This is a genomic window from Sphingobium sp. LSP13-1-1.1, from assembly GCF_040676415.1.
Classification (GTDB): Bacteria; Pseudomonadota; Alphaproteobacteria; order Sphingomonadales; family Sphingomonadaceae; genus Sphingobium.
Genome location: NZ_JBEGHU010000004.1, coordinates 1 through 54,699 on the forward strand (window position 1 = coordinate 1; position 54,699 = coordinate 54,699).

Consider the following 54,699-nt stretch of genomic DNA (forward strand, 5'->3'; position numbering starts at 1 on the left):
CTTGCTCGCACCCATCGGCAACATCCCGCCTGCCGAAGCCGAGGAGCTCTACTACGCCATGCTGGACGACACACCCATGGCAGCATAATTTAAGCCAAATGGCCTCCGGCAATCCCGGGGCGGTTCAGTCAGCGGCCTAGAGAGATAATTTCGTATCGGCAGTCTCATGCCTGCGATGCTCCGGGCGATTGAAACGTCAGCTTAGGATAGCAATGCCCAAACGGCGGTATGTCCACAACTGGTCGACGGCCGACCGGCGGCTATTGCCCGCCTACCATAGTGCCGGGCCATGACAGCGGAAGGGCAGCTTTCTGCTTATGTCCGCCAATAACCGGACCGTCTCAAATCGGCCAATTCCAGTCGAACAATAGTATCTGGACAGATCCAAGATCATCCGTCACCATGCTATTAAGCTGGTGGTTTTATGACCAGCAGAGGAGTCCGTGGGAACGGATGTGGTAAAGTTGCAGTTGAAGTGTGCAGAAGGCTGGAATTTATACTGTTTCGATGACGGTTATTAATCCCTCCCTCTCCGCCAACTCCTTTTCTACTAAGTTGATGATTTTCTTGGAGAAATCTATCAGCGGGGTGCTGTCAGACAAAGGCGAACTGCTCTCCACGCGATGCACTTTGGATCGCGAGGGTAGGGGATCAGCTCATGAGAGAATACCACTCAGCAAAGGCAGCTGAGCGTCTTTCCTTATAGGTCTGGCGATCGACGAGGTGGCGTTCCAGTGCGAAGTGGTTGTGGACGTTGGCGTGTACGGATGCGAATTTCTGTAACGACCTGATTTGTCGGAAGCGCAGCATAGCTCTCCAGGATCTCGCCTTCCTGATCGACGGCGTGCCATAGATAAACCATTTCGCCATTCACCTTGACGTACATTTCGTCGAGGTGCCAGCGCCAGTGGCGAAATCCCCGCATGCGGCTGATCCGCTGCCGGCGAATGTCGCCTGCGAACAGCGGGCAGAACCTGTTCCATCAGTAGCGCACCGTCTCGTGGCTGATGTCGATACCGCGCTCGAAGAGCAGGTCTTCCACGTTCCTGAGGCTGAGCGGGAAGCGCACGTACATCATCACCGCCAGCCGCATCACCTCGCGCGACGAGTTGAAGTAGCGGACGGATTGTCAGGCTTGGAGCGGCTCATGCCCTACTTTAGCAGCGCCCAGAGCAACGCGCCATTTTGCTCTGACAGAGCCCTCCGGCGTAATCGCGTGGACTCGCCCTGCCAATATGTCCGAGAACCAGAAGAGCCTATCGCGCCAGCGCGGTCCGTCTGGAAACATCAGGCCGCTCATGCCGCGGATCGATTCGAAATCCATATGCGGCTCTCCGTTCCTAACGAAGCCCCAGCCGCACGGCCACGAAGCGCCTGACCTCGTCCAAACCACGTTGAAACAGCGCAATGTCGTCGGCTACCAGCCCATTGGGCGGCAGATGGGCCGGATGGACCATAATATTGGTACGTATCAGCATGATCCCGCGTCAGGCGACGGCCGGGATGATCTTGAGCTGCTGGAACCGGCGCGTATATTTCCGGAACATCTCCGCCGTATCCATGCAGTCGTGAAAGCCCGCCTGACGGATCTTGATAGTGCTGGAGAGGCCGTAACGGACGACATGGGCGGGATCGAGCGGATAGGACCAGCCGCCCCCCACCGCAAGCGATTCGCCCAGCAACGCGTCCAGATCCTCAGGCGCTTTCAACCCGTATTTGCGCACCATGCCGGGCCAGAGATGCGCCAGGGCGCGAACCTCCTCCGCAATGTCGAACGGCTGGGGCGCGGCCAGCTCCATGGCCAGTTCCTCCGCCACGATGGGAAATGCGTCGTGCAGCGAAAAGACGTCGCCGTTGACGAGGTTGAACGCCTCGTTGCGCGCATTCTCCGCCCCGGCCGCCCAGTCGAGCCCCTGCGCGAGAAGGTCGGCGTCGGCGATATCGGTTATCATGCTGGCCCCATCCGGCACGAGGAGGGGCAGCCCCGCCTCCTTGCGGAGCGCCGCGAACAGGGCGAGCACCAGGAAGGTGTTCATGTTCGCGCCCACCGCCTCACCGACGATCATGCCCGGCCGGATAATCGTCCACGCCCAGGACGCGCCCCGCTGCTTCGCCCGGATATAGTCCTCATGTTGATGATAGAAATTTTCTTGGTCTATGCGCGGGAGTGATTCCTTGTAGGGCATGGGCGGCGTGCGCTCGATGAGATGCGAGCCATAGGCCTTGAAGCCATGGACGAGCCCGATGTGGCGAAAGCCGTGCGCGGTGGACAGGATCGGATCGACCACGTTGCGCAGCATCGCCATGTTCCTGGCGTACTGCTCGGGGTCGCGCCATCCGGCGATCATGTTCCCTTGCTGCTCGTTGACGGCACAATAAGCGATATGGGTCACGCCCGGCATCGCGGCGAAGATCTCGGCGCATTTCTCACCGTCCAGCAGGTCGAGCGGGATATGCTCGACATGGTCGGGACAGAATAGCGGCCGCCGCCGCGAAACGGCCGTGACCTTCCAGCCGGGCTTGGCGGCAAAATGCTTGAGCGCCGCCGAACCGGCCAGACCCGATGCACCGATGATGAGGATTTCAGGCATCCGCTATACTCGCGAGCGAAAGCCGTTCCCGCGGCGATCCGTCGTCAGCCATGATAGCCTCCGTCAACCCGCACGACCTCCGCGTTCATATACGCGCCGTCCTCGGACGCGATCATCGCGATGATGCTGGCGATATTCTCCGGCGAACCATAGATCCCATCCGGCCGCGACAGATGCGCGAAGAGCGACATGTCCGCGCCCTCCGGAAACCCGCCGGCTCCCATGGCGTCGGTCATCGGGGTGGCGATCCCGCCGGGCGCGACCGCGTTTACGCGCACGCCGCGCTTGATATACTCCCAGCCCAACGTGTGAGTCAGCGCGGCCACCCCGCCCTTGCTGGCGGCATAGGCCGCCATGTAGGGATGGCCGAAATAAGCCGAGGTGGAAGCGGTATTCACGATGTTGCCCTTCGATTCGAGGAGATAGGGTAGCGCCTCGCGGCAGCACAGAAAGGTGCCGACCAGATTGATCTGGAGGATGCGGACGAAGTCCTCCAACGTCTCCTCCACGCTGTGCACCGCGCGCAGCACGCCGGCGACATTGATCAGCACGTCGAGCTTGCCCTGGCGTTCCGCGAACCCGGCGAAAGCGCTTTTGATCGCCGCCTCGTCGGTGATCGATGCCACTACGGTCTCCACCCGGCCTGCCTGACCCGCCGCGCTACGTGCCTGATCGGCTGATTCGGCCAGCGCGTCCACGTTGACGTCCACCGCGAGGAGGGTCGCGCCCTCGCTCGCCAGCCGGGCGAGCGTCGCCCGTCCGATGCCGGTGGCGGCGCCGGTGACGATCGCCACCTTGTCCACGAACCTTGCTGCGCTGCTCATCAACTTCCCTCCATCGTCCTCTGCGTCATTCTTCGGGCGCGACGCTGAACCCCACTGTCTGCCCGCCGTCCGCGAGCACGACCGAACCGGTCATGAAGCTGGCCGCATCCGACAGCAGGAAGCAGGCGACCTCCGCGATTTCGCTCGGGTCAGCCATCCGCTGCAACGGCACCTTCTTGGTGATGAAGGATTCCAGCGAGGGATCGCGCTCGATGGCGACGGCGGCGATCTCGGTTTTCACGCCGCCAGGGCACAGGCAGTTTATCCGGATGCCCTCCCTCGCATATTCGAGCGCCGCCGACTTGGTCAGACCGACGATCGCATGCTTGGTCGCCGCGTAGACCGCGAGATAGCCCGACCCCGCGATGCTGGCGGTGGAGCCGGTGTTCAAGATTACGCCCTTGCGGGCCGGCCGCATGAGGCGCAGCTCGTGCCGCATGCATTCGACCGTGCCATAGAGGTTGGTCTCGATCAGCGAGCGGACCTCCGCATCGGTCGTGTCGCTCAACGCCTTGAAGTCGTTGGTGATGCCGGCGTTGTTGAAGGCCGCATCCAGCCTTCCGAACGACGACTGGATACGGTCGAAGCCGGCGGCGACGCTGGCGGCGTCGGCGACATCCATCTGGACGAACGTAGCCTCACCGCCCGCGCTGCGGATATGATCGACGGTGCCCTCGGACTGCGCCGCCCGGCGCGCGGCGACCAGGACGTGCGCACCCCGGTCGCCAAGCATGATCGCCGCGGCCTTGCCGATGCCGGAGCTTGCGCCCGTGACCAGCACGACCTTTCCGTCGAACCTGTTCATCCGTCCTCTCCCACTTAGACCTTCGGCCGGTTCAGCCCACAGACGGGTAGGACACGGCCGAGACAATGCTGATGCATGATGCGGTAAAGCCGCCCTCGACGGGGAGGACCGACCCGGTGACGTAGCTCGATTCATCAGAGCACAGCCAGACGGTGGCGGCCGCGATCTCCTCCTCCCTGCCGAAACGTTTCATGGCGATTGCTTCGCGCATCGGGCTCAGCACCGATTCGTCGTTGTTGGTCAGCATCGGCGTGGCGATCGCCCCGGGGGCCACGCTGTTCACGCGAATGCCCTTGTCTGCATATTCCAGCGCCGCCGCCCGCGTCAGGCCGACCGCCGCGTGCTTTGCCGCCGAATAGGCACTGAAGAACGCGAAGCCGTTGATCGCCGATCCCGACGTCACGTTGACGATCGAGCCGCCGCCATTCTCCAGCATCGCCTGGATCTGATACTTCATCGACAGGAACACGCCGCGGGCGTTTACCGCGAAATCGTCCTCATATTCCTGCAGCGTCAGCTTGTGCATGTAATTGGGCATGTGTGCGACGCCAGCCACATTGGCGGCGAAATCGAGCCGGCCGTAGGCGGAGACCGCCGTCTCGACCATCCGGCGCGTATCCTCCTCGACCGAGACGTCGGCGAGGCAGGCGAGCGCCGTTCCCCCGGCCGCCTGGATCTCGGCGACGGTGCGGTCGATCTTGCTCTGCGTCCGGCCCACCACGACGACCTTGGCGCCGTCGCGCGCGAAGCGGAGAGCGATGCCATGACCCATGCCCTGCCCGCCACCGGTGACGAGCGCGACGCCGTCCTTCAGCTTTGCCATTTCAAATCCTCTTTCTATTTCTTGCCAGACTGGACGACCCGCCTGCTCCGGGCCAGTTGAAAATCAGGATCAGCGCTCCAGCGGAACGTCGAAAGCCTTCAGATAATCGCCGCTGATCCGGTCGATGTCGGCCTCGGTCATGCCGATGTCCGCCAGTGAATACTGATGATGCGCGCGCCCGGATCGCTCGCTCGAATCATTGGCGAGCCAGGCTTCCATCGCCGCCGCGCGGTCTTCGCTGAACTCGAGGCCGAGCCGCGAATAGATGGATCGCACAGTGCCGATCGGATCGGCCCGGAAATCCAGGAAGCGCACGTCGACGAACCGCTCCGCCATGCCGGGCCGTTGCCGGAACTCGAGCGCTTTTTCCCAGGTGTCGTCATAATCGCCGACGATGCTCTTTTCGCCCGGCGCCGCGGCGGCGAACTTGCTGTGCAGCACGGTCGCCATGTTGGCGATCGACGGATAGATCTTGGCCGTGTCGCGATGACAATGAATGAACATGGCGTCGGGGAAGACCTCGACAATCTCTTCGAGGAAGCGCACGTGCAGCGGTGTCTTCAGCACCCACCGGCGCGGCGGCAGCCCATGCTGCAGATATTTGAGGAAATCGCGCTGTTCACGATAGATCGCGCGGAAGTCCTGCTGGAACAGGATCTCCTGATAGGTCGGCAGTTCGGCAAGGGCGGTGAACGTCGCCGAGGCCAGAAGCAGCTCCCAGAAGAACAGGCATTCCTCCGCGCGGTCGGCACCCATGGGGTGGACGCCCAGCCAGTCGTCGTCGAGCAGGCCGAGGTCGCCGAGCCGTTCCTGACACTTGGTCTCACGCAGACCACGGGTGAAAGCATCGTCGGCGCGCGGAGAGGGATAGTGCATCTCGAACAGACGCGGCGCGCGGTTCAGGGGGTCGGACCCCAGCAAGTTATGGAGGAAGGTCGTGCCCGAACGCGGCAGGCCCAGGATGAAGATCGGCGCCTTGACCGTCTCGTCGCGCCATCCCGGATGGCGCTTGCGATCGGCGACATATTTGAGGCGTGAGGTCAGGATATCCATCAGGAAACGGTAGAACCGCACCTCCCCGCGCGGATGCAGGTTCGAGGGCTGGTTGAGATCATTGACGAAAGTGGTCAGCAGGCGCTCGGGCGTGCCGACATGGTCGAGCGCCCAGTCATCGAGCGCGGTTTCGATTTCGGCGGCGCGCATCAGCTCCGCTGCGCTTGGCAAGGACATGGATCGCCCCCTTTCAAATGCCGTACATGCGGCGAATGCCCGCGCCTCGCGCGGTCACGATGGCGCACCGCTCCTCGGGCGAGACCGTGGGCGAGCCGACGTGGAGACGGTTCGGCAGATCTGCGAGCTTGACCCTGGTGACGACTGGCTCGGGCACCGGATCGCACCAGACCCAGCGCGATGCGCAGACGCCCCGCAGATGACCGACCGTATCCATCCAGTTCGCGATTCCCGGGTCGCGGGCAGAGACGACGATGCGGATCTTGCCGTCCGGATCGACCCTTGTCTGCATGGCGTTCAGCGATGACTGGTTATTGAGATAATCGACCGTGTCATATTGCAGGTTGGCGAGCTGGAATGCCCAGAACGTCGAGGTCTTCGGCGGGTCGAACTCAAATACCAGCCCCTCGTCCTCGGCAATGTCGAACACCATGAAATGATAGGCGGCGTGCTGGATCCCACCCAGGTTCTGCTCCTTGCCGGTCCAGAAGACGTTGACGCCCACGTCGCCGACGATCTCGTCGTTGCGTCCGATCCAGTGCCGCGCCGATTCACGGGCGAAGTTCGTCAGCTTGCGGATGCGGGTGGCAAGGTCGCGGTTGCTGATCTGGAGGCGGGGCTTGTCGAGGCCGTCAAGACGCTCGATCTGGACCACTGCGGGTACGTCGTTCGTCCAGTCGTACATCGCGTCGCGAATAACAAGAAGCAACTGGTTCTCGCTCGGGTCAGTCTTGATCCAGTTGCCGTCATGCTGGTCGGGCGAGAGGATGATCTCGAAACTGCCGTCCGCCTCGACATGCATCTTGCCGAACTCCAGGATGGCGACCTGGCGGAACTTGGGATCGCCCCAGAACTCGCTCTGCACGTGGAGCTCGCTCCAGCGGGTGGTGCCGGTCTTGCCCGTGATCCGGTAGGTGCCCGCGCCGTCGGCAAAGGCGAACTGATAGTGGAAATCGGGGCAGCACAGGCCCCAGGTGAAGGTCATCGGGTGATGGAAGGCGTGCGTCTTGCTGAAGAAGGGGTAATCCTGCCTTGGCGCGACGAAGACGTTGAAGCCGGTGTGCTCGATCGACATGACGTGGAACATCGCCCGATCCTGCTCCTCGGGCGTGTCTGCCCATCCCGAGGCGAACCATTGGGCGCGGATGTCGGCCAGAACCTTGGTGTGCTCGTTCCACACATGTTCGTATGAATCGGCGCTGCCGGGAGTATTGTCTGCCATCGCTCTCCACTCTCTCTTGCTCGCGCGCCGATGCCCGCATTCGGTGCGGCGGCGATGCCGGATGGCGAGACGATAGCGAATCGTCTGGACAGCGGTGTCCCCATATGGGAGGTTCATCGCGTTATGAATGATGTCGCGGACCGGTTGATCGCAGCGTTGCACGACGGCCCCTTCGAAACGCCGCCCTGGACGACGTTCCTGGAGCTGCTGCGCGCGGAGCTGGACGCCGACTATTCCGGTATCATCTTTAAGCCGCCGGATCGTGGGCCGGGCGGCGTGGTGGAGCTGTTCGCAGGCGACGACGCACCGGTGGAGGTCCATCAATTCTATCGCGAAAGCTTCTACCGCTCCGACCCCGTCATGGGCGGGACCCTGCGCGAAGGGCAGGTCTACGACCTGAACGACGTTTTTGACGAGACGAACGACTATCACCGGAAATATCGCCAACAGATACTGGAGCCGCGTGGCGTCCGGCACATGAAGGTGGTGCGCGTCACCGAACCGAGCGGCGTCACCGGCTGGATGTTCATCGCGCGCCGGGACAAGCCGTTCCACCAGCGTGATGCGGAGTTGCTCGCGCGGCTTTCGGCGCATTTCCGGCGCTCGCTGCGCAACCATATCGCGCTCGAAGGCGAACTGCTCCACGCCCGCGCAGCGGACAGCATCATTGCTCGGCTGAACATCGGCTGGCTGACTCTCGATGCGACCGGCACCGTCGTCCAGACAAGCGCGCATGCCTCCGCGATCCTCGACCACAGCGCCGCGCTCAAGATCGGAAAGGACGGTCGGCTGGTCGCGATGCGCTCCTCGGCGAACGGGGTGCTACAATCGGCCATCGCCGCCATCTCGGCCGAGGGATCGGCCCGGCCTCAGGCGATCTGTGTGTCGGACGATCCCTGGCTCAACATGATGCTGACGCCCTTTGCTGGCGTGCCGGCATCGCCCGACAGGACGTCGGTCATGATCGCTTTCCTGCAGGGCGAAACGCGATTCGGCGCGCGCAGGCACGAACAGATCGCCGAATTGTTCGGCCTGCTCCCCAGCGAGGCGCGGCTGGCCCTGCTCATCAGCCAGGGCGCATCGCTGGCGGAAGCGGCCGACAAGCTGGCGATCACGCTGGAGACGGCGCGGAGCTATTCCAAGAGAATCTATGCGAAGATGGGCGTGCGCGGTCAGGCCGACCTAGTGCGGTCGATCCTGACCAGCGTTCTGACGCTCGCCTGATCGCGCCCCGTGCCACCCGATTGATAAGCGCGCGGCGCCTGCTACTGTCGGCGTTATATTGGGAGCGATCCGCTAGCAGGAGAGTGAGCCATGACGTTTGATCCCTTCACGCAATATGACCGCCGCACGCTCGTGGCTTCCGACCCCGTCGAGATCGATGCGCCGGCCGCCATCGTTTGGGAGATCCTGACCGACCTGCCGCGCTACGGCGAATGGAACCCCTATTGCGTGCGCGCCGAATCGACGCTGGAAATGGGCGCGCCGGTGAACATGATGCTGGTCGACTATACCGGCTCCGGCTCGCTCATTCCCTGGTGCGAATATCTCTGCGCGTTCGAGCCCGAGCGCCTGCTGTCCTGGGAGCTGCCCGGTACCCCCGAATTCCCTTATGAGGCCCGGCGGGATCAGGTCATCACTCCGCTCGGTCCCTATTGTTGCCGCTATCTGTCCACCGACGCCTTTTTCGGCGAGAACGCGATCCATGTGATGAACTTCACGCAGGGCTGGGTGAAGCGCGCGTTCGACGACACCGCGCGGGCGCTAAAGCGCCGGGCCGAGGCGATGCACCAGGCGCGCACGACGGTCGCCGCCTGAAGTCAGGGCAGCCGCGCGACGGGTCTCGCGCACGATCCGCGCCATCGGGATTGCGCTGCTTGGGGTGAGGACCTCGCCGATCGCCTCTTGCCTGTCATCCAGGGTGTCGTCCGATTGATTATGAGCGCTGGTATCGCTTCGAAGCGCGCGATGGTACTGTTGCGGCACAGATGCAGCGTTCGCGGAGCTGTGCCGCATGATATGACAAGCGAAGAGGATAGGACCCGAGGCGATGATGACACTGCAGGAGATTTCCGACCGGCTTGAGCTCGAAAAGCTCACCCATGATTATTCCCATGCCATCGACACCCGGGATTTTGATCTCCTCAACGATGTGTTCACGCCCGACGCCTTCGTCGACTACAGCGCGTTCGGTGCCCCGGCGGGCGATTTTCCCTATGTGCGGGACTGGCTGAAGACAGGCATGAATGCATTCGGCGGATCCCACCACATGGTCACCAATCACCGCTTCGTGATCGAGGGCGACCACGCGACCGGGCGGGTGATGTGCTTCAATCCGATGGAAAGCCTCGATGAGAGCGGAACCCGTCCCGTCATGGTCTTCGGCCTCTTCTACATCGACGAATATGTGCGCACGCCTGCGGGCTGGCGAATCAAGTCGCGCGTCGAGGAAGCGACCTACACCCAGAATGTTCCCAAGGGCGCGCTGCCGGACTGATCCGGCGGGGCAGAGAGTGCGAACGACGGAGGAGTCGTCCGGCTCGCGAGCGAGACGATGCGATTTCAAGAGCACTTCTCGAAAAGTGGGAACGGTGCTGTCAGACAAAGGCGAACCGCTCTCCACACGATGCACTTCGGGCTTAGAACGGAGAAACTCAGCTCGCGAGAGACTGCCACTGGGCCAAGGCGGCCGAGCGTCTTTGCTTGTAAATCTCTCGATCGACGAGATGGCGCTCCAGGGCGAAGTGATTGTGAAAGTGGGCGTGGACGGATGCGAATTTCTGCAGGGATCGCATCGGTCGGAACCTGAGCATAGCCCGCTCCCGTCGTCGGAAGGAGAGATGGCTGTTTTCAACCCGATTGTTCAGCCACTGCCCCATTTCCTGCTGCAGCGACAGCGGGAAACGGACATACATCATCACCACCAACCGGATCACCTCCGGGGAGGAGTTGAAATACCGAAACGGACTAATGGCGGGCTTGGTCATGACCCACCATTTACCGAACCCCGGTTTGCTTTGACAGCACCGTTCAAGCAGCCGGAAAAGTTCGATCACTGGCGGATTGGATCGAGGACAACTTGATATCGATTGTCGATTATCGCAAATCCCGCGCGAGCGATTTGGTGTGAATGACTTAGCTCAGACACGCTCCACCGCCAACGCCAGACCCATGCCGACACCAATGCACAAAGTGGCGATGCCGCGCTTGCCGCCGGTCTTTTCCAGTTGATGCACTAGAGTCATGGCGATGCGCGCGCCCGACATGCCGAGCGGGTGGCCGAGTGCGATCGCTCCGCCATTGGGGTTCACATGCGCAGCGTCGTCGGGCAGGCCGAGGCCCCGCATCACGGCGATGCCCTGGCTGGCAAAGGCTTCGTTGAGTTCGATCGCGTCGAAATCATCGATGGTCAAGCCGAGGCGCGTCAGCAGCTTTTGCGTGGCGGGCAGGGGGCCGATGCCCATCACGCGCGGCTCAACGCCGATCGACGCCATGCCCAGGATGCGCGCGCGCGGGGTCAGGCCGTTGGCATTCGCCGCCGCCTCGCTGGCGATGATCATCGCGGCCGCGCCGTCATTGATGCCCGACGCATTTCCCGCCGTTACAGTGCCGTCGGGCCCGAACAGGGGCTTGAGCTTAGCCAGCGTCTCGATCGTGGTGTCGGCGCGTGGATGTTCGTCAACGCTGATCTCCATCGTCTCGCCACGTTTCTTGCCCGGCACAGTGACGGGGATGATCTCCTCCGCGAAGAAGCCGCTTTCCTGGGCGGCGGCGGCGCGCTGCTGGCTGCGCAGGGCGAAGGCGTCCTGATCCTCGCGGCTGACGCCATAGTCGACGGCCACATTCTCGCCCGTGCGCGGCATGGTCTCCGTGCCGTAGAGCGCGTCGAGCGCAGGGTTGACGAAGCGCCAGCCCATGGTCGTGTCCTCGATCTTCTGGTTGCGGCCGAACGCGCCGTCCGACTTGCCCATCACGAAAGGCGCGCGGGTCATGCTTTCCACGCCGCCGGCGATGGCAAGCGCCATCTCGTCGGACCGGATCGCCCGCGCCGCCGCACCCACGGCCTCCAGACCTGATGCACAGAGCCGGTTTAGCGTGACGCCCGGCACCGTGTGCGGCACGCCCGCCAGCAGCAGGCTCATGCGCGCGACGTTGCGATTATCCTCGCCCGACTGGTTGGCGCAGCCGTAGAAGACTTCCTCGACCGCAGCGGGATCAAGGCCGGCGTTGCGTTCCAGCAGCGCCTTCATGGGCAGCGCTCCCAGATCGTCGGCGCGAACCTTGGAAAGGCCGCCGGCATAGCGGCCTATGGGGGTACGAACGGCGTCGCAGATAAAAGCATCGGTCATCGAAAATCCTCTCGATATTATACGGCTTCAGGCGGCTTGCGACTGTACGGCCATTTCCAGCTTCACGCCGGTCAGCCTGCGCAGTTCATCGAGCGTCAGCCCCTCGACGATCTCCAGCACCTGCGCGCCCTGCGGCCCGACATCGAATACGCCCAGATCGGTGTAGACGCGCGACACGCAGGCGAGGCCGGTCAGCGGATAGGTGCAGGCGTCCACCAGCTTGCTCTCCCCCTGCTTGGTCAGCAAGTCCATCATCACGAAGGTCTTCTTTGCGCCGATGGCCAGGTCCATCGCACCGCCCACGGCGGGGATCGCGCCCGGCTCGCCCGTGTGCCAGTTGGCGAGATCGCCGTTCACCGCCACCTGAAACGCGCCCAACACGCAGATGTCCAGATGGCCGCCACGCATCATCGCGAAGCTGTCGGCATGATGGAAGAAGCAGCCGCCGGTCAGCAGCGTCACCGCCTGCTTGCCCGCGTTGATCAGTTCCCAATCCTCTTCGCCCGCCGCCGGGGCCGGTCCCATGCCGAGCAGGCCGTTTTCGCTCTGGAGGAAGATTTCGCGCTCTTGCGGCAGATAGTTCGCGACCTTGGTCGGCAGGCCGATGCCAAGGTTCACATAGGCGCCTTCGGGAATGTCGCGGGCGACGCGGGCGGCCATCTGGTCGCGGGTCATGCGGTTCATGGTACGTGTCTCCCGGCTCAGGCGGCAAGTGCGTGGTTGGTGGCGGACGCGATCTGGACGACGCGCTGGACGAAGATGCCCGGCGTCACCACGACCTCCGGGTCGAGCGCTCCCAGCTCCACGATCTCGCCGACCTGCGCGATGGTGGTCCTGGCCGCCATCGCCATGATCGGACCGAAATTACGGGCGGTCTTGCGGTAGACAAGGTTGCCCCAGCGGTCGCCCTTGTGCGCCTTGATGAGCGCGAAGTCGGCATGGATCGGATATTCCAGCACATGGTGGACGCCGTTGATCTCGCGCGTTTCCTTGCCCTCGGCGAGCAGCGTGCCATAGCCGGTCGGCGTGAAGATGGCGCCAAGGCCCGCGCCCGCTGCCTGGATGCGCGCTGCCAGATTGCCCTGCGCCACCAGTTCCAGCTCGATCTTTCCGGCGCGATAGGCCGCGTCGAAATGATGCGAGTCCGACTGGCGCGGGAAGGAGCAGATGATCTTCTTCACCCGGCCCTCGCGGATCAGCGCCGCGACGCCCGCTTCGCCGTTGCCGGCGTTGTTGTTGATGATGGTGAGGTCGCCCACGCCGCGCGCGATCAGCGCGTCGATCAACTGGTCGGGCATCCCCGCCGTGCCGAAGCCGCCGATCATGACCGATGCGCCGTCTTGAATTTCTGCCACCGCCGCTTCGGCGCTGGCCACCGCCTTGTCGCTCATCCGAGTCTCCATAAGGGTCCGTTGCAGACCATCTGATTAGGTCGGAATATTGCGTCAATCGGTAAACGTGATATTGTCCGTTTATCGTTTGATTTGGATGGCGATATGATCGAGAACAGTGACCTTGAGGCGAATGGGGATCCTGAGTTCATGCAATCGCTGGCACGCGGCCTCGCCGTGCTTCGCTGTTTTGCAAACGAGCAGCGGCCCATGACGATTGCGCAGGCCAGCCGACTGACGGGGTTGAGCAGGCCTGCGGTCAAGCGCTGCCTGCACACATTGGTCCGAACGGGCTACGCCGCGCAGGACGGCGTGCAATATGCGCTTCGTCCCAAGGTTCTGGCGCTTGGCTATGCCTACATGTCCTCCAGTACACTCGCGATGCGGGCGCAGCCGTTGCTCGATCAGCTGCGCGACGACCTCCACGAATCCTGCTCTCTGGGCGTGATCGAAGAGGATGAAGTCTATTATGTCGCCAGGGCCGAGGTATCACGGATCATGTCGATTGCTTTGAGGGTCGGAAGCAGGCTGCCGCTCTATTGCACGTCGATGGGGCGTGTTCTCCTTGCGGCCCAGCCGCGTGGCGATCAGGAAGCCTATCTGCGTCGCACGCAGCTGAGGCAATGTACGCCCAAGACCGAAATCAACCCGTCCAGGCTGCTCGCGATTCTCGAGCATGTCGCAGAGGAGGGATATGCGATCGTGGATGAAGAGCTCGAGTTGGGGCTGCGTTCGGTGGCCGTGGCTGTCCACGGCAAAGCCGGTGCGATGGCGGCCGTCAACATGGGGACGCAGGCTGCCAGGGTCTCATTGCCCGATATGCGATCCCGTTTTCTGCCGGGCTTACGGCGCATAGCACGGAACCTCGAAGCCATGGGGCATGACTGACATGAGGATATCACGCCAGCTTTGCATGTGACGGCGACCTCGCGACCCGGCGGACGGACTTCAACGAGAACCGAGCTCACACGTCCCTGGGGCCCGTGACGCCTGCCGAATTTGCTTCATCGGCCGGGTTAACCCCGGCCGATGAAATGCCGGATCTCTCATTCTGGCCGGTGGCTGAACTGGGACAGGGCCAAAAAGCCACGTTCGGTCAAGGGCCGCCTGTTATAAGATCATCCATCGTTCAATTTTCTGGAACCATCGTCTTCAAATAGGTGGGTGGTACACAATTGCAGATCCTGTCAGGTCACCGCTACAAAAACATCGCTGGAGCAGTGATATATGTGCGGCAGGCGAGCATAAGATAAAGCTGCCCTCGGGTGAACGGCCGCCCTCCGATCTTTCGGCCAGTCGTCGTCCGCCGCTCCGGCGCGAGTATTCCCTCGCGTTCCAGAGTTTCAGCAAGCAGCCGCACGTTCCCGAGGTCGGCATAGCGCATATCTCCCGGACGAGTTCAGCATGTTCAGGAATGATGGAAAGGCTGCGCCCATTGGGCCGATAGCCGAGCGGCGGGATGCCTCCCATCCACATGCCTTTTGCCTTGGACGCTGCGATCTTGTCGCGGATGCGTTCGGCTGTGACTTCCCGCTCGAACTGCGCAAATGAGAGCAGCATGTTGAGTGTAAGCCGACCCATGCTTGTTGTGGTGTTGAATGCCTGGGTAACCGAAACAAAGGAGACGTTCGCACCGTCAAAGGCTTCCACCAGCTTCGCGAAGTCGAGCAGCGAGCGGGTAAGGCGATCAACCTTGTAGACGACGATGATGTCGATGCACCCGCTGGCGACATCGTCCAGGAGGCGGCGAAGGCCCGGCCGTTCGAGTGTGCCGTCCGACAGTCCGCCATCGTCATATCGCCCAGGCAACTGCGTCCACCCTTCACCCGCTTGTGAGAGAATGTAGGCCGAGCAGGCTTCCCTCTGGGCATCCAGGGAATTGAAATCCTGCTCCAGCCCGTCTTCTCTCGATTTCCTCGTGTAGATGGCGCACCGGACCGCCTTCACGCGCCAGCCTTCTGTCTGAGCCCGAAAAAGGCGGGCCCCGACCAGCGGGTACCGGTGATGGCGCGGGCCACTTCGCTGAGCGATCTTCAGCAGATCGGGGTACGGCGCGCGGCGAGCCAGCGCCGCGATTCAACGATGAGGCTGGTTCGCTCGACTTGCCCGTGAAATCGAGCGGTTTCTGCCTGCGTCAGTTGCAGGAAGTCGGGCGCTGGATGGGATCCGGTTCGGTCCATCACCATTGCGGAACAGGTGAAGTTACCCGGCTCCGACCAACCGCTGAACAATTGGCCGATTTAGGAATATCGGGCTTCCGTCGGCCGGTGGGCGATAGCTGCCGGTCCTCTTTCGAGGTTGACGATCAGTCGCGAGCAGCAACAGCTGCCGGTCAGCCGTCGACCTCAGTCGACGTTCGGCGGTGAATTTGTGCTCCTCAGCTGCCGACCGTCTGCTACCGTACGCAATGACCAAATTTCATTTCTACGAGCCCAGAGAGGGGCATCGGTTACCACATGATCCCCTCAATGCGATCGTTGCCCCGCGGCCGATCGGGTGGATCTCGACAATAAGCGAGAATGGGGTGCGCAATCTGGCGCCATACAGCTTCTTCAACCTGGTCAATTATCGTCCCCCGCTTGTCGCCTTCTCGTCGGTGGGTTGGAAGGATTCAGTGGCGAATGTTCAGGCAACGGGCGACTTCGTCTGGAACCTCGCAACAATGGCTCAGGCGGAGCAGATGAACGCAAGCTCGGCAGCCGTGGATCCCGACGTCGACGAGTTCGATCTCGCCGGACTGAGCGCGCTACCCTCTGTGCTCGTTAAACCACCTCGCGTCGCGGGCAGCCCGGTCCATTTCGAATGCCGTTTGACCCAACTCATTCAACTCAAAACCAAGGACGGTCTCGATCTGGATCAGTGGCTCGTTATTGGGGAGGCGGTCGGCATTCATATTGACATGGCAATGCTCGAGGATGGGATTTATCAAACGGCGCGTCCACACCCTATTACCCGCGGCGGCGGGCCGGCAGATTATTTTGAGATCACCCAGGACCGGCTGTTCAGGATGAGGCGCCCCGGCTGACGGAAGGCCTGTGATTTCACGGCTTATGCTCCGGGGTTGGCAAGGTCGACATCAAGAACTTCTTTTGCAAATGGCGAGTGAAGCCTGACTGTTACGCGCGTGCATTCGGTAGTGCTGCCCACAGCATCAGAGAATCTGGGGCAGATCGCGTATCTTTCGTGCGCATCGGGCTCTCCGCACTACCGACGGAAGGCGAAAGCGCGCGGAACTGCGCCCGTGTTCCGGCGGGTTCTCGAATATCCTCAATGATTTGAGACTGGGTGGCGGAGCGGGAGGGATTCGAACCCTCGATACGCTTTTGACGTATACTCACTTTCCAGGCGAGCGCCTTCGACCACTCGGCCACCGCTCCGCATTGCACTGGAGGCGGCTCCCTATCGTGCGTCGGCGCGCTAGGCAAGGGGATGCTTTACTTTCCTGTCTCATGGGTGCCTGATTGCGCCATGCACATCCGATTTTCGCCCTTGCTGGCCACGCTTTGCCTGTCTTCGCCGGCACTTGCCGCCGATCCGCTGGCCACCCCCTCCGCCGTCGTGGCGCAGGCGCCCGCCAGCGCGTGGCGGAGCATCGCGCCCGATACGCTGCTGGTCATGACGGTCGAGGGCGGCAAGCGCGTCGTCATACAGCTCGCGCCCGACTTCGCGCCGGCCCATGTCGCCAATATCCGCGCACTTGCCCGCGCGGGCTGGTGGGATGGGGAAAGCGTCTACCGCGTGCAGGACAATTATGTCGCCCAATGGGGCGACGCGACAGAGAAGAAGGCCCTGCCGGCCGGCATCGCCACGGATATCAAGGCCGATTATGTCCGCCCGCTCGCGACGCTCAAGTCCGCGCCGCTCCCCTTGCCCTATCCGGACGCTTATGCCCCCCGCACCGGCTTCATCGATGGCTGGCCGGTGGCGATGGATCAGACGTCGGCCTGGCTCCCCCATTGCTACGCCATGGTCGGCGTGGCGCGGAACCTGTCGCCAGACGCGGGGACCGGAGCCGAACTCTATGCCGTGATCGGCCAGGCCCCGCGCCAGCTCGACCGCAACATCGCGCTGGTCGGACGGGTGATCGAGGGGATCGCCCTGCTCGCCAGCCTGCCGCGCGGTTCGGGAGAGCTGGGCTTCTACGCCGCGGGCGAAAGGCGCCTGCCGATCCTGTCGGTCCGTCTGGCCAGCGACCTGCCGGAGGCGCAGCGGCCGCATTATCAGGTGATGGACGTCACGTCGCAGAGCTTTGCCGATTATCTCCGCCTGCGCGCGAACCGGAAGGATGATTTCTACGATCGGCCCGCGGGCGGCGTCGATCTCTGCAACGCGCCCGTGCCGGTACGGCCGGCGCCCTGAACGCGTCGTCGCGCCGAAACGGGTAAAATGCCGGAACGATGCCTATCTGGACTATAATATAGCCTCCCGTCGGCAATGATGGAGAAGATGGTCATGATCGTAGGCACCGTCAGAGAGATCAAGAATCACGAATATCGCGTCGGCCTCACGCCGGAGAGCGTGCATGAACTGACCGCGCATGGCCATCGCGTGCTGGTGGAAAGCGGCGCGGGGGAGGGGATCGGCGCCCATGACGCCCTCTACGCCCGCGCCGGGGCGGAGGTCGTCGATAATCCCGCCGCCATCTTCGCAGCGGCGGAGATGATCGTGAAGGTCAAGGAGCCGCAGCCGGAGGAGCGGGCCATGCTGCGCCCCGGCCAGATCCTCTACACCTATCTGCACCTCGCGCCCGATCCCGATCAGGCGCGTGCGCTGATGGCGTCGGGCGCGATCGGCATCGCCTATGAAACCGTGACGGACGCCCATGGCGGCCTGCCGCTGCTGAAGCCCATGAGTCAGGTCGCCGGCCGCATGGCGATCCAGGCCGGCGCGACCGCGCTGGAAAAGGCGCATGGCGGGCGGGGGGTGCTGCTGGGCGGCGTGCCCGGCGTCCTTCCCGCGAAGGTCGCGGTGATTGGCGGCGGCGTGGTCGGCTTCAACGCGGCGCAGATGGCGGCGGGGCTGGGCGCGGACGTCACCATCCTGGACCGCAGCCCGGAAGTGTTGGAGCGGCTGGGCATCCATTTCGAGGCGCGGGCAAAGACACGCTTCTCCAACCGGGCCAATCTGGCGGAATGCGTTGCGGAAGCCGACCTGGTGATCGGCGCGGTGCTGATCCCCGGCGCCGCCGCGCCAAAGCTGGTGTCGGCCGACATGCTGAAGAGCATGAAGAAGGGCGCCGTGCTGGTGGACGTGGCGATCGACCAGGGCGGCTGCTTCGAAACCAGCCACCCCACCACCCATGACGACCCCACCTATGTGGTCGAGGGTATCGTCCATTATTGCGTCGCCAACATGCCCGGCGCGGTGGCGCGGACCAGCACCTATGCGCTCAACAATGTCACCCTGCCCCATGCGCTGCGGATCGCGGACCTGGGGTGGAAGGACGCATTGCGCGCGGACCCGCATCTGCTCGACGGGCTGAACGTGTGGAACGGGCAGATCACCTATCGCGCGGTGGCCGATGCGCTGGACCTCCCCTACACTCCGGCGGAACAGGCTGTGGGATAGGGCGCTGGCGGCCTTTTGATCATTTAGCCATTGAACGCACCCATGCTCCCGCCGTCGCAGGAGCACCATGTGCCTCAGCGCGACCATCGGCGTCCGCTCTTCACCCTCATATTCATCACAATATTGCTCCCCCCTTTGCGGGTTCCCCACCTTCGTTCGTCTTGGAAGGGTGCGGGGCGGTTGATTGCCCCTGCCACCGACATTCCGCCGAAGAGAGGCATGGGTTCCATCATGGTCGATTGCACAGCTTCCACCGCCCCGATGCAGAAGGGCTCCTTCCCCGATAACGCCGCCAGCAGGGCACCGGCTGGGGAGCGGCGCTGATGCAGGGTGACATGATGAGCTGGCTGGTGCCGCTGGTCGCGATGCTGGGCGCGGGCCTGTTCGCCGGTTTCGCGGCGGGAATCTTCGGCATTGGCGGCGGCTTCGTGGTGGTGCCGGCGCTGTTCGTGGTGTTGCCGCTGCTGGGGGGAACGCATAACGCCGTCGCCCATGTCGCCATCGGCACGTCGGCGGCGACGATCATCGTCACGTCGATCCGCTCGCTGCTCGCCCATGCCAAGCGCGGCGCCGTGGAGTTCGAGGTGCTCAAGAGCTGGGCGCCGTGGATCATCCTGGGCGACGGCGTCGGCGTGCTGTTGGCCGGCCATGTCGACGGACGCATATTGACCATGATCTTCGCGGTCGGCGTCTTCCTGATGTCGCTCAATTTCCTGCTGCCCAAGGTCGGCGGCAAGGTGATCAGCGACACCATGCCCTCCGGCATCGCCCGCGTCGGCATCGCCGGGGGCCTGGGCACCTTTTCCGCGCTGCTCGGCATTGGCGGCGGCACCATCGCCATCATGGTGATGACGCTTTGCGGCCGATCGATCCACCGCGCCATCGCCACCGCGTCGGGCATCGGCACGCTGATCGCCATCCCCAGCGCCATCGGCTTCGCGCTGATCGGCCTCAGGGAAGGCGGCCTGCCCTGGGGTTCGCTGGGCTATGTCAATGTTCCCGCGACGCTGGCCATCGCCTCCATGTCCGTGCTGACGGCGCCGCTGGGCGTGGCCGTCGCGCACGCCATGCCCGCCGCCCCGCTCAAGAAGATCTTCGGCGTCTATCTGGTGATCATCGCCTTCGTCATGTTCCGCAACGCGATCCGCATGTGATCGGCATGTGATCGGCTGCGCCGTCCTGCCCGTGGTCCCCCCATCGATCACGGGCAGGATTGTCATCCCATGCCCCGGTCGTCCTCCGGCATGACATCGACCATCACCTGCACATTCTGCCCGGCACCGCCGACGAACAGCCCGTCCATCGGCGCGACATCTGCATAGTCCCGCCCCATGGCGACGAACAGATGCCCCTCGCCCGCGATCACGCCATTGGTGGGGTCAAGGCCGATCCACCCCCGCTGCGGCCCGCACCACAGCATCGCCCAGGCATGCATGGCGTCCGCGCCGACCAGTCGCGCCATACCCGGCGGCGGATCGGTGCGCAGATAGCCGCTGACATAGGCGGCGGGCAGCCCGAACCAGCGCAGCGCGGCGACCATCACATGGGCAAAATCCTGGCACACGCCGTGCCGCGCCGCAAAGGCGGCCTCGACCGGCGTGCCCGCGTCGGTCGCCCCGCTGACATAGGCGAATTCGCCCCTGATCCGCTGCGCCAGCTCCAGCCCGGCCGCCACCGCCGGCCGGTCGGAAACGAGCAGATCGCCCGCCCATTCCCCGATCTTTCGCACCAGCGGAACGCGCGGCGAGGCATGGAGATAATGGGCCGGTCCCGCCGGCCCCATGTCCCGCGATGCCAGCGCCGCTTCCGCCACCGCGCCGACGCTCGGGTCGCCCTGCTGCGGTCCGGCCGGCGGCCCGCCCTGCACCCCGGCGCGGAAGCTGCTGTCGATGCTGATCCGATGGAGCGGGCTGTCGATCTCCAGCCGCGCGACATTCACTGGCCATGCCCCCGGCCGCGATTCGATGGAGGAGGGCGCGGGATCGACCGCCAGATGATAGTCGGACGTCCACTGACCCGGCCACGGCGCGGGCCGCAGCCGCAGGTTCAGGCGCGCAAGCTGCACTGGCGCATCATAATGCACGATGGTCTGGTGCCGGATGCGATAGATCATGACAGCAGGCTGACGCCCTCGCTCCTTTCCTTGCGCCGCTGCAGGAAATAGCGCTGGCCGATCGCGTCCGACAGGTCCAGCAACCGGCTCTCCGCATCCGCCAGGTCGGCCATGCCCAATATGTCGCCCGTCAATGGCGCCAGCCGCGCCGCCAGCATCGCGGCCAGCCGCTGCGGCGCCTCCGGCATGCCGTCGCCATGCAATGTGGGCAGCGCCGTGACATGCTCGGCCAGCCTTTGCGCCTGATAGACGATGGAACGCGGATTATGCGGCTCCAGCGCCACCAGATCGCGTACCGGCGCCAGCGCAGGCCCGGCGAGATAACGGTTGCGATAGCTGATCTGGCTGTCGTTGAGGTCCAGCAGCACGGTCAGGTCATCCGCCGACGCGCCGTCGCCCGCCAGCAGCATGGCCAGGCGGCAGCCGTTGATCGCCCGCTCCATCCGCCGCCCCATGTCATGGAACCGCCAGCCCTCGCTCCGTCCCATATTCTCCGCCGCCAATCCCGACAGCGCGGAGATCCGCTCGATCATCCGGGACGATGCCTTCAGCAGGGTTTCCGTCACCCCCCCGTCGAAATCGGGCAGGGGCAGCCGCACCAGCCGCCAATAATCCACCGCCAGCCGATCGCGCAGCCCTTCGCCGATGCCCGCCACGGCCGTCAGCAATGCCCGCACGCTGCCCGGCTGCGCGCCGTCGCCCAGGGCCTGCGCGCAAAGCGGCCCCACCGCCCCGCCGGCCCATGGGATCGCGCCCCACAGCGCAAGCTGCCCCAGCAGCCGGTCCATGGTGGGTGATCCGACCGCGGGGCCCAGATCGGCCTCGATCGATCCGCCGACGATCGCCCGGATGACCCGCGCCGTCATCTCCATGCGCTCGATATAGCGGCCCAGCCAATAGAGATTGTCCGCCGCCTTGGCGGGCAGCATGCCGCCGACCCGCCGGATCGCCGGAGCCGCCGCGGCCGTCGCCAGCCGATCCTCCGGCACCGGCCGCGCATCGACCACGCCCATGTCCGCGGACAGATCCCCTTCGCCCATCAGCGCGGCGCGGATGTCGCCATGCGCCGCCAGTCGCGCAAAGGCGCCCGGCATGATCCGCCATTGCCCCAGCTCGTCCCGCGCCACGAACACGCGCAGGGTGAAGGGCAGGGGAGTCAGCTTGCCCTCGACGATGGCGGGGGTGGTCGACAGCCGCACCACTTCCTGCCCGACATAGTCCATCGGCCGCCGCGCCATCGCCGCCAGCAGCGCCGCCCGCTGTCCCGCGCCCATCCCCGATCCGGGCAGGAACCGGGTTCCGTCCAGTTCCGCCACCTCCCGGCCAAAGGCGGACCCCACCACCAGCTCGTCCAGCGCCTGCGCGACATGCGCCCGCTCGGCCGTCTGTCCGCACCACCATGTCGCGATATTGGGCAGGATGAGGTCCGCGCCCAGCACTTCCCGCGCCAGTCCCGGTAGGAATGCAGCCATCGCCCGCGATTCGATCACGCCCACGCCCGGCCAGTTCGCCAACATCAGCCCGCCCTTGACGCAGGCGTCGAACAGGTCGGGCACGCCGATGCGCGATTCCGCGTCGAAGGCGAGCGGGTCGAGGAAGCGGCTGTCCATCCACCGCCACAGCCCGTCGACCCGCTTCAGCCCCTGGATGGTCCGCACGAACAATTGCCCGTCCGACACGATCAGGTCGTCGCCCTCGACCAGCAACAGCCCCAGATAGCGCGCCAGATGCGCCTGTTCGGCATAGCTCTGGTTGAACCGCCCCGGCGACAGCAGCCCGATGCGCGGATCGCTCCGTTCGCAATCCGCCGCCAGCCCCCGCCGCAGGTCGCTGAGGAACGGCGCCAGCCGCCGCACATTGAGCGCGCCCAGCAGGTCTCCGGTCGCTCGCGACAGGGCCAGCCGGTTCTCCAGCGCATAGCCGACGCCCACCGGCGTCCGCACCCGGTCGGCCAGCACGCGCCATTCGCCGTCCGGCCCGCGCGCCAGATCGGCGGCGTAGAAATGGATGAAATGCCCATGGGGCGGTGGCGCACCGGTCATCACCCGCCAATGATGCGGGCTGCCGGTGATCACGCTCGCGGGCAGCTTGCCGTCGCGCACCAGCGACTGCGTGCTGTAGATGTCGCTGATCACCCGCTCCAGCAACTGGGCCCGCTGGACCAGCCCCTGCTCGATCTGCGTCCATTCCCGCGCCCCGATCAGCAACGGAATGGGACTGAGCGGCCAGGGCCGTTCCTGCTGGTCCCCGGTCAGGCGGAAGGCCAGGCCCAGGTCGACCGCCTGCCGCTCGACATTGCCGGCCAGCACCGCCGGATCGCCCTGCGCCTGCGCCGACAGCCGTTCCAGCATCGCCCGCCAGTGCCCCGCCATCTCCGCGCCCGCCCCGGCGAACAGGTCGCCCTCCGGCGCCCGCGCCAGATAGGCATCGGCCCAACCGGCTGCTTCCATGACAGGGGCGTCCGTTACGCTCATGGATGCCGGAAACGCAGGTCCAGCGTCATCGGAAATTCGCTCGGGGTTTCGCCGGGCGGCATGTCGACCGGCCCCGGCGTATGGCCATGGTCCTGGAACCGCGCCTTGCGCCGCGCTTCCGCTTCATAGGCGTTGACCGGCAGCGTGTCGTAATTGCGCCCGCCCGGATGCGCGACATGATAGACGCACCCGCCCAGCGACCGCCCGCTCCAGCTATCCAGCACGTCGAAGGTCAACGGCGCGTTGACCGGCAGGGCGGGGTGCAGGCAGGCGGCGGGCGCCCACGCCTTGTACCGCACGCCGCCCACCGCCTCGCCCGGCACTGCCGTCGGCGTCATCGGCACGCGCCGCCCGTTGCAGGCGACGACATGCCGTCCGGCGACCAGGCCGGTCGCGCGCACCTGCAACCGCTCGGTCGAACTGTCGACATAGCGCACCGTACCCCCGATCGCCCCCGTCTCGCCCAGCACGTTCCACGGTTCCAGCGCGTGGGCAATCTCCAGCCCAACGCCGCCCGCATCGACCGCGCCATGGATGGGGAAACGGAACTGCCGCTGCGCCTCGAACCAGTTGGGATCGAACGCGTATCCCGCCCCGCGCAGGTCGCCCAGCACCTCCAGGAAATCCGCCCAGACGAAATGCGGCAGCATGAAGCGGTCGTGCAAGGCCGTCCCCCAGCGCACCAGGCCGCCCTGTTGCGGCTGCCGCCAGAACCACGCCGTCAGCGCCCGCAGCAGCAATTGCTGCGCCAGGCTCATCTTCGGCTCCGGCGGCATTTCAAAGCCCCTGAACTCCAGCAACCCCAGCCGCCCGGTCGGCCCGTCGGGCGAGAACATCTTGTCGATGCAGATCTCCGTGCGATGGGTATTGCCCGTCACATCGACCAGCAGGTTGCGGAACAGCCGGTCCACCAGCCAGGGCGGCGGCGCGTCGCCCTCACCCGGCGCAGGAACCTGCGCCAGCGCGATCTCCAGCTCGTACAGCCCGTCATGCCGCGCCTCGTCGATGCGCGGCGCCTGGCTGGTCGGCCCGATGCACAGCCCCGAAAACAGATAGGAGAGGGCAGGGTGCCGCTGCCAATAAAGCACGAAACTCTTCAGCAGGTCGGGCCGCCGGATGAAGGGCGAGTCATTCAGGCTCGGCCCGCCCAGCACGATATGATTGCCCCCCCCGGTCCCCACCGACCGCCCGTCGACCATGAACTTGTCGGCGGTCAACGCATATGTCCGCGCCAGCGCATAGAGCCGCTCGGTGATCTCCACCGTCTCGTCCCATGTCGACGAAGGCTGGATGTTCACCTCGATCACGCCGGGATCGGGCGTCGCCTTCAACACCTGCAGCCGCGGATCGGGCGGCGGCGCATAGCCCTCGATCCGCACTGGAATCCGCGTCGCCTCCGCCGCGCCCTCCACCTGCGCGATCAGCTCCAGATAATCCTCCAGCGTCTCGACCGGCGGCAGGAAGATCGACAGGAAATGCCCCTTCGGTTCCACCGTCACGGCGGTGCGCACCGCCCCCTCGATATGGAACTGCTCGACCCGCTCCTGCGCGGCCGCGCCGCCCGGTGCGTCGGGCACCCGCTGCACCGGCTGGGCCAGCACCTCATCCACCGTCGCCCTGAAATCGGGCAGGGGCCCCCGCGGCTCGCTCGGATCGCGGGGATGGATATACGGATAGGCCGCCTCCGGCACATGCGGCAAGGATCCCAGCGGCAGGCGATAGCCGAGCGCCGAATCCCCCGGCACCGCGAACAGGCGCCCCCGCCGCAATTGCCATATCTCGCTCTGCCAGCGCGGCGCCTGAGCCTGGCTCTGCCACCGCTGCACCGGCAGCACATAGCCCACCGGCTGGTCGAGTCCGCGCTCGAATGCCCGCACCATCCGCGCCCGCGCCTCCGGATCGGCGATCTTCGGATCGTCCGGCGACGTATTGACCGGCAGGTCGGCTTCCTTGACCGCCCACACCGCCGGATCCTCGAAGACCGGCTGCACATGCTCCGGCGAAAAGCCCATCGCGCCTGCCATCTGCGCGATGAAGGCCTCTGCATCCGCTGCCGTCACGGTTCGCGCACCCTCCGGCGCGACCTCATCCGCGATCAGCCCGGCATCGCGCCAGATCGGCACCCCGTCCTGCCGCCAGTACACCGCATAGGCCCAGCGCGGCAGGCTCTCGCCCGGATACCATTTGCCCTGCCCATGATGCAGCATCCCGCCCGGCGCGAACGCCTCCCGCAATCCCCGGATCAGCCGGTCGGCATAGCCCGCCTTGGTCGGTCCCACGGCGTCGCCGTTCCACTCGCCCGCATCGCCACCATCTTCGGCGACGAAGGTCGGCTCGCCCCCGGTCGTCAGCCGCACGTCCTGCGCTTGCAAGTCGGCATCGACCTGCGCGCCCAAAGCCATCACCGCGTCCCAGCGCGCGTCGGTGAAGGGCTTGGTGATCCGCACCGCCTCGGCAATGCGACTCACCCCCATGGAGAAATGGAAATCGACCTCCGCCGGCTCGGCCATGCCGGTGATCGGCGCGGCGGAGCGGTAATGCGGCGTCGCGCACAGCGGAATATGCCCTTCGCCCGCGAACATCCCCGACGTCGCATCCAGCGCCACCCAGCCCGCGCCCGGCACATAGGCCTCGGCCCAGGCATGCAGGTCGACCACGTCCTGCGAAACCCCCTTCGGCCCCTCCAGCGGCTCGACATCGGCCACCAGCTGGATCGAATAGCCCGACACGAAGCGCGCCGCAAAACCCAGACGTCGCAGCAGTTGCACCAGCAGCCAGGCCGAATCCCGGCACGATCCGGTGCCGATCTCCAGCGTTTCCTCGGGCGATTGCACCCCGGCCTCCATCCGGATCACATAGCCCACCTGGCTCTGGAGCCGCCGGTTCACCTCGACCAGAAAGTCGATGGTCCGCCCCTCATAGCCCCTGTGGCTCTCCACCAGCGCATCGAACAGCGGCCCCTGGTCCTCCAGGTCGAAATAGGCGGCCAGGTCGGTCTTCAACTGCTCGTCATAGGCGAAGGGATAGTCCTCCGCATAAGGCTCCACGAAGAAATCGAAGGGATTGATGATGTCGAGATCGGCCAGCAGGTCGACCTCGACCGAGAAATGATCGATCGGATCGGGAAAGACGATCCGCGCCAGCCAGTTGCCATGCGGGTCCTGCTGCCAGTTGAGGAAATGCCCGGAAGGCTCGATCTTCAACGCATAGTTGGGGATTTTCGTTCGGCTGTGGGGCGCGGGCCGCAAGCGGATCACCTGCGGCCCGAGCCGGATCGGCCGGCTGTAGCGGTAGGATGTCAGGTGGTGGAGCGCGGCCTTCAGCATGAAGGCGATGAAACGCCACCCCCTGCTGCAATGCAATATGGAATCGTTTCGACAGCGCAGATTCTGGGGCGGCTTTCGACCTCACCGGACAGGATCGGCCGGATCGCTCTAGGGAACAAGGTCGATCCGCTCGGCATCCGGCAACACCGCGTCCAGCAGGAGCGAGCGATGACAGGCTGCCGCATCCCGCTCGAAGCACAGCACGGCGACCGGCTGCTCGGCCGCCATCTCCGCCAGTTGCGCCGCCTGCACCATCGCTTCGGGCAGTTCCAATTGCCCGGCATAGATTTCCGCCAGCCGCTGATGCTGCCCCTTGCGCGCCGCTTCCCGCCCGGCGGCGGGCGTTCCCAGCGCCTTCAACCCGACATAATCGATCCCCGCCTCCCGCAGCCCGGCGGCAAGGATATTCTTCGAAAAACCCGGACGCCGCGACAGGGGAACCGCCCGCACGTCGGCCAGCATCGTGACCCCCGCCGCGCGCAGGGCCGCGATCACCTCGTCCTGCGTCGCGCCCTCATAGCCGATGGTGAAGATTCGCATGCCCCACAGGATACCGCGTTCCTGCGCAGGCAGGAACCCGGTCCCGCCGCCGGCCCAGCTTTCCCGACCTGCCGTTCAGCCGTCATCCTCCTCGGCCCGCTCCATCATCTCCATGAAGTCCCGCGCCGCATCCCGGTCCGCCGGGTCCTCGAACGCCTCGTCCAGATCGGGCGCAGCCCCCAGCAGGAACATCAGCGACCATAGGGCAAAGCGCCGCCGCTGGTCGGTCTCCAGCCCGAAATCGACGCGCATATGCTCGATCCCCGCCGCCAGCGCATCGGGCGTCAGCGCCTCCACCTCGCGCACTCCGAAATAGCGGTGCAATTGATCATCGAAATTCATGCCACCGCCTCCGGCAAGCCCCAGTCGATCGCCCCGCGTCCCTTCTCCTCCAGAAAGGCGTTGGCCTGCGAAAAATGCCTGCACCCCAGAAAGCCGTTATGCGCGGAAAGGGGGGAGGGGTGCGCCGCCTTCAGCACCAGATGCCGGCTGCGGTCGACAAACTCCGCCTTGCGCTGCGCATAGGCGCCCCACAGCAGGAACACCACCGGCTCCGCCTGCTGGTTGACCAGCCGGATGATCGCGTCGGTGAACCGTTCCCAGCCGCGCTTCTGGTGCGAGGCCGCCTTGCCCATCTCCACCGTCAGCACGCTGTTCAGCAGCAGCACGCCCTGCCGCGCCCAATGTTCCAGAAAGCCGTGGTGCGGCGGCGACAGGCCCAGGTCGCTCTGCAATTCCTTGTAGATGTTGACCAGGGAGGGCGGCGTGCGCACCCCCGGCCTCACCGAAAAGCACAGGCCATGCGCCTGCCCCTCGCCATGATAGGGGTCCTGCCCCAGCACCACCACCTTCACCTTGTCCAGCGGCGTCAGGTCCAGCGCCCGGAAATATTCGCTGCCCCTGGGAAAGACGCGCTTGCCCTGCGCCTTCTCCTCCTGAAGAAAGCGCTTCAGCTCCTGCATATAGGGGCTCGTGAATTCGTCGAGCAGCGGCGCGCGCCAGCTCTCGTCCAGCCTGATGGTGTCGTTCATGGCCCGGCGTGATGAACCGGCGGGCGAACCGCTGTCAACGCCTGGCACTTGCCCTTCTCCCGCGAATCGGGAAAAGAGGGCGCATGCCGCGCCTTCGTACCAAGCTGATCGCCTTCCTGGGGCTGTTCCTCGCCCCGCTGCCCACCGCCGACGCCTTCGGCCCCCGGCCCAATCCGGTCCAGCAGAGCGCCGAAGCCCGGCTGATGGCCGAATTCGCCCGCTTCGCGACGCTGACCGACGGCACCGTCGGCATCGCCGTGCGCGACCTCGGCACGGGCGAGACGCTCGCCTATAATGGCGACACGTTGTTCCCGATGGCCAGCACCTACAAGGTGGCGGTCGCGGCGAAGATCCTCTCGCTGCTGGACGCCGGCAGCCTCAGCCTGGAGGAACAACTGCCCCGGCTCGGCCGGCCTGTGGCGGTGCGCACCCTGCTGGAAATGAGCCTGACGCTCAGCGACAATGATGCGACCGACGCCCTGGTCGCCCGCGCCGGCGGCCCGCAGGCGGTGAACGACTGGGTCCATGCCGCGGGGATCAAGGGGCTTCGCGTCGACAGCAACACGCGTGACCTGCTCGCCCGCGCCAAGGTGCCCGGCACCGGCTTTGGTGATGAGGCCGCGATGGAATCGGGCCTTTCCTCCGCGCAGCGCGACGCGCGGGACATGCCCAATATCGGTTTTGCCGCCGATCCCCGCGACACCGCCACGCCGCGGGCGATGGACGACCTGCTGGGCGCGATCCGCCAGGGCCGGGTGCTCCAGCCGCAGACGAGCGCGCTGATGCTGTCGATCATGGAACGGTGCAAGACGGGCAAGGCGCGGCTGCGCGCCATGCTGCCGCCGGGCACGCGCATCGCGCACAAGACCGGGACGCTGAACGGCCTCGGCAACGACACGGGCATCGTGACCCTTCCGGACGGGCGCATGTTCGTCATCACCGTCTTCGTGATGAAGGATCACAGGGGGCATGAGATGCGCGACCGCATCATGGCCGAAGCGGCGCGGGCCGCCTATGATTATTTCCTGTTTGCCCCCGATCGGCACACGGCCTGACGCATCGATCTTAACTTCCATCATTTTTCCCATTACCCTTCGGCACCGGCAGGAGGGGATACGATGCAGGGAAAGGCGGCGGATTTCCGGGATTTTTGGCTCTATTATCTCCAGGAACATGCCCATGCGGGCACGCGGGCGATGCACTATGCCGGCACCAGCCTGACCGTGGCCCTGCTTGCCGCGCTGCCGGTTGCCGGGAAATGGTGGATGGTCGCCGCCATGCCCCTGGCGGGCTATGGCTTTGCCTGGATCGGTCACAGCCTGATCGAACATAATCGCCCGGCGACCTTCCGCTATCCGCTCTGGTCGCTGCGCGCCGACTTCACGATGTGGTTTCGTTTCCTCACCGGTCACATGGGTCGTGACCTCAGGCGTGCCGGCGTCCGCCCCGACGGCACCATCGATCCCGCCTTGCGCCGCGAACTCTGATCCCTCTGTTCAGATCCCTCCGCCCAAATCTCTCCGGCCAAATCTCTCCGGCCAGCCTCGCCGCTTGACCCCGACCGCCGCTCTGCCAAAAGGGGCCTCGCAATGGCCCTCACCGCCCAGTTCACTGGCCAATTCACCGGCCTCCCCGACCTGGCCAGTCTCGCGCCCCGCTGGCAGGCGCTGGAATCGCGCGCCGCCGCCAGCTTCTTCCTTGGCTGGACCTGGACCGGCGCCTGGCTGGAAAGCTATGCCGTCCGCCCCGAACTGCTCGCCGTCACCGACGGCCAGGGACAGGATATCGCGCTCGCCCTGTTCGGCCACAGCATGCAGCCCCGCCTGCTGGGCCGCAGCGCCACGCTGTCGCTCAACCAGTCCGGCGACGCCTCGGCCGACCGTCCCTTCATCGAATATAACGGCCTGCTGATCGAAGCGGGCAGGGAAGGGGAGGCGACCGAGGCTGTCCTTCGGGCGCTGCAGGGCCGCAATGACTGGCGCACCCTCCGCCTCGGCGGCATCGCCCCCGACGCGCCGCTCCTGAAAATCCCCGCCCGCCGCAGGACCCGCCTCGACCGCTCCCCGGTCTATCAGGTCGACCTGGAAGCCGTGCGCGCCGCCGATTATCTGTCGCTGCTCAGTGCCAACAGCCGCGGCCAGATCCGCCGCGCCCTCAAGGATCATGGCGGCGCGCTCCCGGCCATCGCCCGGGCCATGCCAGCCGACATCGAACCCTGGCTGGAGGAAATGCGCGCCCTCAACGCGGGCCGCCATGCCGACAATGCCTGGGACGACCCCGCCTTCCGCCGCTTCGCCGCCGCGCTCGCAACCCGAAGCGAAGCGGTCGAACTGCTCCGCTTCACCGATGGCGAAGGGGTGGTCGGCCTGCTGCTGAACTTCCTCCACGACGGTACGGCGATGAACTACCAGTCCGCCTTCGCCGCCCCGCGCAGCGGGAAGGACAAGCCCGGACTGCTCTGCCACGCCGCCGCCGTCGACCATTATGCCGCGCGCGGCCTTGCGCTTTACTCCCTGCTCGCCGGCAAGGATCGGTACAAGCAAAGCCTCGCCACCTGCGAGGAGGCGCTCGAATGGTGGCAGGTCGACCGCTTCAGCCCCCGTCTGGAGGCCGAAGCCGCCCTCCGGAAAATCCTCAGACGCCCAGCTTGCGCATGATCCGATAGGCGATCCGCCGCATGCCCTGCGCCTCCGGCCGCGCCCCGATCCGCCCGACCGGCAGCCTGCGCCGCCGCAACAAGCCGTTCAGGCTGTGCAACTCGCCCTCCGCCACGCTCCGGTCCGACCGCCAGGTGACGGACAGGCTGACCGACACGGCCGGTCCGTTCTCCACGAAATGCGGCGCCTTCACCGGCACATGGATCGCGTCGCCCGGCAACAGCGTCACCGCCATGCCCCGGTCGCGAAACGCGTCCCGCCAGTCCAGATTGCGATGCCCCCCGGCATGAAAGGCCTCGCTCTGCACCGCCGGCACCAGTTCCTCGTCCCCCGCCGGGAAGACCGTCATGGTCTTCTCCCCCCGGATCTGGAGCAGGATATTATGCTCCGGGTCCATGTGGAACGGCGTCACGCTTCCCGGCGAGGATAGGAATATGAACGCCTCCCGATGCAGCATCGGCCCGGTTTCCCGCTCCACGATCGGCGCCAGCTCCGCCAGCGCCCGGTCCAGCAGCGCGCCATAATCGGCATCGCGCTCGACATTCTTCAGCACCGCCCAACTGCCGTTGGTCTCGATGGTCCGGATGGTCTCGCCCAGCGTCAGCCCGTTGGAGGGCGTATCCTCCGGCCGCACCCCCAGGGGCAGCTTGCCCAGATTATATTCCACACGGTCGGCAGGCATGCGCTCCGCCAGCCCGGCCAGCGCCTCCAGCGTCAGCAGCGCATGCCCCGCCAACCCATGGCCCAGCTTCGTCGCCCGGTCGGGATAGGCAGCGGCAAAGGCCGTCCGCGCATCTTCCGAAAACACCGCCGCCTCGATGGCGCTCACCGCATTCATATCTGCTCCTCAATCCTGGCCCTTCAGGCGGCGCCCCAGCGCCTCGACCCCGTTCGCCAGCGCAAAGGCAATGCTCCGCCCCGGCCCGCGCAGCGCGATGCGATATTGCGCGATCGTCCGCCGCTCGGCCCACAGGCTGTCGATCATCGGATGGTCCGCCGCCGCGCAGCTATCCATCCATCCCATGCCCGGATCGCCCAGCACCGCCTGCAGGTTGGCGATCTCGATCAGCACGCCCGGCGAAAAGCGCCCCAGCGTCTCGTCAAAGGCGATCTTGAAGGAAAAAGCCCCCTCGCCATGCCGGAAATTGACCAGCATCGCGATCGCCCGTCCATCCAGGTCCATGCGCAGGAAATGCAGCCGCCCATTTTCGAACGCCGCCGCGCAGGCCGCGCGGAAGAAGGCCGCATCCTCGTCCCGGCAGGCGAGCGCCGATCCCTCGGCCCCCTTCCAGCCGGCAGCCTCCAGCGCCAGAAATTCCCCGCACCACGCGGCCAGCTCCGCCCCGTCGCCCAGCAACCGGCTCTCGACCCGGCCCATCTCGGCCAGCCGTTTCTGCAGGCGGCGCAATTCCTTGCGCTTCTTCGCCCGCACATGGGTTTCCCAATAGGCGTCGGCATCCAGTTCCGACCGCAGCATCGCCCGGTCATGACGATGCACCTCGCGCCGCCCGCGCCGCTGCTCCACGCACAGCGCCTCCAGCGCCGCCGCATTCGCCCCCGCCGCGTCCAGCCCGCGCAGATGCAGGAAGGCCGGCGCCCACGCCGCCCTGTCCAACTGCCCCAGCAATTCCCGCCAGGCCGCCACTTCGTCCCCCCGCCGGATCAACGGCGCACCGAAGAAGCAGTGATCGTGCATCCAGTTGGTGACGCAGCGCAGCGGCAAGCGCCCGTGCCGCGCCGAAATCGCCACCGGCATCAGCCCGATCAGTTCGCCGTCCCGCTGCGCCTCCAGCACGCGGACGGTCGCGCCGCCCGCCAGGTGATCCAGCGCCGCGCACAGCATGTCGGGGATATAGAAGGCATTGGCCTCCGCCGCCGCGTCCGCCAGCACGGACCAGCGCGCGCGCTGGTCCAGCGTCTCGACGCGCGCGTTCGCCATTGCAGGATGGGAAGCCATGTCCATGCCCTGGCCTTAGCCGCCAATGATTAGGGAATGGCTAATCCGGAAGGACGACCGCTGCATGAGGCGGATCGCGCTCAAGCGAACATTAAAAAGCTTTCACTTGAACAATCGGGCGCGCGGCATCAGTTGATCGTCAGGCGGCGTTCGCGCCGTCCGATCCGCAATCTCCTCCCTTGAGGGACCAATGCCTGACAACGACCATAGTCGAAGGACCGTCCCTCTGGGGGAGCTGGCGAACTGAACCGACTTCAGCTCACCGGCGCCGGCTCAGAGGGTACGGTCGCAAGAGGTGAGTCATGAACGCAGCAATCCGCTTCCTCGCCGCGCCGTTCCGCCGCGCGCACCATGTCCGCGACGTCAACGAGGTCTTTGACGAGCGCCTGACCTTTGGCGAGCGCCTCGCCGATCGCATGGCTGCCGTCGGCGGCTCCTGGAGCTTCATCATCGGCTTCGGCCTGTTCCTGGTGGCGTGGGCCCTATTGAACACGGTCGTCCTTGTGGGTCATGCCTTTGATCCCTTCCCCTTCATCTTCCTGAACCTGATGCTCTCGATGCTCGCCGCATTGCAGGCGCCGATCATCATGATGAGCCAGAACCGGCAGGCGGCGAAGGACCGGCTCGACGCGCGCCTGGACTATGAGACGAATATTCGCGCCGAAGCGCAGATCGCGAACCTGCACGACAAGATCGACCTGCTCCTGGGCATGGCCGGCGAACCGACCGGACATCAGGCCGGCCAGGACCGCGCTGTCTGACGTCCGCACTCCATCCGTTCCCAGCCCCGCTTCCCGGCCCGCGCCCCAGGGGGCCGCAATCCGCCCTGCATCACAGGCCAGCATCACAGGCCAGCAATTTTAGCCACTATCACGAACCTTATGGGGAAAGCCCTTTACATCGCTTCCCGGATTGTCTGTGAAAGACTCCGACGCCAGGCAAGGACAGGAACCCGCAACCCATGACAATCCTCGTGACCGGCGCGGCCGGCTTCATCGGCATGGCCGTTGCGGACCGTCTGCTCGCACAGGGCCGGGCGGTCTTCGGCATCGACAATATGAACGACTATTATCCGGTTTCGCTCAAGCGTGACCGGATCGCCGCCCTGCAGGAGCGTCACGGCCGCCTGTTCACCTTCGCGGAGCTGGACTTTGCCGACATGGACGCGCTCCAGGTCGCGCTGCACGACCATCCCGTCGATGCGATCATCCATCTGGGCGCACAGGCGGGCGTGCGCTATTCGCTGATCAACCCCCATGCCTATGTCCGCTCCAACCTGGCGGGCCATGTCAACATGCTGGAGGTGGCGCGGGAACGGCGGGTGCGGCACCTGGTCTACGCCTCCTCCTCCTCGGTCTATGGCGGCAATGACACGCTGCCCTTCCGGGTGGAGGACCGGGCCGATCATCCCGTCTCGCTCTATGCCGCGACCAAGCGGGCGGATGAATTGATGAGCGAGACCTACGCCCATCTCTTCCGCATTCCCATGACCGGCCTGCGCTTCTTCACCGTCTACGGCCCCTGGGGCCGCCCCGACATGGCGATGTGGATCTTCACCTCCAGGATCCTGTCGGGCCAGCCGATTCCCGTCTTCAACCATGGCCGGATGCAGCGCGACTTCACCTATATCGACGACATCGTCAGCGGCGTGGTCGGCTGCCTCGACCACGCGCCGGAGGATGACGGCGCGGCCAAGGCGGGGGGAAGCCGCTCGCCGCACCGGCTCTACAATATCGGCAACAACCGGCCGGAGGAGCTGATGCACCTCATCTCGGTCCTGGAGGATGCCTGCGGACGAAAGGCGGAGGTTGATTTTCAGCCGATGCAGCCCGGCGATGTTCCGGCGACCTTCGCCGATATCAGCGCAATCGCGCAGGACATCGGCTTTGCGCCGACCACCGGCATCGAAGTGGGGGTTCCCCGCTTCGTCGACTGGTATCGCGCCTATCATGGCTGATCATGGCGCAATGCAGCAGGGCGCGCCATAACTGCCTGCCGATCAAAAGGTTCCTCCATCCACCGAATAATTTGGCAACTCGTCGCTTTTCCATCCATTGTGGAGTTAATGGCGCGCAAATCATCATTCGCGCTTGCGAAATCGTTTGCCAATATTAGGGGAAGGAGCCTATTCCCGCAGCCGGGTACCGGTCATTCCGGATCGGTCGGGTCGCGAATGAGGTAGGACGGGACACCTTGGGAGGGTGGATCGTCACCGCTGTCGTCAGTCGGGAAAAGCCGGCGATGATGGCGGAAAAAAGGGCTTACGCGTGTCGACAGTAACGAAGATCGTGCCATTTGGCTCAGGCGGGCGCATTGCTGAAACAGCGCGCCGTACATTATCCATCGCTGCCGAAGGGCTGAGCGCCCTGGAAAACCAGTTCGACGACCGGGAATTTTCCGCGACCTTCCTGCGAATGGTCGGCGTGATCATGAGCGTGCGCGGCCGCCTGATCGTCACGGGCATGGGAAAGAGCGGCATCGTCGCGCGCAAGATGACCGCGACGCTGACCTCCACCGGCACGCCCGCCATCTTCCTGCATCCTGCCGATGCGGGTCATGGCGACCTTGGCATGGTTACGCCGGACGATGTCGTGCTGATGCTGTCCCATTCCGGCGAGTCCAACGAACTCGGCCCGATCATCCAATATTGCAAGCGGTTCGCGATCCCGCTGCTGGGCATGACGGCGCGTCCGCACAGCACCGTTGCGGCGTCGTCGGACATCTGCATGCTGATGCCCGACGTGAAGGAGGCCTGCCCCAATTCGCTGGCGCCCACCACCTCCACCACGATCCAGATGGCGTTCGGCGACGCGCTCGCCATCGCGCTCATGGAAATGCGCGGCTTCTCGGCGGACGATTTCCATAAATTCCACCCCAATGGCCGGCTCGGCGCGCAACTTGTGAAGGTGCGCGAACTCATGGCGTCCGGGCAAAACGTGCCTCGGGTGGAGGAGGACGCCTCCCTGCTCGACGCCACCATCGAAATGACCCGCGCCCGCCTGGGCGGCACGGCGGTCGTCACTGCCCAGGGCGAACTGATCGGCGCCTTCACCGATGGCGACCTGCGCCGCACCGTCACCGGCACCCGTCACATGAATGAGCCGGTGGGCCGTTACATGACGGTTCAGCCCGTCTCGGTCGGCCCGGAAGAACTGGCTTCCGAAGCGCTCCGCCAGATGCACGACCATAATATCACGCTGCTCTTCGTCTGCGAAAAGGGCCGTCTGGTCGGCGCCCTCCACATGCACGACCTGCTCCACGCGGGCGTCGCCTGACCAGCACCGGTGCCCCGGAAACGACCGCGTGCCCGCTCAGGCAAGGGCCTGGTTTCGCCTTCAAGCGGGTGCGCCGGCTTGCTCGAAGCGCCGGGGCGACTTCCGGTCCGATCGGACCAGATCGCCGCTCCGGGTTGCTGCTTTTCCCCAACTTCTCGACCAGGGATCGGCTCGGATCCTTTGGAAACCGATCCAGCTATTTGAACCGATGACCATTTCCACGCTTGTCGTCATTCCCGCCCGCGCCGGCTCGTCCCGCCTGCCGCGCAAGCCGCTGCGCCTCATTGCCGGCCGCACGCTGTTGCACCGGACCATCGCCATGGCCCGGGCCGCCACGGCTGACCTTCCGGACACCCAATTGCTCGTCGCCACCGATGACCAGGAAATCGCGGCCCACGCCCGCGCCGCGGGTTGCGACGCCGTCCTGACGGACAGCGCCATCGCCACCGGCTCCGGCCGCGCCCTGGCCGCCGCCCGCCAGTGCGAAACGCCGCCCCGCTTCATCGTCAATCTTCAGGGCGACAGCCCCTTCCAGCCGGAAGGCGCGCTGCGCGCCGTCATCGCCGCGCTGGAGGCGGGGGCAGCAGTCGCCACCCCGGTCATCGCACTCGACTGGCCTGCGCTCGATGCCCTGCGCGATCACAAGACGCGCTCGCCCTTCAGCGGCACCACCTGCGCCCGCGCGCCCGACGGCCGTGCCCTCTGGTTCTCGAAAACCATCATCCCCGCCATCCGCGATGAGCAGGCCCTGCGCCAAAGCCAGCCGCTTTCCCCGGTCTGGCGCCATGTCGGCCTCTATGGCTACACGCTCGACGCGCTGACTCGCTTCGAAGCCGCGCCCCCCACGGCGCTCGAAAATCTCGAGGGGCTCGAACAGCTTCGCCTCCTCGAACTGGGCATCCCCGTCACGACCGTCCCAGTATCCCCGCCGCTCTTCGACAGCTCCGGCATCGACACCGAAGCCGACATCGCCCGCGTGGAGGCGCTCATCGCGACCCACGGCGATCCGGTTCCTCCCCTGGCGTCCTGATCCTTGCGCCGCATCTTCATCATCCGCCACGGCAACACCTTCGAAAGCAGCGCCGATGCCCGGCGCATCGGCGCGCGCACCGACATTCCGCTGGTGGAAAGCGGCCACGCCCAGGCCGCCCGCCTCGGCGCCTGGTTCGCGGCCCAGGCTTTCCCGATCCGCCGCCTCCACAGCAGCCCGCTGCTCCGCGCCCGGCAAACCGCCGCCAGCATCGCCGCCGCCACCGGCCACGCCATGGACGGCCCGCTCCTTTGGCTCAACGAGATCGACCACGGCCCCGACGAAGGCCAGGCCGAAGCGCAGGTTCTCGCGCGACTGGGCGCCGAAGCCCTCGCTGCCTGGGACGAACAGGGCATCCCGCCCCGGGACTGGACCGTGGATGCGCCATCCCGCCTGACCGCCTGGAAACACTGGTTCGCGCAGGAAGGGGAGGGCGCTGACCTCCTCGTCACCAGCAACGGCGCCGCCCGCTTCGCGCTCCTGGCGCTGGGCCTGCCGCTCGCCAGCCTGAAGCTCCGCACCGGCGCCTTTGGAGAGCTGGCGATCGACGAAGCCGGCGTCCCCCAACTCATCCAATGGGACAACCGCCCCTAGGACGGATCGACACCATGAGTGGAAACGCTCTGGATTCCTTGTTTTCCGCGATTTCTTAACCAGCGATCGGTTCCGATCGCTTGGAAATCGCTCCAGGGAAACGTCATTTTCAGCGGAGGACCCGCAGATCCGTCACTCTTTCCGCTGCGGCACCGTGAACGTGCCCGACACGCGCCCGCCCGACGCCCCGCCGGAAACGCCCGAACCGCCACCACCCGCAGCCCGCCCGTCCACGGTCGATCGCCCGCTGGTCAGGTCGATCACCAGCCGCCCGCCGGTCAGCCGGTTCGTCCCCTGCGTCAGCGACACATTGCCCAGCATGGTGATCAGCTTGCTGTTGAGGTCGTAGATCGCGACATTGCCCTTCGCCGTCTGGTCCGCCTTGCGCACCACGACATTGCCGGACGCATCGATCCGGTCGATCTCCACCCCGTTGGCGCCGGCCGCATTTCCCGGCTGGTTCCGGTAAGCCACCGTCATCCGCGCCGCATTCAGCGTCATGCCGGCCTGCGTCACCTCGACATTGCCGGACACCACGACGCGGTCGGCGCGGTCCTGCACCTCGATCCTGTCGGCGGTGAAGTTGACCGGCGCATTGCTGTCATGGTTCCTCAACACCTGGGCATCCGCCCCCGCATAAAGGAGGCCCGCCGCGCCCAGCGTACCCAGCGACAGCAGAAGAAGGGGCTTTCTCATCACCTTTGCCCTTTGAGACCATTTTGTTCGATACGCAAGCTCGCCCGCCCGTTCAGCGTCACCGTCCGCGCGTTGAGGTCGGCCTCCAGATGGTCGCCGCTGAACGTCCCGATCGGTATCCGCCCGTCGACCCGCCCCGCGCTCTGCATCCGCCGCGTCGTGAGGTCCACGCCCACGTCCCGCGTGGTCAGGCGGTATCCGCCCTCCGACTGGAACTGCACCGGCCCGTCAATGGCGACCCGCTCGGTATCCATGTCGTACCGCCCCTTCTGCGCCCGCAGCAGCGCCTGCCCGTCGGACAGCAATATCCGCGCCGACATGTCGTTGAGGTCGACGATCGGCTCGCGCGAACTCTTCTGCACCGCCGACCCGGCCCGCAGGGAAAAGGGCTGCCCCTTGCTGTCCTCCCCGCGATAGAGCGCCTCGGTCACGCGCATCCGCTCCTTCGCCACCTCGACCTTGTTCTTGTCGAGCACGAAGCTGACCTTGTCCCCCCCGGTAAAGGGCGCCGTCGCCAGCATCGCCGCCAGCACGCCCACCGACACCGGCAACCAGTTCTTGAGCAGCCCGACCAGCCGGTCATGGCTCCCCCCCGGCCGCGCCCAGTGCCGGCGCACATTGCGTTGCTGATCGGCCTGAATCGACATGGGTTCAGCCCTCACATATGCGCGAAGATGTCGATCTCCGGCCATCCCGCCAGGTCCAGCTCGGCCCGGTGCGGCAGGAAATCGAAACAGGCCTGCGCCAGTTCCATCCGCCCCTCGCGCACCAGCCTCTTGTCCAGCTCGGCCTTCAACGCATGCAGGTACCTGACGTCCGACGCCGCATAATCCTTCTGCGCGTCGGACAGCGCGGGCGCGCCCCAGTCGCTCGACTGCTGCTGCTTGCTGATCTCCTGCCCCAGCATCTCGCGCACCAGTTCCTTCAGGCCATGCCTGTCGGTATAGGTCCGCACCAGCCGCGACGCGATCTTGGTGCAATAGACGGGCGCTGCCACCACGCCCAGATAATGGCGGATCGCCGCAATGTCGAAACGCCCGAAATGATAGAGCTTCAGCCGCGCCGGATCGGCCAGCACCGCGCGCAGGTTCGGCGCGGCATAATCGCTGCCGGGCGAAAAGCGCACCAGATGCTCGTCGCCCTTCCCGTCGCTGATCTGCACCAGGCACAGCCGGTCGCGGGGCGTGATCAGCCCCATGGTTTCGGTGTCGACGGCGATCGGGCCGGGGGCCAGGACGCCCTCGGGCAGATCCTCTTCGTGGAAATATACGGTCATGATTCTTCCTCTATGGCCAAAGCGGCCGGTTCGCAATCGCCCCTTGGCGACCGGGAACGAAAGGCGCCCATTCCCTCCCGGACCGGCGAATTTGACGCCTTTTGCCAGCCTCAAAAATCATTCGCCTGTCCCTGAAAAGTTGATATAGTGATTCCCAAACCGCGTACTGGCGGTGGATTCTGCATGTCATTCGCCCGACATGTTTGTCCGGTTTAGTCTGGGGCGAAGCGAAAGTGACCAACAGGGCATGAGTTTTGATAGAGGTCGCCGCGGCGGGCGCGGCAAGGACAAGCGCGACGGTTTCGGCGACGACAGTTTCTATGGTGGTGATCGCGGCGGTTTTGGCGGTGGTTTCGATCGTGGTGGTTTCGGTGGTGATCGTGGCGGCTTCGGCGGTGGCGACCGCTTTGGTGGCGGCGGCGGCGGCGGCGGCGGCGGTTTCGGCGGTGATCGCGGCGGCTTCGGCGGCGGTGGTGGTCGCGGCGGCTTCGGCGGCGGCGGCGGTGGTGGTGGTTTCGGCGGCGGTGGCCGCGGCATGCCCGCCCAGGTCGTCGGCGAAGGCACCGGCGTCGTAAAATTCTTCAACGGTCAGAAGGGCTTTGGCTTCATCGTCCGTGACGATGGCGGCGAAGACGTGTTCGTCCACATCAGCGCCGTTGAGCAGGCGGGCCTGACCGGCCTCGCCGAAGGCCAGCCGCTCGGCTTCACCCTGGTGGATCGCGGCGGCAAGGTGTCGGCCACCGATCTCAAGATCGAGGGCGAACCGCTCCCCGTCACGGATCGTCCCCGCGAACCGCGCGAACCCCGCGCTGGTGGCTTCGGCGATCGTCCGGGCGGCGGCGACCGCGGCCCGCAGCGCCAGCTTACCGGCGAACGCGCCAGCGGCACGGTCAAGTTCTTCAACGCCATGAAGGGCTTCGGCTTCATCCAGCGCGACGACGGCCAGCCCGACGCGTTCGTTCATATCAGCGCCGTCGAGCGCGCCGGCATGAGCGCCCTGAATGAAGGTGATCGCCTCGACTTCGAACTGGAAGTCGACCGCCGCGGCAAATACGCGGCCGTCAACCTTCAGACGAAGGCCGACTAAAAACAGACCTGCCCGCATTCGGGAGAGGATAGAAGGGGTCGCCTGCCCGGCGGCCCCTTTTTGTTGGCTGGAATGCGTCGCCATCGTCAACATTCCGGTTTGATTCTCATCAAGATGGAGGGTGGATTGAAACGGCCTTCCTGTGGCTGAGCCCGTTGAAGGTTCGGGTGAGATAGCTGATTTTACCTTCAATGCTTTTAAAATGAGGATTGACCTACCCTGTTAATCCAGCGTTATTGACTTATATGTCAATTACTGTGCAGTTGAATGAATCGATAAAAAAAGGCTTGCTGCTGCCATTTATGCCGCGCAGTCGAAAGCCCGCGAAACGCTGCTTATTTATGACCAAAGATGCCGCTACAAAATATCAGGATGTGAATTCCGCCGTAAATTCGTTGGTGGGTAAGGGCTATGTGGATGCCGCGTTCGCCAAGTGGGTGCTGGGTGATCGTATCCACAATGATGGTACAAAAAGGAAACAAGGTCGATTTCTTAAGAAGCTCAGCGAGCCGCCGCCCGAAATATGGGAAATCCGGGTCACCGACCCTGTCCCTCAATGTCGGATATTGGGCCGTTTTGCTGCGCCGGACGTTCTGATCGTCACAGGCTTCTATACCCGGCCTGATCTCGGAAAAAAGGGATCGGCCGCCTGGACGTCTGCGATTAACGAATGCGTCGATGGTTGGCGGAAGCTTTTCAATGAGGCAGCGCCTTTCAGTGCCCTTAGCATTCATGGATATGTGACGGAGAATTGTGATGACATATCGCTCTGAACGTCGCGAGATGGAAGATTATGGTTTCGCACGGGTCCGTGACCTAGCCTTCGAAGCAGTTAGGAAATTGTGGCGGAAACGTGAGGCAGAGGGGTGGACCCAAGCGTATCTTGCCGAAAGGATGGGACGTGATCCGGCTTGGATTTCGCGCAAATTAAGCGCGCCTGGCAACTGGACCTTGCGCACTTTCGGCGCGTTTATAGAGGCGCTCGATGGCGAGGCTGAAATATTGCTGCACGATTTGAACGCTCCCAACCTCCTCGGGAGCAACTTCGATGCCTATCTTGCACTTGCCCTAGACGGGCAAAGCGCCAATTGGGTCAATTCGCCACCGCAAATAGCATCGGGCATTGAAACAGCGGCATCCAATTCAGCGCCTGTTCCTGCGATGATGGGTTGATCATGGCAACAACTGTAAGCAAATCGATCGGCTGTGATTTCATCCGGCAGGAAATGGGGGGGAAATTCACTCTTCTCGGGGTATACCCCAACAATTCCGTGCTGGTCACAGACCCAGATCTGCCAGTTCTATTGTCATTCTATATAGAAATTCTATCAGATGAAAATAGAACTGTTCCGATCGAGTTGCAGATCAGAAATCAATTTAATGTGGTTTTGAATAAGTCATCACTGAATTTGACGCTCAGCAGCAATTTCACTGCGCCGCTAACTTGGGGGCCGCTGACCATCAAAAGTCAACTACCTGGCTATATCAACTGCGGTTTTTGGATGGATGGCTTGTGGATTCACGCGATGACGATCAATATTCAGGTCAAAAAATAACACACTGCCCATATTGTCTCTGGCGCGCTTCATTGAAGCTTGAATGTAGCGCTTAGCCCTCAAACCCGCCGAAACGGAAACGGCGCCACCGTCCGCTCATAGCCATGCAAATCCAGCGCCCGCGTCACCGGCGGCAGGGCACGATCCGGACACCCCCGTCGCTCGCACAGATGGCAGGTCGGCCCCACCTGCGTCGCTGCGCCCTTCTCCAGGTCGATCCCGTCGGCATGCACGATCCGCGCCCCATGCTTCGCCTCGCAGCCAAGCGCGATCACGGACCGCCCCCGCGCACCGCCCTCCCTGGGCAGCCCCGCGGTCAGGCTGATGAAGCGCCGCCCGTCCATCGTCTCGATCAGTTGGGGGAGCACCGCATCCGGCGCCTGCGCCTCATGCGCGTCCCAGCGCGGGCAACTGCCCCCCAGCCGCGCAAAGGGCCACGCCTCCCCGTCGAAGCGCTTGGACATGATGCCCGCCCGGTCCACCTTCGCCATGAAGAAGGGCACGCCCCGCGCCCCCGTCCGCCCCAGGCTGGTCAGCCGATGGGCAAGCTGCTCCATCGACACGCCAAAGCGCGCCCGCAGCAGCGGCAGGTCGTGTCGGCTCTGCTCCGCCGCCTTGGCGAAACGGTCATAGGGCATGATCAGCGCCGCCGCCGCATAGTTGGTGAGCGCGATCCCCGCGAGCCGGCGGCTGTCCTCGTCCGGCGGCCCCGCCCGCGCCACCTGCGCGGCGATCCCGTCCGCCAGTTCCTGCGCGCAAAACTGGTAGGCGACCGCGAACAGCCGCCCCGAAGAGGCCAGCCGCTCGCTCAGCAACAGCCGCCGCCGGTGCATGTCATAATGGCGCAGCGTCCCCGCCAGCACATCCTCCCGCACGATCTGCACGGCCATGCCGTGCCGCTCCTTCAGCAGCGCCCGGATCCCCGCCTGCACGGCAGAGGGATCGTCGCCCAGCTCCCCCGCCAGCGACTCCGCCGCCGCGTCCAGTTCCGCGAAATGATTGCCCGCCCGCGCTATCGTCTCGCGCAGCCAGTCGATCGGCGCATGCAGCGGCGCCACGCTCCCCGGCGCCCCGGCCGATCCCGCCGCCACCTGCTCCGGCAACCGCCGCAAATCGCTGAGCGCCCGGTAAAAGCGCCCGATCGCCTCGCTCACCCCCGGATAATTCTCCGCGACCTCCAGCACTTCGTCCTTGGCGACGCCGATGTCGCGCACCAGCGCATCGGACAGGATCTCCCCCAGCGCGCTCGCGGCCCCTTCCTGCGTGCTGGCGACGAAATCGCGAATGTCGATGTCATAGACATTGGCCAGCCGCAGCAGCATCTGCGCCGTCAACGGCCGCTGGTTGCGCTCCAGATGGTTCAGGTAACTGGGCGATACCCCCAGCTCCTCCGCCATCCGTGTCTGATTGAGCCCCAATTCCCGCCGCAAAACCCGCAGCTTCGGCCCCAGATAGAGTTTCCGATCATCCGCCATACTGTCACTATGTCAAAAAATGACAATATGAACAAGTCACCGCATGACACCGCCTCACTAATCGCCCTTCATTGACCGACAGGTTCATGGTTTGATGCGTCATCCCAACGGAAAGGAAGCCCCATGGAAACGACCCAAGCACCACAGCCCGCCCGCTCCCGCGCGGTTTTCTCGCCGGAGGATTTCGGCCTGATCCGCACCGCCATCGCCCATTATCTGCGCGAGGTTCAGGACCAGCCGGAATCGGTCAAATACGCCAATCTCTACCACCGCCTCGGCCGGGTGGGCTGATCATTTCGAGGTTCAGGAGAGGGAAGGGCGCGGCGGAAAAACCGACCGCGCCCTTTTCCCGTCAGAAAAGCCGCGTCAGCCCGTAAAAGGCCGCGCCGATCGCCGCCGCCGCCGGCAGTGTCACCACCCAGGCGACGATGATGCTCGACGCCACGTTCCACCGGACCGCCGACAACCGCCGCGAAGCCCCCACGCCCACGATCGCGCCGGTGATGGTATGGGTCGTCGATACCGGCACGCCCAGATGCGTCGCCAGGAACAGCGTCAACGCCCCGCCCGTCTCCGCGCAAAATCCCTGCCCCGGCGTCAATCGCGTGATCTTCGATCCCATGGTGTGGACGATCTTCCATCCGCCCAGCAACGTCCCCATGCCCATCGCCGCCTGACAGCTCAACACCACCCAGAAGGGCACATGGAATCCGCCCGTCAGCATGCCTTGCGAATAGAGCAGCACCGCGATGATCCCCATCGTCTTCTGCGCGTCATTGCCGCCATGCCCCAGCGAATAGAGCGACGCCGACACAAGCTGCATCTTCCGGAACACCCGGTCCGCCCCCTGCGGCGTGAAGCGCCGGAAGATCCAGCTCACGATCAGCACCAGCAGCAATGCCAGGACCAGCCCGATCGCAGGCGACAGCACGATGGCGGCGCTGGTCTTGAACACCCCGCTCCATACCACTGCCGAAGCCCCGGCCTTGGCGGTCCCCGCGCCCAGCAATCCGCCGATCAGCGCATGACTGCTGGAGGAAGGGATGCCCAACCCCCAGGTGATGAGGTTCCAGGCGATCGCCCCCATCAGCGCGCCGAAAATCACGGCCGGATCGATGATGCTGGCATCGACAATGCCCTTGCCCACCGTCTCCGCCACATGCAGCCCGAAGAAGAGGAAGGCGATGAAATTGAAGAACGCCGCCCACGCGACCGCATATTGCGGTTTCAGGACCCGCGTCGATACGATGGTCGCGATCGAGTTGGCGGCGTCGTGCAGCCCGTTCAGGAAATCGAACAGCAGCGCGATGCCGATCAGCGCGACCAGCAGCGGAAAGGCGAGTTGGGCTTCCATATGTCTGCGGCTCTTGTCTTCTCTGGCCGGATCAGGCGTGGTCGATGACCAGGCCGGAAATCTCGTTGGCGACGTCCTCGAACCGATCCGTCACCTTCTCCAGATGGCTGTAGATTTCGTTTCCGACGACGAAATCCATCGGATTGCCCTGCCGCGCCTGATTGTAGAGCGCTTTCAGTCCCGCCTCATGCAGGATGTCGGCATGCCCCTCCAGCTTCACCAGCCGTTCGGTCAGGTCATGCAGCCGTGCCGAATTGAGGTTCAGTGAACGCAGCAGCGGCATCGTCTCCGCCGTGATCCGCGCGCATTCGACGATCAGCGCGCTCATGTCCTGCATCTGGGACGGAAATTCCGTCACCTCGAACAGCGCGATAGCCTTGGCCGTCTGGTTCATCTGGTCGATGGCGTCGTCCATCACCCCGATCAGTCCGGTGATGGCGCTGCGATCGAACGGCGTCACGAAGATGCGGCGCACATCCTGCAGCACTTCGCGGATGATGTCGTCCGCCTCATGCTCCCGGTCCGAAATCTCCTTGATATGGGCATCGATGTCCGGCCCGCCCTTCAGCAGCTTGGCGAGCGCATCAGCACCGGCGACCAGGGTCGCAGCATGATCCTCGAACTGCTCGAAAAAGCGCCCTTGCTTGGGCATCAGCGCGTGAAACCAGCGCAGCATTCCAGTCCTTTCGCTTTGCCATTCCTTGACCCGCAGCAACGTCCGCACGAACAGGCCCGGATCACGGGGTGGTTCGCGGAAAGCGGCGATGATGGATTGCAGATCGGGTTCGTCGACAGCCTTTGCAGCTTCGGCAACCGGGAACCATCGCAGTTCCCGCTGCCCTTGTTCGGGCCATTGCGACAACTGGCCCGTCACCGCAAGCGGGAAAACCTCGACAGTCGCCTCTTTCGTGTCGCCCCGCCGCCGCTTCTTGTCATAGCGATAGCGGCCGAGCGGCGCAGGGCAGGCAATGCCGTGAATGCCCGCCTCTTCATAGGCCTCTAGCTCGGCGGCGCGATGGCCGGCCATGCCCTTGATGCGATTGCCCTTGGGGATCACCCAGCGGCGGGTATCGCGCGAGGTGATCAACAGGATCCGCATCGACCCGTCAGGGCCGGTCGAATAGGGAAGGGCGGCGATCTGACGCATTCAGCCGCCCTTATACGCCCGCTGGCGCATCCGATCGAGTTTTGCCCACCCCTGGTCCATCCGCGCCTTGTAACGAAATCGTCACATTGCGCAATCAAGCAGGTTATCAGATCGAAAGCCGCGCCGTCAGCCGGATATCCCGTCCCGCCAGGGGGGCGTAGTCCTTCAGGAAACTGGCCGCCCGCCGCGCCTCCACATCGAAGATATTGTTGGCGGAAAGGGTGATGGTCGTCCGGCCGTTGCCCTTTATCGGCTTGAAGGACAACGATGCGTTGACCAGTGTGAAGCCGTCGGTCGGCGTTTCGGTGTCGGTGATGCGGTTCTGGGCGAAGCTGCGTTCGACTTCGCCGCGAACGCTCAGCCGATCGCCCTGCAGTTCCAGGCCGCCCAGCAGACGCAGCGGAGGTATGCGCGGCGCCGGGCCGGATCCGACGATGGTGGCGCGCACATAATCTGCCACGCCGTCCAGGTTGAGGGCATAGCTGCCGATCTGCCCCAACTTCACCGTGCCTTCCGCTTCAAAGCCGAGATAGCGGGCATTCGCCTGCAGATTCTGGTAGCAGGGGAAGGATAGCGGTTCGCCCCCATTGGCGGCCATGCAGACGCCGTCATCGACCCGCACATCGTAGATATAGCCGTTGAACCAGTTATGATAGGCCGAGAGCGAGAGCGTGTAGCCATCGCCCTGGCCGCGCAGCGTGCCTTCGATGCCCCAGCTCTTTTCCAGTCCGAAATCAGGATTGCCGAGTTCAAAGGCTTGCGTTCCGGCGTGATTGCCGCGGGCAAACAGCTCTTCGGCCGAAGGAGCCCGCTCCGTACGGGACAGGTTCAGTCCGACGCGCCAGCCGGGCACGAGTTCCTGACTGACACCCAGTGAGCCGGACAGCGCATTGAAGCTGCGATGATAGGCGGGGTTGAACAAGGTCTCGTCCGCATCCGCTGCGACGCGCGTATGTTCATAACGGCCGCCCAGTTCGATCCGGGTGGTGCCCAGGTCGAAGGACTGCAGCGTGAAGAAGCCCAGTTGCTCCGTTTCGTTGCGCGGCAGGAACTTTTCCTCCCCCTCGACATGGAAGTTGCGCGCGAAGAACTGCGCGCCGATCGCGCCGTCCCATCCGCCGCGCTTCGCCTGCACCAGTTCGAGCCGCGATTCGATCGACTGGTTGTAGAATGTCGTGCCGACCTCGCCCGTCTCCTCGATCTCCTGATGCTGATAGTCGGCGAAGCCGGCGCGGAGGCGGATGGATTCCAGGAAGCCGCCATTGACCGGCAATTCGGCGCGCAGATCGGCACGATCCTGCTTCATGTGCAACCGCACCTTTTCCGCTTCGCCATCGGCATCGAGCGAATAGCGGACCGGCACGCCGTAGAAATTGTCGGTATGCGCGACCGAAAAGCCCAGATTGCCGCCATCGGTGATGAGCGCCGCGCCGCCCGCCACTTCCCAGGTTCGCGCTCCGCTGTTGGGCAGCTTGCCTCTCAGGCTGGCGAGGTCGCGGATTGCCGGATCGCCGCTGGCAGCCGCCTGTGCCCGCAGCGCGGGGGTCAGGATGTAGTTGCCGGTGTCCAGGTCGCCGCTTCTGGAATAGCTGCCATCGAAATGGACAACGAACTTGTCGCCAATGGGCGCTTCGATCTCGCCCGATCCGGTGCGTTCATGGGCGGCGCTGCCATAGGTGGCGATGCCGTCGATGTGGATCGGTTCGTCCGGCACGCGGCGGGGAATGCGGCTGTCGATCACATTGACTACGCCGCCAATGGCTGAGGAACCGTAGAGCAGGGCGGCGGGTCCGCGCAGCACCTCTATGCGATCGGCGGTGAGGGGGTTGATCGCCACGGCGTGATCGACAGAGGTGTTCGAGACGTCGAAGCTGCCTATGCCGTCGGTGAGGATGCGCACGCGTTCGCCCTGGAAGCCGCGCAGCACGGGGCGCGATGCATTGGGGCCGAAGGAGGTCGCGGATACGCCAGGCTGGCGGGCGAGCGTGTCGCCGATCGTCGGACGCAGCGACCTGGTCAGCTCTTCGCCGGACACGACCGACGTACCTGAAAGAATATCGCCTTGCCGGCGGGGAATGATGGCGGTGACGACGATGTCGGCCCGCTGATCATGATAACCCTGGGGAGAGGAGTCCGATGCCGGAGCCTGGGCCATGGCGGGCAAACTGGCAGACAATGCGGAGAGGGCGCAACCGGCACGCAACAGTGCGGAACGATACATTCGGTTCGTCATCCTTCATGATTGGGAAGAAGATGGTGCCCTCCTATCTGAAATGATATAGCATATCAACATCGCACGAGCCGGATTTGATCCATCGCGCCCGAAACGGTTTGAGTGCACCGCGAGAAGCAATCAGAGAAAGAGAAATTCCGCGAGCGCCGCGGCGGCGGCGGGGCTTTCGCTGCCGACAGCCTGTCGCACTTCGATGGCTGGCAACGGCTGTTCGAGTGCAATCCGCCTGATGCCGGTCATTCGTCCAAGATCACGGGCGAGCGGGCCGAAGGCGGCAAAGCAGCCGGCGCCTTCGCGCAATATGGTCATGATGTCGAACAGATTGTCGGTCTCCAGCACCGGATCCCCCAACCTTATGCCACTGCGCAGCAGCGCCTCGTCGATGATCCGCCGCAGGCTGTTGCGCGGTTCCATGGCGAGCGTCGGGATTGCGGCAAGCTCAGTCGTGGCCACACTGTCGCGGCGGGCGAGGGGGTGATCGACGCCCGCGTAAAGGTTGATCTGTTCTGACCAGCCATAGCGGGAGGGGGGCTCGTCCGTTTCGCCCAGGGCATAGAAATAGGCTATGTCGGCCTTGCCTCGCCGCAGCGACCAGGCGGCTTCGTCCGCCAGGTGGATCGTCAGGTCGAGCGTGATCGCTATGTCGTCATTCGCCGCCTCGAAAGCGGCAAGCGCATCCTGGAAATGGCCGAAAACCGGGGCTGGGGCCGCCAGGACGATGTTTTGCCTTGAAGGAGGGGATTCGGCCAGCGGCGCGGCAGGCGACGGCGATGTCATGTCGTTGGCCTGGTCGACCTGCCAGTTTTCCGGCTGGTCCTGCGACAGCAGCGTCATGGCTTCCGCTGTTTTTCGGCCGGCCGGCGTCAGGTGGGGATTGCCGGCAAGATCGTCGAACAGGCGATAGCCGAGGCGCAGTTCCAGCGAGGCCAGATCGCGGGCGACATCGTCGGCCGAAACGCCAAGATCACGGGCGCAGCGCAAGAGGCTGCCCGATGCCACCATCTGCGCGAATATATCCAACTGGCGCAGGGAAGGCGTGGCCATGAGCCCCTGATAGTGCAAATATCGTGCGGGGTTAAGGCGGATATTGGGTGAATATCTCTTTGCCATATTGACGAGGGCCGCCCAAAGATGGCAGGGCGCTCAGCCTGACGGGCGGGTATAGCTCAATGGTAGAGCACTAGCCTTCCAAGCTTGTGATGCGGGTTCGATCCCCGCTACCCGCTCCATTCCCGTCATAGAGGCTCCGTCCACGGCATGGGCGACATCGTCAATCTTCGACAGGCGCGCAAGGCGAAGGCTCGGGCGGATCGGGAACGGCAGGCGCATGGCAATCGCGTGAAGTTCGGTCGCACGAAGGCGGAACGCCAGATTGAGGCAGCGGAAGAAGAACGCAAGAAGCGCTTGATCGATGGCGCGCGCCGCGATCGCAGGGATGATGATACCAAATAAAGCTTCACTATTCCTGAGCGATTGGCACGAAGATGGAATACGAAATCTTCGGAAAGAAGATGAACAGCTGTTAATTTTTCTGCTCGATCGATCATTCTGTCCGTGATTTGGCTCGACTGATCCGGAATAGGCTGCAGCCGTTGCGTTTAAACCCGCAGCTCACGGGTTTAACATTCGCTATGACTGGACATATTCGCTCACTTCGCCCCGCCAGGGCCGCGATTGCCGCTGTTCTGGCTATCAGTTCGCCTACGCTGTTCGCGCAGACGGTCATTCCGCCTGCGCAACCGGTGATCGTCGATCCTCCGGTCGCACAGACGCCGCCGGCAGCTTCGCCTGCTCCGGTTTTCGCGCCTTCCCAACCGGTGGTCCAATCGACGCCTTCGGTCGAGCAGCGGTTGGACGCGGCTATTACAGCGTCGCAAGCGGAGGAGGCGCAGGCCGTTCCTGCCGCAGCCCCGGTGAAGCGCAAGGCGCCCCGGCCCGCTGCCCGCACGATAGCCCGCACCGAGCCCGTTGCGGCCCCACAACGTTCCGAGCCCCTGACACAGCGTGAAGCGCCGTCCCCTGCACCATCTGCCCCTGCGTCATCTGCGCCATTAGCTGAGGCGGTCGCGCCGGCTGCACCCGCTGCGCCGGAAAGGCAGGCACCGCCCGCATCGTCGGAGGCCCGGAGCGATCCCGCATTGCTTTGGGCGTTGGGCGGCGGCTCCTTGCTGATGATCGGCCTTGCCGGTGCTGCGCTGATGCGCAGACGCGCGCATCGTCAGGAAGTGGAGCATTGGGAGGGCGAGATTATCCAGCCCGAGCCTGTGCAGGCTGCCCAGCGACCTGTTCCGGCCATGCCCTTGATGACGCCGTCCCCTGCGGTCGCACCGGTGCCAAGCGAGGAGGAAAGCACCTTGGAGGCGATGGTGGCTGCACCGCCCAGCGCGGAAAACCCGTTCCGCACCCATGCCAAGCGCAGGACCAGAGCAAAATTCCTGCTGGCGCAGCGGCAGAAGCAGGTTCAAACGCCGATAGTCGCGGAAAGCTTGGCTCCGACCGAATCGCCCCGGCCCGCGAGGGCGGCCACGCAGACGGTGTATCGCTTTGGTTCCGACCGTCGACGCGAGGGTGTCTTCAAGCCGCGGACAAGCTGAGTCCGATTGGATTCCTTGAGGAAAGGGGATGCCGGTCCCGATCGGTATCCCCTTTGTCATGCAATAGTTCCGCCGATCCAGTTGCGCTGGATCGTTCGGCCTGATACCGGCCCGCCGGTAATTGCATGGCCGCCCAGGCCCGCCTCAAGGAAAGTTGCCCATGTCCGACAAGATCAACCGCATCGTTCTTGCCTTCTCAGGTGGGCTGGATACCAGCGTGATCCTGAAATGGCTGCAACAGACCTACCAGTGCGAGGTAGTGACCTTCACTGCCGATCTGGGGCAGGGCGAGGAACTGGAACCGGCACGTGCGAAGGCACGGCTGATGGGTGTCAAGGAAGAGCACATCTTCATCGACGACCTGCGCGAAGAATTCGTGAAGGATTATGTGTTCCCGATGATGCGCTCCAACGCGCTCTATGAAGGGCTCTATCTGCTCGGCACATCCATCGCCCGCCCGCTGATCGCCAAGCGCCAGATCGAGATCGCGAAGCTGATTGGCGCGGATGCGGTGTCGCACGGCGCGACGGGAAAGGGCAATGATCAGGTGCGCTTCGAGCTTGGCTATTACGGCCTTGCCCCCGACATCAAGGTGATCGCCCCCTGGCGGGAATGGGATTTGACCAGCCGCACCAGGCTGATCGAATTCGCCGAAAAGCACCAGATCCCGATCCCGCGCGACAAGCGCGGCGAAAGCCCCTTTTCGACGGATGCGAACATGCTGCACACCTCTTCGGAGGGGAAGGTGCTGGAAGATCCGTGGGAGGAAACCCCGGACTATGTCTATTCGCGCACCGTCAATCCGGAGGATGCGCCTGACGCGCCGGAATATATCACCATCGATTTCGAGCGTGGCGACGGCGTGGCGATCAACGGCGTCGGCATGAGCCCGGCGACGCTGCTGGAAACGCTCAACGAATATGGCCGCAAGCATGGCATCGGCCGGCTCGACCTGGTCGAGAACCGCTTCGTCGGCATGAAGTCGCGCGGCATGTATGAAACGCCGGGCGGCACCATCTATCATCTGGCGCACCGGGGCATCGAGCAGCTGACGCTCGATCGCGGCGCCGCGCATCTGAAGGATGAACTGGCGCCGCGCTACGCCGAGCTCATCTATAACGGCTTCTGGTTCTCGCCGGAGCGCGAAATGCTGCAGGCGGCGATCGACCACAGCCAGGAGAAGGTGACCGGCACGGTTCGCCTGAAGCTCTACAAGGGCGGTGTTTATGTCGTTGGCCGCAAGTCGCCTTATTCGCTGTACAGCGAGAAGGTCGTGACCTTCGAGGATGATGCGGGCGCCTATGACCAGCGCGACGCGGCGGGTTTCATCAAGCTGAACGCGCTTCGCCTGCGCCTGTTGGGCCGTCGCGACCGCTGACCGCCTTCCGTCCCCGGCGTCGCTATTGTTGGTGCGCCGGGGAAAGGAAGACAGGCATGGTTCGCGATACAAATTGCGACATTTATCGGGCCTGATGACAAAGTTGCGGGACAAAACTCCCCGATAAGCGTTTTCAAGGACGGCGGAGCGCCGTTCGTGACAGATGCTTTGAAGGAAGACTCGAATGATCCGCAAATTCATGACTACGGTGGCGCTGGGTTCGCTGTTCGTTGGCGGGCTGGCGGCCAGCCATCTCGCCTTCGCGCAGGATGGACCGCCCCGCGCCGGCGGCCCTCGCGGCGGTGGCATGCTGATGATGGCCGATGCCGACAAGGACGGCACTGTCACCAAGGCGGAACTGACGGCCGCGCTGGATGCCCGCTTCGCCAGGCTGGACGTCAACAAGGACGGCAAGATTGATCAGGCGGATCGCGATATCCTACGCCAGCAGCGGCTCGATGCGCGCTTTGCGGCTCTGGATACCGACAGGAACGGTCAGATCAGCAAGGCGGAATTCGTCGCCGGGCATGAGGGCCGGCAGGACCGTATCGGCGGCCATGGCGGCCCGGATCGTGGCGGCTGGGGTCATCGCGGCCCCGGCATGCGCGGCGGCCCGGACGGTGGAATGGCGAAGGACGGCGTGATCACCAGGGCGGATTTCATGGCGCGCCCCCTCGCCATGTTCGACAAGGCCGACACCAACCATGACGGCAAGGTGACCGCAGAAGAGATGAAGGCTGCGCGGCAGGCGTTCCGCGATGGTTGGAAAGACCGCAAGGGGCCGCCCCCGCCGCCCGCCGATTAAGGGCTGGGTCGAAGGCGTCGATGGCGCCTTCGGCCTTCCCACCTGCTTCCAGCCATGACAAGAACCGGACCATGAGCGAACGACCCCATTTGCTGCTCGTCGACGACGAGCGCTCGATCCGCGAGCCGCTGGCGCAATATCTTGTCCGCAACGGCTTTCGCGTGACGGCCGTCGAAAATGCGGCGGAAGCGCGGATGCGCCTTAAAGCCAATGCCATCGACCTGGTCATTCTGGACATCATGATGCCGGGCGAGGACGGGTTGTCGCTCTGTCGCCATATCCGGGAAACGAGCGAGATTCCGGTCATCCTTCTCACGGCGAAATCGGAAGAGACGGACCGCATCGTCGGGCTGGAAATGGGGGCCGACGATTATGTGCTGAAGCCCTTTTCCCCGCGTGAGCTGGTTGCCCGCATCAAGGTGATCTTTCGCCGCGTGGCGACCGGTGGGCAGCGCGTCACCGCGACCGATGGCGCCACCTATGCTTTCGCCAACTGGTTGCTCAAGACGCAGGAGCGCACGCTGGTCGACGGCGAGGGCGTGGCGCTGCCGCTGTCCACGGCGGAATATAATCTGATGCTGGCCTTCGCCACCCGGCCCAATCAGGTGCTGAGCCGCGACCAGTTGCTGGACATCACCCAGGGGCGGGAGGCCAATGCCTTCGACCGGGCGATCGACAACCAGATCAGCCGCCTGCGCAAGAAGATAGAGCCTGATCCCAGGAACCCGACCCTCATCAAGACGGTGTGGGGCGGCGGTTACACCCTGTCCGCGGACGTGCGCAAGCTGTGAGGCGGCTGCGCCTGTGGCCGCAGGGCGTCGTCGGCCAGATCATCATCCTTGTCGCGCTGGCGCTGTTCGTGGCGCAGGCGATCAATTTCACCCTGTTGCTGCGCGAACGTCAACGGATCGAGCTTACCGCGCAGACGGCTCCCGGCGTCTTTCGCATCGTCGACGCGCTCGACAGCCGGCCGGACCAGCGCGCCGGGGATGAGGCGGACCGGCGGGGACGGGTGCGCTTCCTGGACGCTGCCCCGCCGTTGCAGGGCCAGTCCCGACCGGACGTGGAGCGTCGCGCCAGGGCGATGTTCGACGATGTCGGGCTTTCGGTCCGCTCCATCCATGCGGCCGAACAGCCGCAGTTGCTGCCCCTGCGGCGCTGGGACAATTTCCGCATGCGCGCGGGCGGAGACAGGCATGGTCATGTGCATGTGACCCGTCTGGCCATGGCCGTCGAATATCAGCCGGGAAAATGGGCGCTGACGCAGACGCGCATCGGCGACCGGCCGCCACGCTTTG

General features: G+C 64.7%; 56 protein-coding genes, 2 tRNA genes and 2 pseudogenes (1 of these 60 only partly in view). 29 read left to right on the forward strand and 31 right to left on the reverse strand.

Going from position 1 to position 54,699, the window contains the following annotated elements; genetic code table 11:
* Positions 1 to 651: 651 nt before the first annotated feature.
* From MRBLSP13_RS04135 to MRBLSP13_RS04170, 8 genes and pseudogenes are all read right to left on the reverse strand, one after another.
* A pseudogene (locus MRBLSP13_RS04135) lies at positions 652 to 1,093 on the reverse strand (DDE-type integrase/transposase/recombinase).
* A gap of 247 nt (positions 1,094 to 1,340) precedes the next feature.
* Positions 1,341 to 1,478 carry a hypothetical protein gene (locus tag MRBLSP13_RS04140; protein ID WP_363752887.1) on the reverse strand — a complete coding sequence of 46 codons (138 nt, stop codon included), beginning with the start codon at positions 1,476 to 1,478 and terminating at the stop codon, positions 1,341 to 1,343.
* Between the two features lie 9 nt (positions 1,479 to 1,487).
* On the reverse strand, positions 1,488 to 2,591 hold the full coding sequence (locus tag MRBLSP13_RS04145) for an NAD-dependent epimerase/dehydratase family protein (protein ID WP_363752890.1): 1,104 nt from the start codon (positions 2,589 to 2,591) through the stop codon (positions 1,488 to 1,490).
* 44 nt (positions 2,592 to 2,635) lie between these two features.
* Positions 2,636 to 3,415: an SDR family NAD(P)-dependent oxidoreductase gene (locus MRBLSP13_RS04150; protein ID WP_363752893.1), complete on the reverse strand. Its 780-nt coding sequence runs from the start codon at positions 3,413 to 3,415 to the stop codon at positions 2,636 to 2,638.
* Positions 3,416 to 3,440: 25 nt separating this feature from the next.
* Positions 3,441 to 4,220, reverse strand: coding sequence for an SDR family NAD(P)-dependent oxidoreductase (locus MRBLSP13_RS04155; protein WP_363740033.1), 780 nt, complete (start codon positions 4,218 to 4,220; stop codon positions 3,441 to 3,443).
* 31 nt (positions 4,221 to 4,251) lie between these two features.
* Entirely contained in the window at positions 4,252 to 5,043 is a 792-nt protein-coding gene (locus tag MRBLSP13_RS04160) for an SDR family NAD(P)-dependent oxidoreductase (protein ID WP_363752896.1), read from the reverse strand.
* A 69-nt stretch (positions 5,044 to 5,112) separates the two neighbouring features.
* Entirely contained in the window at positions 5,113 to 6,273 is a 1,161-nt protein-coding gene (locus MRBLSP13_RS04165; protein WP_133653885.1) for a sulfotransferase family protein, read from the reverse strand.
* A 13-nt stretch (positions 6,274 to 6,286) separates the two neighbouring features.
* Positions 6,287 to 7,495, reverse strand: coding sequence for a DUF1214 domain-containing protein (locus MRBLSP13_RS04170; protein WP_363752899.1), 1,209 nt, complete (start codon positions 7,493 to 7,495; stop codon positions 6,287 to 6,289).
* A 30-nt stretch (positions 7,496 to 7,525) separates the two neighbouring features.
* Here MRBLSP13_RS04170 and MRBLSP13_RS04175 point away from each other — a divergent pair, with 30 nt between their 5' ends.
* The 3 genes from MRBLSP13_RS04175 (at position 7,526) to MRBLSP13_RS04185 (ending at position 9,992) form a co-directional block, all read left to right on the forward strand.
* Positions 7,526 to 8,719: a helix-turn-helix transcriptional regulator gene (locus MRBLSP13_RS04175; RefSeq protein WP_363752902.1), complete on the forward strand. Its 1,194-nt coding sequence runs from the start codon at positions 7,526 to 7,528 to the stop codon at positions 8,717 to 8,719.
* 90 nt (positions 8,720 to 8,809) lie between these two features.
* Positions 8,810 to 9,313, forward strand: a complete 504-nt coding sequence (locus tag MRBLSP13_RS04180) for an SRPBCC domain-containing protein (protein ID WP_363752905.1) — start codon at positions 8,810 to 8,812, stop codon at positions 9,311 to 9,313.
* 232 nt (positions 9,314 to 9,545) lie between these two features.
* Entirely contained in the window at positions 9,546 to 9,992 is a 447-nt protein-coding gene (locus tag MRBLSP13_RS04185) for a nuclear transport factor 2 family protein (protein ID WP_363740027.1), read from the forward strand.
* 157 nt (positions 9,993 to 10,149) lie between these two features.
* Here MRBLSP13_RS04185 and MRBLSP13_RS04190 read toward each other — a convergent pair whose 3' ends face one another.
* The 4 genes from MRBLSP13_RS04190 to MRBLSP13_RS04205 all read right to left on the reverse strand — a co-directional run bounded on the left by MRBLSP13_RS04190 (position 10,150) and on the right by MRBLSP13_RS04205 (position 13,235).
* Entirely contained in the window at positions 10,150 to 10,482 is a 333-nt protein-coding gene (locus tag MRBLSP13_RS04190) for a DDE-type integrase/transposase/recombinase (RefSeq protein ID WP_363752908.1), read from the reverse strand.
* Positions 10,483 to 10,635: 153 nt separating this feature from the next.
* Positions 10,636 to 11,844 carry a 3-oxoadipyl-CoA thiolase gene (pcaF, locus tag MRBLSP13_RS04195; RefSeq protein WP_363740025.1) on the reverse strand — a complete coding sequence of 403 codons (1,209 nt, stop codon included), beginning with the start codon at positions 11,842 to 11,844 and terminating at the stop codon, positions 10,636 to 10,638.
* Positions 11,845 to 11,871: 27 nt separating this feature from the next.
* Positions 11,872 to 12,528: a 3-oxoacid CoA-transferase subunit B gene (locus tag MRBLSP13_RS04200; protein ID WP_363752911.1), complete on the reverse strand. Its 657-nt coding sequence runs from the start codon at positions 12,526 to 12,528 to the stop codon at positions 11,872 to 11,874.
* A 17-nt stretch (positions 12,529 to 12,545) separates the two neighbouring features.
* Complete coding sequence (locus tag MRBLSP13_RS04205) at positions 12,546 to 13,235, reverse strand: 3-oxoacid CoA-transferase subunit A (RefSeq protein ID WP_363752914.1); 690 nt, start codon at positions 13,233 to 13,235, stop codon at positions 12,546 to 12,548.
* Positions 13,236 to 13,385: 150 nt separating this feature from the next.
* Between MRBLSP13_RS04205 and MRBLSP13_RS04210 the strand changes: the two genes are divergently transcribed.
* Entirely contained in the window at positions 13,386 to 14,123 is a 738-nt protein-coding gene (locus MRBLSP13_RS04210) for an IclR family transcriptional regulator domain-containing protein (RefSeq protein ID WP_363753058.1), read from the forward strand.
* A 95-nt stretch (positions 14,124 to 14,218) separates the two neighbouring features.
* Complete coding sequence (locus tag MRBLSP13_RS04215; RefSeq protein ID WP_363752917.1) at positions 14,219 to 14,395, forward strand: hypothetical protein; 177 nt, start codon at positions 14,219 to 14,221, stop codon at positions 14,393 to 14,395.
* Here the strand turns inward: MRBLSP13_RS04215 and MRBLSP13_RS04220 are convergent.
* Positions 14,388 to 15,182, reverse strand: coding sequence for a recombinase family protein (locus tag MRBLSP13_RS04220; protein WP_363740021.1), 795 nt, complete (start codon positions 15,180 to 15,182; stop codon positions 14,388 to 14,390). The two genes, MRBLSP13_RS04215 and MRBLSP13_RS04220, sit on opposite strands and share 8 nt — an antisense overlap.
* A pseudogene (locus MRBLSP13_RS04225) lies at positions 15,179 to 15,259 on the reverse strand (DUF2924 domain-containing protein); the annotation flags it as partial. The pseudogene MRBLSP13_RS04225 and the gene MRBLSP13_RS04220, both read right to left, overlap by 4 nt.
* A 383-nt stretch (positions 15,260 to 15,642) precedes the next feature.
* Between MRBLSP13_RS04225 and MRBLSP13_RS04230 the strand changes: the two are divergent.
* Positions 15,643 to 16,260 carry a flavin reductase family protein gene (locus MRBLSP13_RS04230; protein WP_363752919.1) on the forward strand — a complete coding sequence of 206 codons (618 nt, stop codon included), beginning with the start codon at positions 15,643 to 15,645 and terminating at the stop codon, positions 16,258 to 16,260.
* A gap of 261 nt (positions 16,261 to 16,521) precedes the next feature.
* On the opposite strand, the gene MRBLSP13_RS04235 is transcribed toward MRBLSP13_RS04230, so the two are convergent.
* Positions 16,522 to 16,612: transfer RNA gene (locus tag MRBLSP13_RS04235), tRNA-Ser, on the reverse strand.
* Positions 16,613 to 16,664: 52 nt separating this feature from the next.
* Between MRBLSP13_RS04235 and MRBLSP13_RS04240 the strand changes: the two genes are divergently transcribed.
* The 3 genes from MRBLSP13_RS04240 to MRBLSP13_RS04250 all read left to right on the forward strand — a co-directional run bounded on the left by MRBLSP13_RS04240 (position 16,665) and on the right by MRBLSP13_RS04250 (position 19,957).
* Positions 16,665 to 17,594 (forward strand): peptidylprolyl isomerase, encoded by a 930-nt coding sequence (locus MRBLSP13_RS04240; protein WP_363752922.1) that lies wholly within the window; start codon positions 16,665 to 16,667, stop codon positions 17,592 to 17,594.
* Between the two features lie 93 nt (positions 17,595 to 17,687).
* Complete coding sequence (gene ald / locus MRBLSP13_RS04245; protein WP_363752925.1) at positions 17,688 to 18,803, forward strand: alanine dehydrogenase; 1,116 nt, start codon at positions 17,688 to 17,690, stop codon at positions 18,801 to 18,803.
* A gap of 323 nt (positions 18,804 to 19,126) precedes the next feature.
* Positions 19,127 to 19,957, forward strand: a complete 831-nt coding sequence (locus tag MRBLSP13_RS04250; protein ID WP_133653880.1) for a sulfite exporter TauE/SafE family protein — start codon at positions 19,127 to 19,129, stop codon at positions 19,955 to 19,957.
* A 62-nt stretch (positions 19,958 to 20,019) separates the two neighbouring features.
* Here MRBLSP13_RS04250 and MRBLSP13_RS04255 read toward each other — a convergent pair whose 3' ends face one another.
* The 6 genes from MRBLSP13_RS04255 to ung form a co-directional block, all read right to left on the reverse strand.
* Positions 20,020 to 20,916, reverse strand: coding sequence for a transglutaminase family protein (locus MRBLSP13_RS04255; RefSeq protein WP_133653879.1), 897 nt, complete (start codon positions 20,914 to 20,916; stop codon positions 20,020 to 20,022).
* A complete protein-coding gene (locus tag MRBLSP13_RS04260; RefSeq protein ID WP_363752928.1) occupies positions 20,913 to 23,390 on the reverse strand; it encodes a circularly permuted type 2 ATP-grasp protein in 2,478 nt (825 codons plus the stop codon). The genes MRBLSP13_RS04255 and MRBLSP13_RS04260 overlap by 4 nt, the downstream gene beginning before the upstream one ends.
* The gene (locus MRBLSP13_RS04265) at positions 23,387 to 26,716 is read right to left on the reverse strand and encodes a DUF2126 domain-containing protein (RefSeq protein ID WP_363740015.1); all 3,330 of its coding nucleotides are present in this window, start codon (positions 26,714 to 26,716) and stop codon (positions 23,387 to 23,389) included. Before MRBLSP13_RS04265 ends, MRBLSP13_RS04260 begins: the two co-directional genes overlap by 4 nt.
* Before the next feature lie 108 nt (positions 26,717 to 26,824).
* On the reverse strand, positions 26,825 to 27,256 hold the full coding sequence (locus MRBLSP13_RS04270) for a DUF488 family protein (protein WP_363740014.1): 432 nt from the start codon (positions 27,254 to 27,256) through the stop codon (positions 26,825 to 26,827).
* A gap of 75 nt (positions 27,257 to 27,331) precedes the next feature.
* Positions 27,332 to 27,598, reverse strand: coding sequence for a hypothetical protein (locus MRBLSP13_RS04275; protein WP_363752931.1), 267 nt, complete (start codon positions 27,596 to 27,598; stop codon positions 27,332 to 27,334).
* Positions 27,595 to 28,287, reverse strand: a complete 693-nt coding sequence (gene ung, locus MRBLSP13_RS04280; protein WP_363740038.1) for a uracil-DNA glycosylase — start codon at positions 28,285 to 28,287, stop codon at positions 27,595 to 27,597. Before ung ends, MRBLSP13_RS04275 begins: the two co-directional genes overlap by 4 nt.
* 83 nt (positions 28,288 to 28,370) lie before the next feature.
* On the opposite strand from ung, the gene MRBLSP13_RS04285 reads away from it, so the two are divergent.
* The 3 genes from MRBLSP13_RS04285 (at position 28,371) to MRBLSP13_RS04295 (ending at position 30,944) form a co-directional block, all read left to right on the forward strand.
* Complete coding sequence (locus MRBLSP13_RS04285; protein ID WP_363752933.1) at positions 28,371 to 29,342, forward strand: serine hydrolase; 972 nt, start codon at positions 28,371 to 28,373, stop codon at positions 29,340 to 29,342.
* Positions 29,343 to 29,405: 63 nt separating this feature from the next.
* Positions 29,406 to 29,774, forward strand: a complete 369-nt coding sequence (locus tag MRBLSP13_RS04290) for a DUF962 domain-containing protein (protein ID WP_363740011.1) — start codon at positions 29,406 to 29,408, stop codon at positions 29,772 to 29,774.
* A 102-nt stretch (positions 29,775 to 29,876) separates the two neighbouring features.
* Positions 29,877 to 30,944, forward strand: coding sequence for a GNAT family N-acetyltransferase (locus MRBLSP13_RS04295; RefSeq protein ID WP_363752936.1), 1,068 nt, complete (start codon positions 29,877 to 29,879; stop codon positions 30,942 to 30,944).
* Here the strand turns inward: MRBLSP13_RS04295 and MRBLSP13_RS04300 are convergent.
* On the reverse strand, positions 30,922 to 31,782 hold the full coding sequence (locus MRBLSP13_RS04300) for a cupin-like domain-containing protein (protein WP_363752939.1): 861 nt from the start codon (positions 31,780 to 31,782) through the stop codon (positions 30,922 to 30,924). The two genes, MRBLSP13_RS04295 and MRBLSP13_RS04300, sit on opposite strands and share 23 nt — an antisense overlap.
* 9 nt (positions 31,783 to 31,791) lie before the next feature.
* A complete protein-coding gene (locus tag MRBLSP13_RS04305; RefSeq protein WP_363740008.1) occupies positions 31,792 to 32,907 on the reverse strand; it encodes a GNAT family N-acetyltransferase in 1,116 nt (371 codons plus the stop codon).
* 296 nt (positions 32,908 to 33,203) lie between these two features.
* Here MRBLSP13_RS04305 and MRBLSP13_RS04310 point away from each other — a divergent pair, with 296 nt between their 5' ends.
* The 5 genes from MRBLSP13_RS04310 (at position 33,204) to MRBLSP13_RS04330 (ending at position 37,800) form a co-directional block, all read left to right on the forward strand.
* Entirely contained in the window at positions 33,204 to 33,662 is a 459-nt protein-coding gene (locus MRBLSP13_RS04310; RefSeq protein WP_363752942.1) for a DUF1003 domain-containing protein, read from the forward strand.
* Between the two features lie 200 nt (positions 33,663 to 33,862).
* Positions 33,863 to 34,858 (forward strand): NAD-dependent epimerase/dehydratase family protein, encoded by a 996-nt coding sequence (locus MRBLSP13_RS04315; protein ID WP_363740006.1) that lies wholly within the window; start codon positions 33,863 to 33,865, stop codon positions 34,856 to 34,858.
* A 310-nt stretch (positions 34,859 to 35,168) separates the two neighbouring features.
* The gene (locus MRBLSP13_RS04320; protein ID WP_363740005.1) at positions 35,169 to 36,176 is read left to right on the forward strand and encodes a KpsF/GutQ family sugar-phosphate isomerase; all 1,008 of its coding nucleotides are present in this window, start codon (positions 35,169 to 35,171) and stop codon (positions 36,174 to 36,176) included.
* Between the two features lie 208 nt (positions 36,177 to 36,384).
* Positions 36,385 to 37,206, forward strand: a complete 822-nt coding sequence (gene kdsB, locus MRBLSP13_RS04325; protein WP_363752945.1) for a 3-deoxy-manno-octulosonate cytidylyltransferase — start codon at positions 36,385 to 36,387, stop codon at positions 37,204 to 37,206.
* Positions 37,207 to 37,209: 3 nt separating this feature from the next.
* Complete coding sequence (locus tag MRBLSP13_RS04330) at positions 37,210 to 37,800, forward strand: histidine phosphatase family protein (RefSeq protein ID WP_363740003.1); 591 nt, start codon at positions 37,210 to 37,212, stop codon at positions 37,798 to 37,800.
* Between the two features lie 132 nt (positions 37,801 to 37,932).
* On the opposite strand, the gene MRBLSP13_RS04335 is transcribed toward MRBLSP13_RS04330, so the two are convergent.
* The 3 genes from MRBLSP13_RS04335 to MRBLSP13_RS04345 are packed head-to-tail and all read right to left on the reverse strand — an operon-like array spanning position 37,933 to position 39,772.
* Complete coding sequence (locus MRBLSP13_RS04335; RefSeq protein WP_133653863.1) at positions 37,933 to 38,496, reverse strand: LptA/OstA family protein; 564 nt, start codon at positions 38,494 to 38,496, stop codon at positions 37,933 to 37,935.
* Complete coding sequence (locus tag MRBLSP13_RS04340) at positions 38,496 to 39,143, reverse strand: LPS export ABC transporter periplasmic protein LptC (RefSeq protein WP_133653862.1); 648 nt, start codon at positions 39,141 to 39,143, stop codon at positions 38,496 to 38,498. Before MRBLSP13_RS04340 ends, MRBLSP13_RS04335 begins: the two co-directional genes overlap by 1 nt.
* Positions 39,144 to 39,154: 11 nt before the next feature.
* Entirely contained in the window at positions 39,155 to 39,772 is a 618-nt protein-coding gene (locus MRBLSP13_RS04345; RefSeq protein WP_133653861.1) for a ribonuclease D, read from the reverse strand.
* Positions 39,773 to 40,019: 247 nt separating this feature from the next.
* Here MRBLSP13_RS04345 and MRBLSP13_RS04350 point away from each other — a divergent pair, with 247 nt between their 5' ends.
* The 4 genes from MRBLSP13_RS04350 to MRBLSP13_RS04365 all read left to right on the forward strand — a co-directional run bounded on the left by MRBLSP13_RS04350 (position 40,020) and on the right by MRBLSP13_RS04365 (position 42,415).
* Positions 40,020 to 40,859: a cold-shock protein gene (locus MRBLSP13_RS04350; protein WP_363752949.1), complete on the forward strand. Its 840-nt coding sequence runs from the start codon at positions 40,020 to 40,022 to the stop codon at positions 40,857 to 40,859.
* Positions 40,860 to 41,104: 245 nt separating this feature from the next.
* Entirely contained in the window at positions 41,105 to 41,632 is a 528-nt protein-coding gene (locus MRBLSP13_RS04355) for a hypothetical protein (RefSeq protein ID WP_363752952.1), read from the forward strand.
* Positions 41,616 to 42,032: a helix-turn-helix domain-containing protein gene (locus tag MRBLSP13_RS04360; protein ID WP_363752955.1), complete on the forward strand. Its 417-nt coding sequence runs from the start codon at positions 41,616 to 41,618 to the stop codon at positions 42,030 to 42,032. The genes MRBLSP13_RS04355 and MRBLSP13_RS04360 overlap by 17 nt, the downstream gene beginning before the upstream one ends.
* A gap of 2 nt (positions 42,033 to 42,034) precedes the next feature.
* Positions 42,035 to 42,415, forward strand: a complete 381-nt coding sequence (locus MRBLSP13_RS04365) for a hypothetical protein (RefSeq protein WP_363752958.1) — start codon at positions 42,035 to 42,037, stop codon at positions 42,413 to 42,415.
* 59 nt (positions 42,416 to 42,474) lie between these two features.
* On the opposite strand, the gene MRBLSP13_RS04370 is transcribed toward MRBLSP13_RS04365, so the two are convergent.
* Positions 42,475 to 43,890: a helix-turn-helix domain-containing protein gene (locus tag MRBLSP13_RS04370; RefSeq protein WP_363752961.1), complete on the reverse strand. Its 1,416-nt coding sequence runs from the start codon at positions 43,888 to 43,890 to the stop codon at positions 42,475 to 42,477.
* 123 nt (positions 43,891 to 44,013) lie between these two features.
* On the opposite strand from MRBLSP13_RS04370, the gene MRBLSP13_RS04375 reads away from it, so the two are divergent.
* Entirely contained in the window at positions 44,014 to 44,181 is a 168-nt protein-coding gene (locus MRBLSP13_RS04375) for a hypothetical protein (protein ID WP_166666390.1), read from the forward strand.
* A gap of 61 nt (positions 44,182 to 44,242) precedes the next feature.
* On the opposite strand, the gene MRBLSP13_RS04380 is transcribed toward MRBLSP13_RS04375, so the two are convergent.
* From MRBLSP13_RS04380 to MRBLSP13_RS04395, 4 genes are all read right to left on the reverse strand, one after another.
* The gene (locus MRBLSP13_RS04380) at positions 44,243 to 45,244 is read right to left on the reverse strand and encodes an inorganic phosphate transporter (protein ID WP_363739988.1); all 1,002 of its coding nucleotides are present in this window, start codon (positions 45,242 to 45,244) and stop codon (positions 44,243 to 44,245) included.
* 31 nt (positions 45,245 to 45,275) lie between these two features.
* Complete coding sequence (locus MRBLSP13_RS04385) at positions 45,276 to 46,391, reverse strand: DUF47 family protein (protein WP_363739986.1); 1,116 nt, start codon at positions 46,389 to 46,391, stop codon at positions 45,276 to 45,278.
* 106 nt (positions 46,392 to 46,497) lie between these two features.
* On the reverse strand, positions 46,498 to 48,612 hold the full coding sequence (locus tag MRBLSP13_RS04390; RefSeq protein ID WP_363739984.1) for a TonB-dependent receptor: 2,115 nt from the start codon (positions 48,610 to 48,612) through the stop codon (positions 46,498 to 46,500).
* Positions 48,613 to 48,744: 132 nt separating this feature from the next.
* Complete coding sequence (locus MRBLSP13_RS04395) at positions 48,745 to 49,668, reverse strand: LysR family transcriptional regulator (protein ID WP_363739982.1); 924 nt, start codon at positions 49,666 to 49,668, stop codon at positions 48,745 to 48,747.
* Positions 49,669 to 49,779: 111 nt separating this feature from the next.
* Between MRBLSP13_RS04395 and MRBLSP13_RS04400 the strand changes: the two genes are divergently transcribed.
* The 7 genes from MRBLSP13_RS04400 to MRBLSP13_RS04430 form a co-directional block, all read left to right on the forward strand.
* A tRNA-Gly gene (locus MRBLSP13_RS04400) sits at positions 49,780 to 49,853 on the forward strand.
* Positions 49,854 to 49,881: 28 nt separating this feature from the next.
* Positions 49,882 to 50,076 carry a DUF4169 family protein gene (locus tag MRBLSP13_RS04405; protein ID WP_363739980.1) on the forward strand — a complete coding sequence of 65 codons (195 nt, stop codon included), beginning with the start codon at positions 49,882 to 49,884 and terminating at the stop codon, positions 50,074 to 50,076.
* Between the two features lie 713 nt (positions 50,077 to 50,789).
* A complete protein-coding gene (locus tag MRBLSP13_RS04410; protein WP_363739978.1) occupies positions 50,790 to 51,218 on the forward strand; it encodes a hypothetical protein in 429 nt (142 codons plus the stop codon).
* Positions 51,219 to 51,378: 160 nt separating this feature from the next.
* The gene (locus MRBLSP13_RS04415; RefSeq protein ID WP_363739976.1) at positions 51,379 to 52,596 is read left to right on the forward strand and encodes an argininosuccinate synthase; all 1,218 of its coding nucleotides are present in this window, start codon (positions 51,379 to 51,381) and stop codon (positions 52,594 to 52,596) included.
* A 184-nt stretch (positions 52,597 to 52,780) separates the two neighbouring features.
* Positions 52,781 to 53,401 carry an EF-hand domain-containing protein gene (locus tag MRBLSP13_RS04420; protein ID WP_363739975.1) on the forward strand — a complete coding sequence of 207 codons (621 nt, stop codon included), beginning with the start codon at positions 52,781 to 52,783 and terminating at the stop codon, positions 53,399 to 53,401.
* 71 nt (positions 53,402 to 53,472) lie between these two features.
* On the forward strand, positions 53,473 to 54,192 hold the full coding sequence (locus tag MRBLSP13_RS04425) for a response regulator (RefSeq protein WP_133653850.1): 720 nt from the start codon (positions 53,473 to 53,475) through the stop codon (positions 54,190 to 54,192).
* Positions 54,189 to 54,699 carry the 5' portion of an ATP-binding protein gene (locus tag MRBLSP13_RS04430; protein ID WP_363752964.1) on the forward strand. 845 nt of this gene lie beyond the right edge of the window, so only the first 511 of its 1,356 coding nucleotides appear in the window; it begins with the start codon at positions 54,189 to 54,191; its stop codon lies off the right edge, out of view. The genes MRBLSP13_RS04425 and MRBLSP13_RS04430 overlap by 4 nt, the downstream gene beginning before the upstream one ends.

Coding starts and splice junctions, on each gene's coding strand:
- MRBLSP13_RS04140 (WP_363752887.1), bottom strand. CDS start 1,478: ATGCTGATACGTACCAATATTATGGTCCATCCGGCCCATCTGCCGCCC.
- MRBLSP13_RS04145 (WP_363752890.1), bottom strand. CDS start 2,591: ATGCCTGAAATCCTCATCATCGGTGCATCGGGTCTGGCCGGTTCGGCG.
- MRBLSP13_RS04150 (WP_363752893.1), bottom strand. CDS start 3,415: ATGAGCAGCGCAGCAAGGTTCGTGGACAAGGTGGCGATCGTCACCGGC.
- MRBLSP13_RS04155 (WP_363740033.1), bottom strand. CDS start 4,220: ATGAACAGGTTCGACGGAAAGGTCGTGCTGGTCACGGGCGCAAGCTCC.
- MRBLSP13_RS04160 (WP_363752896.1), bottom strand. CDS start 5,043: ATGGCAAAGCTGAAGGACGGCGTCGCGCTCGTCACCGGTGGCGGGCAG.
- MRBLSP13_RS04165 (WP_133653885.1), bottom strand. CDS start 6,273: ATGTCCTTGCCAAGCGCAGCGGAGCTGATGCGCGCCGCCGAAATCGAA.
- MRBLSP13_RS04170 (WP_363752899.1), bottom strand. CDS start 7,495: ATGGCAGACAATACTCCCGGCAGCGCCGATTCATACGAACATGTGTGG.
- MRBLSP13_RS04175 (WP_363752902.1), top strand. CDS start 7,526: ATGCCCGCATTCGGTGCGGCGGCGATGCCGGATGGCGAGACGATAGCG.
- MRBLSP13_RS04180 (WP_363752905.1), top strand. CDS start 8,810: ATGACGTTTGATCCCTTCACGCAATATGACCGCCGCACGCTCGTGGCT.
- MRBLSP13_RS04185 (WP_363740027.1), top strand. CDS start 9,546: ATGATGACACTGCAGGAGATTTCCGACCGGCTTGAGCTCGAAAAGCTC.
- MRBLSP13_RS04190 (WP_363752908.1), bottom strand. CDS start 10,482: ATGACCAAGCCCGCCATTAGTCCGTTTCGGTATTTCAACTCCTCCCCG.
- pcaF (WP_363740025.1), bottom strand. CDS start 11,844: ATGACCGATGCTTTTATCTGCGACGCCGTTCGTACCCCCATAGGCCGC.
- MRBLSP13_RS04200 (WP_363752911.1), bottom strand. CDS start 12,528: ATGAACCGCATGACCCGCGACCAGATGGCCGCCCGCGTCGCCCGCGAC.
- MRBLSP13_RS04205 (WP_363752914.1), bottom strand. CDS start 13,235: ATGAGCGACAAGGCGGTGGCCAGCGCCGAAGCGGCGGTGGCAGAAATT.
- MRBLSP13_RS04210 (WP_363753058.1), top strand. CDS start 13,386: ATGCAATCGCTGGCACGCGGCCTCGCCGTGCTTCGCTGTTTTGCAAAC.
- MRBLSP13_RS04230 (WP_363752919.1), top strand. CDS start 15,643: ATGACCAAATTTCATTTCTACGAGCCCAGAGAGGGGCATCGGTTACCA.
- MRBLSP13_RS04240 (WP_363752922.1), top strand. CDS start 16,665: ATGCTTTACTTTCCTGTCTCATGGGTGCCTGATTGCGCCATGCACATC.
- ald (WP_363752925.1), top strand. CDS start 17,688: ATGATCGTAGGCACCGTCAGAGAGATCAAGAATCACGAATATCGCGTC.
- MRBLSP13_RS04250 (WP_133653880.1), top strand. CDS start 19,127: ATGCAGGGTGACATGATGAGCTGGCTGGTGCCGCTGGTCGCGATGCTG.
- MRBLSP13_RS04255 (WP_133653879.1), bottom strand. CDS start 20,916: ATGATCTATCGCATCCGGCACCAGACCATCGTGCATTATGATGCGCCA.
- MRBLSP13_RS04260 (WP_363752928.1), bottom strand. CDS start 23,390: ATGAGCGTAACGGACGCCCCTGTCATGGAAGCAGCCGGTTGGGCCGAT.
- MRBLSP13_RS04265 (WP_363740015.1), bottom strand. CDS start 26,716: ATGCTGAAGGCCGCGCTCCACCACCTGACATCCTACCGCTACAGCCGG.
- MRBLSP13_RS04270 (WP_363740014.1), bottom strand. CDS start 27,256: ATGCGAATCTTCACCATCGGCTATGAGGGCGCGACGCAGGACGAGGTG.
- MRBLSP13_RS04275 (WP_363752931.1), bottom strand. CDS start 27,598: ATGAATTTCGATGATCAATTGCACCGCTATTTCGGAGTGCGCGAGGTG.
- ung (WP_363740038.1), bottom strand. CDS start 28,287: ATGAACGACACCATCAGGCTGGACGAGAGCTGGCGCGCGCCGCTGCTC.
- MRBLSP13_RS04285 (WP_363752933.1), top strand. CDS start 28,371: ATGCCGCGCCTTCGTACCAAGCTGATCGCCTTCCTGGGGCTGTTCCTC.
- MRBLSP13_RS04290 (WP_363740011.1), top strand. CDS start 29,406: ATGCAGGGAAAGGCGGCGGATTTCCGGGATTTTTGGCTCTATTATCTC.
- MRBLSP13_RS04295 (WP_363752936.1), top strand. CDS start 29,877: ATGGCCCTCACCGCCCAGTTCACTGGCCAATTCACCGGCCTCCCCGAC.
- MRBLSP13_RS04300 (WP_363752939.1), bottom strand. CDS start 31,782: ATGAATGCGGTGAGCGCCATCGAGGCGGCGGTGTTTTCGGAAGATGCG.
- MRBLSP13_RS04305 (WP_363740008.1), bottom strand. CDS start 32,907: ATGGACATGGCTTCCCATCCTGCAATGGCGAACGCGCGCGTCGAGACG.
- MRBLSP13_RS04310 (WP_363752942.1), top strand. CDS start 33,204: ATGAACGCAGCAATCCGCTTCCTCGCCGCGCCGTTCCGCCGCGCGCAC.
- MRBLSP13_RS04315 (WP_363740006.1), top strand. CDS start 33,863: ATGACAATCCTCGTGACCGGCGCGGCCGGCTTCATCGGCATGGCCGTT.
- kdsB (WP_363752945.1), top strand. CDS start 36,385: ATGACCATTTCCACGCTTGTCGTCATTCCCGCCCGCGCCGGCTCGTCC.
- MRBLSP13_RS04335 (WP_133653863.1), bottom strand. CDS start 38,496: ATGAGAAAGCCCCTTCTTCTGCTGTCGCTGGGTACGCTGGGCGCGGCG.
- MRBLSP13_RS04340 (WP_133653862.1), bottom strand. CDS start 39,143: ATGTCGATTCAGGCCGATCAGCAACGCAATGTGCGCCGGCACTGGGCG.
- MRBLSP13_RS04345 (WP_133653861.1), bottom strand. CDS start 39,772: ATGACCGTATATTTCCACGAAGAGGATCTGCCCGAGGGCGTCCTGGCC.
- MRBLSP13_RS04350 (WP_363752949.1), top strand. CDS start 40,020: ATGAGTTTTGATAGAGGTCGCCGCGGCGGGCGCGGCAAGGACAAGCGC.
- MRBLSP13_RS04355 (WP_363752952.1), top strand. CDS start 41,105: ATGTCAATTACTGTGCAGTTGAATGAATCGATAAAAAAAGGCTTGCTG.
- MRBLSP13_RS04360 (WP_363752955.1), top strand. CDS start 41,616: ATGACATATCGCTCTGAACGTCGCGAGATGGAAGATTATGGTTTCGCA.
- MRBLSP13_RS04365 (WP_363752958.1), top strand. CDS start 42,035: ATGGCAACAACTGTAAGCAAATCGATCGGCTGTGATTTCATCCGGCAG.
- MRBLSP13_RS04370 (WP_363752961.1), bottom strand. CDS start 43,890: ATGGCGGATGATCGGAAACTCTATCTGGGGCCGAAGCTGCGGGTTTTG.
- MRBLSP13_RS04375 (WP_166666390.1), top strand. CDS start 44,014: ATGGAAACGACCCAAGCACCACAGCCCGCCCGCTCCCGCGCGGTTTTC.
- MRBLSP13_RS04380 (WP_363739988.1), bottom strand. CDS start 45,244: ATGGAAGCCCAACTCGCCTTTCCGCTGCTGGTCGCGCTGATCGGCATC.
- MRBLSP13_RS04385 (WP_363739986.1), bottom strand. CDS start 46,391: ATGCGTCAGATCGCCGCCCTTCCCTATTCGACCGGCCCTGACGGGTCG.
- MRBLSP13_RS04390 (WP_363739984.1), bottom strand. CDS start 48,612: ATGTATCGTTCCGCACTGTTGCGTGCCGGTTGCGCCCTCTCCGCATTG.
- MRBLSP13_RS04395 (WP_363739982.1), bottom strand. CDS start 49,668: ATGGCCACGCCTTCCCTGCGCCAGTTGGATATATTCGCGCAGATGGTG.
- MRBLSP13_RS04405 (WP_363739980.1), top strand. CDS start 49,882: ATGGGCGACATCGTCAATCTTCGACAGGCGCGCAAGGCGAAGGCTCGG.
- MRBLSP13_RS04415 (WP_363739976.1), top strand. CDS start 51,379: ATGTCCGACAAGATCAACCGCATCGTTCTTGCCTTCTCAGGTGGGCTG.
- MRBLSP13_RS04420 (WP_363739975.1), top strand. CDS start 52,781: ATGATCCGCAAATTCATGACTACGGTGGCGCTGGGTTCGCTGTTCGTT.
- MRBLSP13_RS04425 (WP_133653850.1), top strand. CDS start 53,473: ATGAGCGAACGACCCCATTTGCTGCTCGTCGACGACGAGCGCTCGATC.